The following is a 43214-nucleotide window of genomic DNA, read 5'->3' on the forward strand; positions in this document are numbered from 1 at the left end:
TTTGTATTTTCGTCGCCTACCAATTCCTCAAACCGGCGCACTCGCGGCGGCGGAGAGTGGTCTGCGCCTGTTGACTCAGGCCGCGATAGAGAAGCGGACGCTCAGGCCGCCCTGCTCGCTTCCCAGCTTCGGTCGTTCATTCAGTGTCAATTGTTGGCCCACATTTTTATAGGCCATCAGTAACGACCGCTTGCCGCATAGTCTTTCCTAGGAAACCGGCCGCAGTCGAAAAGCGATCGCGAACCTGGTATGTCCCGGGTGCGATGTCAGTGTCACCTGCGTAGCGTGCGCTTCGGCAACCTGCGCTACGATCGCGAGGCCGAGACCGCTGCTACCTGCCGAACGGTCCCGTTTCCAGAACCGATGGAAGATCGCCGCATGGTCCTGTTCGCGGATCCCGGGGCCGTCGTCGCAGACGGCCAGCGTCCCGTCCGTGCCGACCGAAACGTCGATCCTGCTGCTGGTACCGCTATGCTTGACCGCATTCTCCAACAGGCACCCCAGCGCCTTGGCGATCCAGGCCGCGTGCCCCGCGACCATCACGCTGTCCGCACCGGGTGACAATGCGATCGACTTGTCCGAGCGGAAGGCCAGCGGTGCGATCGATGCCACGCCGTCCGTCGCGATCTGGACGAGATCGACCGATGCCGCGGTATCCAGTGCCACGGTCTCCAACTCGGCGAGTTCCAAGACCTGCTCGACGATCCGGCCGAGCGCGTCCAGGTCGCTGCAAAGCCTTGCCCGCAACGCCGCGTCGTCGACCGCCTCGACACGCAGCCGGGCGACGGCGATCGGCGTACGTAGCTCGTGGGCGGCATCGGCGATGAAATCGCGTTGCATGCGGTAACTCGACGTCAGCCGTTCGAGCAGCGCGTTGACGGCTAGCGCGAGCGGGCGAACTTCGGCAGGAAGCCGCTCGTCATGCAATCGAAGATCAAGCGGCACGCCTTCCGCGGTCTCCAGCGAAGCCGACGCCCTACGCACTGGCAAAACCGCGCGGCGGATGATCAGCACGTCGATCGCGAGCAATAGCAACAGCAGCGGCGCCACGATCGCCATTCCGTAGAGCAGGAACTGCGCGAGCAGATCGTCGAGGATATAATCCGGATGCGTGAGGTTCTGGAGCACGGCGATCCACACCCGTTCGTTACCAACCTGAGCCGGGCTACTCGTCCCTGCATAGAAGGTGCGGCGCGACTGGCGACGAAAGAAGCTTTCCTCGTCCTCCAGCGGAATATCCGCGGTCGGCAGGACCATCTTTGACGCCGATTGGAACAGGACCGTGCCGCGTTGATCGAGAATGCGGAACGAGAAGCCTGCACTGGGCGCGAACACCGCCGCGCTGGTATTGTCCTGCGTCAACCGGAGCCGGCCGGTCCCGTCGTGCGATAGCGCCTGCCGCAAGGCTTGCGCGTGGACGTGGAGCGTCTGGTGCTGAATCCGCGCCGCGGTCGTGTCGAGGAACAGGTACACGCTGCCGGCGACCGCGATGGCTGTGATCAACACCGCGATCGCATGCCACCGCAGGATCTGCGCCATCAGCGACCGCGGCTGGCTTGTCATGCGGCACGCTCCATAATCATATACCCCACCCCGCGGACGGTGACGATCTCGACATCCGCCTCGGCCAACGTCAGCCGCCTTCGCAACCGGTGGATATACACCTCGACCGCATTCGAGCCGAGATCGTCAGCGAGCCCGAACAGCAGTTGCTCGATATGCGCCTTCGTCACGACCCGGCTCGACCGGCGGATCAGCGCGGCGAGCACCTCCAGTTCACGCGCGGACAGCACCGTCGGCACGCCGCCGATCGCAACCTCGCGCGTGGCGGGATCGAAGCTTACATTGCCGCAATCGATCGTCCGATCGACAATCGTCCCGCTACGCCGGAGCAGCGCCTGGATCCGGGCGAGCAGTTCCTCGGGCGCGAACGGCTTGGCGAGATAATCGTCGGCGCCCGCTTCGAGACCCGTCACCCGGTGTGCGACGCTCGCCCGTGCGGTCAGGGCGATCACCGGCGTGCGATCGTCCCGCTCGCGCATCGCACGCACGACCGATAGCCCATCGGCATCCGGGAGTCCCAGATCGAGGATAACGACGGCGTAGCGCGTGTAGGACAGCACGATCAGCGCATCCTCGGCCGTGGTCGTGCAATCTGACGCATAGCCCGCTGTATCGAGCAGACGGACCAGCATCGTGACCAGCTCGGCATGGTCCTCAACGATCAGGATTCTCATCGCTCGGCCCGGCTCTGGGCGCGCCGATTGCGCGGCGCTTCACGCGGCGATCGGTCTGTAAGGCTCACGTAAGCCAGGCCGCGTAGCCCGGTCGATCCACGATCCAGATCTTGATCCCAATCGATGTCGCACGATGCGCCCTCAGCAAAAATCAGAGTGTCTCCATGTTCGATACCCTTCGCCCGTTCCGGCGACCCGCTACGCTTTCCGCCCCGGCGATATTCGATGTGCCACGACGGGTCGCGCTGTTTTCCGGCAACTACAACTATCTTCGCGACGGCGCCAACCAGGCGCTGAACCGCTTGGTGGCGTATCTCGAACGCCGCGGCACCGACGTCCGGGTCTATTCGCCGACCTCGGATACGCCGGCGTTCGAGCCTGCGGGAACGCTCGTTTCTGTTCCGTCGGTGCGCATCCCGGGTCGCGGCGAGTATCGACTGGGCCTGGGATTGTCCGCTGAACTGCGTCGCGACGTGCAGGCATTCCGGCCCGATCTCGTCCATGTGTCCGCCCCCGACTGGACCGGCGTCGCAGCACAGCGGCTCGCGAGGACGATCGATGTTCCGGTCGTTGCCAGCCTCCATACGCGGTTCGAGACCTATGCGCAGTTTTATGGCGCAGGGCTGATCCGGCCGGCGATGGAGCGACACCTCGATCGCTTCTACCGGAGCAGCGACATGATCCTCGTTCCGACCGCGCCAATTGCGGACGAATTCGCCGAGCAGGGCTTTGCCGACCGCACGCGCCTATGGGGGCGCGGCGTCGACCGCGACCAGTTCTCGGGCCGCCATCGCAATCTCGCCTGGCGGCGATCGCACGGCTTCCAGGACGACGACGTGGTCGTCCTCTTCTTCGGCCGCCTCGTTCGCGAGAAGGGCACCGCATTGTTCGCCGATATCGTCGACCGGATCACCACCTCGGGCGTCGCGATCCGGCCGCTGATCGTCGGCGACGGTCCCGAACGCCGCTGGCTCGCGAAGCGACTGGCGAATGCGCGGCTGACCGGCAGCCTGTCGGGCGACGAGCTCGGCCGCGCGGTCGCCAGCGCGGACATCTTCGTCAACCCGAGCATCACCGAAGCGTTCGGAAACGTCACGCTGGAGGCGATGGCGTCGGGCCTGCCCAGCGTGTGCGTCGACATCCCGAGCGGCCGCAACCTCCTGCGCAAGGGAACGGGCATGTTCTACGCCCCCGACGATATCGACGGCGCGGTCGCGGCCGTCCGCCGCCTCGCGGTCTTCTCCGATCTGCGGTCGACCATGGCGCGCGCCGCGCGTGCCGCGAGCGAAGAGTATAGCTGGGACAAGGCGTCGAAGATGGTCATGGACGCGTATCGCGCGCTCCTGAACCAGGAGGATGGGGAGACCGTACCGACTGCCAGGCCGCTGACCCGGTCGATCTCGGGCTGACCACGGTGATCGCACGGTGGCGTGGTCCGGCATGGTCGGGGTTGCGTCGCGCTACCTCCTCGCGGTCGGTTCGTACCGGCGTTGCCGTGGTGGCGATGCTCGCGATCGTCGGCATCGCCGTGTCGGCGTTGTCGCACCTGCTGGACGGCGTCAATGGGAGCGACATCCGCACGGCCTTGTCGCGGATCAATTGGCCACGCCTGTTCGCCGCCGCTGTCGTGACCGCGATCAGCTACGGGGTACTGACCGGATATGACGTGGTCGCGCTGCGGATCGTCGGGAAGCGCGTCCGCTATACGCGCGCCGCACTCGCGTCGTTCACCAGCTATGTCTTCAGCCACAATTTTGGGTTCGCGCTGCTGACCGGCGGCACCGCGCGATTGCGGATCTACCAGCCGGCGGGCCTGACGATCGGCGAAGTAGCGCATATCATGGTTCTGACTGGCGTAACCTTCTGGTCCGGCGTCCTGCTATTGCTGGGGTTCGGACTGATCGTCCAGCCAGGGACGGTGGCTGTCGCCGGCGTAGCGCTGTCCTATCCAGTGCACGCTGCGATCGGCGGGTCGAGCTTTGCCATTCTCGCTGCGGTTCTGGTTGGACTGAAACGTCGCGCAGGACGGACGCTCGTCCTATTCGGCCGCTCCATACCGCTGCCCAGCGTGTCGCAGGCGCTCGCTCAGATCATGCTGGCGAGTGTCGACATCGTTTTGGCAGCCACCGCGTTGTTCGTGCTGCTGCCGGGTGCGGAGGCAACGCTTTTTCCCGCCCTGCTGCTCGGGTATCTCGTCGCGATCGTCACCGGTCTCATTACGCACGCGCCCGGCGGGGTCGGCGTGTTCGAGGCGGTGATGCTCGTCAGCCTGCCCGAGATCGACCGCGCAAGCCTGTTCGCCGCATTGCTCGCCTATCGCGTGGTCTATTACCTGATCCCGCTGGCGATCGGCATGCTGCTGTTCGGCATCCATGAGCTACGCGGCGCACGTGTAAGGTCCGCGTAAGTCGGAGACGCGATGAGGGCGTGTCCATCTGCTCGGTCTATCGGAACCCTCACATGTCCATTCGCGCCCTGTTCTGCGCATCGGTCGTCCTCGGTGTAGTCGTCGCCACCGGCGCGGACGCGCAATCGGCGATACCAACGTCAATTCCGGGCGCGACGTCCGCTGCGATCCCCGCCATTCCCGAACCGATGATCTTCGACATGGTGCGCCCGCTTGGCGCCCGTCGCGGCGAACTAGAAGTCAACGCGCTCGCGCAGGTCAATCTCAGCGGCCCCGGCCGGCATGTCGAATGGGCACCGGAAGTCGAATACGCCGTTGCCGACGGCTTCGCGGTCGAGATCGAACTGCCGTTCACCAAGAGTCGCCCGACCGATTACAAGATCGGCCTGCAAGGCACATTCGGCACGTTCCGCGGCGGCCGCAGCATCCACGGTGCCCAGTATCTGGGACTCCACAACCGCCGCGACGGCGGCTGGTCGAGCAGCCTGTTGTACCTGCTCGGCAACCGCTTCGGCGAGCGACTGAGTACGATGACGATGGTCGGCGCGGGCGACGTGACGCTCAAGAGCACGAAGGGTACCGGGCTGATCGTCAATCACACGACGTTCTGGGACGTCGGTCCAGACACCGTGCTTGGCTTCGAAGTGAACCGCCAGACGGGGGCGAGCCGGTATTGGCTGCTGATGCCGCAGTTGCACCGCGCGATCGGGCAGAAGGTGTCGGCGCAGATCGGCGCGGGTACCGAACGGAGCGCGACTGGTCCGTTCCGCCCAAGGGTCGGCTTACGCGTCATTCGCGAGTTCTGACATCTGGCTGGTTTTACGAGCGCTGGCCCGGCCGGTTTCAGACTGCCGTTGGGTCCGGCGAGCCTTGAGCAGATCCTGTCGCGAGAGGATGCCGACAACCTGTCGCGTATCGCGCGCGACGATCGGCACGCGTCCGACACCGGATTCGACCATCATGTCGGCCACGACTCCGATCGGCGTATCGGGATACGCGACGAGCAGCGAAGCGTCCGACAAGGTCTCGGTCAGCGATACGTCGGTGCCCGGTTGCATAGTCCGCCAGCGCAACGCGTCGGTCCGCGACACGAGGCCAAGTATGCGACCCGCATCGTCGACGACCGGATAGCTCCGATGTTCGGCGCGATCCGCGAAAAAAATCGCCGCGTCTGCGGTCGTCATCGAACCCAGCAGCGTCGCGGGCGCGCGTGACATCAACTGGTCCGCCTGCATCAGGTCGAGCGGATCGACGCTATATTCCTGCAGGATATGCCGGCCGCGGCGTGCGATCTTCTCGGTCAGGATCGACCGCCGCATCAGCAATACGCTGACCGCATAGGCCGCCGCTGCCGCTGCAATGGTCAGCGGCAAGGCATCGAAATGCCGCGTCAGTTCGGCCGCGAACAGCGCCCCGGTGATCGGCGCCCGCATCGCCCCGCTCATGATCCCGGCCATGCCAATCATCGCCCAGAACCCAGGACCGCCGGGCAGGACCTGCCCGGTCAGCGCGCCCGCGGCGCCACCAAGGATCAGCAACGGCGCGAGGATGCCGCCCGACGTTCCCGATCCCAGGGCAACCAGCCAGACGACCGCCTTTACGACCAGCAGCGCGAGGATGACACGCACCGCGAGGGACCCGTCGAGTAGCGCCTGGATATTGGGATAGCCGGCCCCCAGGACATGCGCGTCGACCAGTCCGCCAAGTCCGACGACGACCCCGCCGATTGCAGGCCACCACATCCAATGCACCGGCAGGCGATGAAACGCGTCCTCAACCGCATACAGCGCGACCGACAGCGCCGCTGCCAGCACGCCGGTGACGAGGCCTACTCCTGCGGCCATCGCGAGCGGCCAGGCGCCGGACGGGGTCGTGCTCGGGAACGGGAACATCGCACCGCCGTCGAGCAGCACCGGCCGCCACGCGAACGCGACCAGGACGGCGACCACGACCGGTACGAAACTGCGCGGCTTCCATTCGAACAGCAGCACCTCGATCGCCAGCAGGATTGCCGCGAGCGGAGTTCCGAAGATCGCGGTCATGCCCGCCGCCGCGCCCGCGACGAGCAGTGTCTTGCGCTCGGCGGCACTCATGTGGAAGCGTTGCGCGAACAGCGATCCGATCGCCCCGCCGGTCATGATGATCGGCCCTTCCGCCCCGAACGGCCCGCCACTGCCGATAGATACCGCGGCGGATAGCGGCTTGAGCAGAGCGACCTTGGCCGACATCCGGCTTTCGCCGAACAGGATCGTCTCGATCGCCTCGGGTATGCCATGCCCCCGGATCTTGTCGGAGCCGTAGCGCGCCATCAGGCCGATGATGAGACCGCCAATAACGGGAATGGCGACCATCCACGGCCCGACGAGCGTGTCGACGATTGCGGCTGACCGCGTGGAAAGTCGACCGAACCAGAAGAGGTTGGTCGCGAGCGCGATGAGTTTGATGAGCATCCATGCCGCAAGCGCCCCGCCGGTCCCGACGACGATCGCCATCGCCGCCAGCATCAGCATCCGCCGGTCGGCGCTATGGTCCGCGAGCTGGTGGTTTTCGATTGCTCGTACCGCTGCGATCATGATGAGAGTCTTTCGCCTCCGAGGAAGGCAGGCTATTATATCGTAGTGCGATATATATCAACACGGGCTGATTGCGATGAGTGATACGGACGCATTGAATGACGCCGATTACCAGGCACTGGCGGATTTTCGCCATGCGCTGCGGCTGTTCACGACCTTCAGTGAGACTGCGGCGGCGGCGGCGGGGCTTGCGCCGCAACAGCATCAGGCGCTGCTCGCGATCCGGGCCGCGCCGGTCGACGACATCACGATCGGCTATGTCGCGACGCGGCTCGTCCTCAAGCCGCACAGTGCCTCGGGACTGATCGACCGGTTGGAGGCGTCGAACCTCGTCGTCCGCTATAATTCCGATGGCGACAAGCGCCGCTCGCTCCTGCGCCTGACACCCGAGGGAGAAACCATGCTCGCGGGCCTGTCGTCGGTCCACCGCGACGAGATCGCCCGCCTCCGCCCCATGCTTACGGAGATGCTCGATCGATTTGGGTGAAACATCGATATCGGCCGGAAGGTTCTGTCGTAACGCGATCTAAAATGCCAGGTAACGCAAACGCGGATGGCTGGCTGTTGCGCAAAGAAGCGCTGGGTAACGAGGGGGGAATTCGAACGATGGTGACCGGTAGGCGGGGTCTTTGGGCCTTCGTGGTCGGCTGTATCGCGGTGACGATCGGGGTCGCGCTTCATCTGCCGATGTTCCTGATGGCCCGCAGCATGGGCTACCGGATGGCCGGCATGCCGATGGACGTCGGCATGCTGATCGGCATGGCGCTGATCATCGGCGGGACCGGCCTCGCCGCCTATGGGTTGCTGCCGGGCGATGCGATGCGGTTGCGGCGGCAATTGACGCATATGACCGTCACCGGGCTGCAGGATGCACCGTTGCGCGCATCGCACTGGGTCATGATGGGCGCACTGATCGTGGCGTTGGTGATCGACGTCATGAAGCCCGCCGCGCTTGGCTTCACCCTGTCGGGCATGACGAGCGAATATGGCGTGTCGCGTGCCACCGCCTCGCTGGTGCCGTTTGCAGCGCTGTCGGGGACGGTCGCGGGATCGATCCTGTGGGGCTTCGTTGCGGACATATACGGGCGCAAGGCGTCGATCCTGCTCTCGGCGGTGATGTTCGTCGGCACGTCGATCTGCGGCGCGATGCCGAGCCTCGCCTGGAACATTGCCATGTGTTTCATGATGGGCGCGGCCGCCGGCGGGATGCTGCCGGTCACCTATGCGCTGCTTGCGGAGATGATGCCGAACCGACACCGCGGCTGGAGCCTCGTGCTCATCGGCGGCCTGGGCGCGGCGGGAGGCTATTTCGCTGCCAGTGGCCTGTCGGCGCTCCTCCAACCGATCTTCGGCTGGAGGATCCTGTGGCTGGCCAATCTGCCGACCGGACTGCTGCTGATCCTTCTTGGTCGGCTGATACCGGAATCGCCACGGTTCCTGGTCGTTCAGGGGCGCACGCACGAGGCGGAGATGGTGCTCGCGCGCTTCGGTGGCGGGCGCGTGACGAGGCAGGACGCGCTGTCGAATGATGGGGCGGACGTTGCGGCACGGCCGACCCTGCGCAACGCTGGAGCACTCGTCGCCTTCAGCATCGCCGCGCTGGCCTGGGGCTGCGCGAATTTCGGCCTATTGCTGTGGCTGCCCGCCGACCTCGTCGCTCGCGGTTATAGCGTCGGCGTGGCTAGCGGACTGCTCGCCAAGGCCTCGCTGATCGCGGTCCTCACGATCTTCGTCGCGGCGCTGCTCTACAGCCGCTGGAGCAGCAAGGGTGCGCTCGTCGCGGCCATCGCGATGCTCGCCTTGGGACTCATCGGAGTATTGTGGGTCGAGCGGCAGTCCGGCATCGTCAGCCCCGTACTGCCGGTCGCCGCACTGATCGTCGGCGTGAACGCCATCATCGCCATCTTGTTGCCCTACGTCGCTGAGAGCTTCCCGGCGCGCATTCGGGGGCGCGCCACGGGATGGGTGGCGGCCTGTTCCAAAGCCGGTGGCCTGGGCGCACAAGGGCTCGCGATCGCGGGCGCGGTCCCGCCGCTGGCGACGGTAGCGGGCTTAGTTCTGGTACCGACGGCCGCCTCTCTCGTGCTCGTGGCGTGGCTGGGTCGCGAAACGAAAGGACGAGATGTCGACGTTATCTAGTCAGCGATCTAAATGTACAATTCGCTGCGTGAAGCAAATGACGGCGTCTGACGACCTCAGACTTAACCAGCGCATTCGTGGTTAGCGTCTTCGAACTGCCAAACCTAAAACCAGGTTATACCAACTACAGAGACCCACAACCGGCCGTTCGCAGCCCTATTTCAGCCTCCCAACTTCCACCATTCGTTCATTTCGTTGGACGACGGCCTTCGAACGTCAGGATTAGCTTCTTGGCCGCTTCAAAAGGGCGCGTAGGTTTGCTGCGCGCCCTTCAGGTTCACCAGATATGGACCCGGTCGCCGGGGGCAAGATACAGCGCATCGCCGGGCTTCACGCCGAACGCCGTGTACCAGGCGTCGACGTTCCGGACGATGCCGTTGACCCGGTAGAATGGCGGCGAGTGCGGATCGGTAAGCAGGCGCGCACGGGCCGCACCCTCGCGCAACTTCGCCTGCCAGGCCTGTGCATAGGCGAGGAAGAACCGCTGGTCGCCGGTCAACCCGCCGATCACCGGTGCCTTGCCGTGCACCGCCTGGTATTTCTGATAGGCGGAATAGGCCGTCTCGACGCCGCCAAGGTCGCCGATATTCTCGCCGAGCGTGAGCGCCCCCTTCACGTGCACACCAGGGATCGGCTCATACGCGTCATACTGCTTCGACAGCGCAGCCGTACGCTGCGTGAAGGCGGCACGCGCTTCGGGGGTCCACCAATTCTCGAACTTGCCCGACGCGCTGAACTGGCTGCCCTGGTCGTCAAAGCCGTGACCCATTTCGTGGCCGATGATCGCGCCGATCGCGCCGTAGTTGACCGCCGCGTCCGCCTTCGGATCGAAATAGGGCGGCTGCAGGATCGCGGCGGGGAAGGTGATCTGGTTGTTGAGCGGATCGTAATAGGCGTTCACGGTCTGCGGCGTCATCCCCCACAAGGTACGATCGACCGGTTTGCCAAGCCGCGAGAGGTCTAGCTGATGCTGGAACTCGCCCGACCGCATCCCGTTGCCGAGCGGATCGCCGCGCACGACCTGAAGCGAGGCATAGTCGATATACTTGACCGGATGACCGATCCGCGGATCGAACGCGGCGAGCTTGGCGAGCGCCTGCGTCTTGGTCGCCTGGTCCATCCAGCCGTTCGCGCCGATCCGCTCCTTGTAGGCGGCGCGCAGGTTGGCGATCAGCTCGCCCATCTTCGCTTCGCTCTCGGGTGGGTAATGGCGCTTCACATAGACCTCGCCGACGGCCTCGCCCATCGTGCCGTTGACCAGCGCGATGCCGCGTTTCCAGCGTGCACGCTGCTGCGGTTGATCCGCGAGCGTCTTGCCGTAGAAATCAAACGTCGCCTGGTCGAACGCCTTGGGCAGCATGCTCGCGCTGGCAGATGCGAGTCGGAATTTCATCCAGTCCTGCCACGTCGATACCGGCGTCGCCGCGAAGATCTTGCCGAGCTCGGTGAGCGCGGTCGAATTGGTCATGTAGACGATCGGGAAATTGCCGTATCCCGCGGTCGACAGCAGCAACGGCCAATCGAACTCGGGCGCCAGCGCCTTGCGGCCAGCAGCATCCATCGGCTTCAGCATCGCCTTGAGGTCACGCGACTGGACCGGCGACCACTGGACCTTGGCCATCGCGGTTTCCAGCGCGACGATCCGGTCGGCCTTAGCCGACGCGTCGGCGATACCCGACAGCGTCAGCATCTTCTCGACATAGGCGCGGTACGCGGTGCGGAAGGCGTCGTACTTGGGACCCTGTTCGAGGTAATAGTCACGCCCGCCCATGCCTAGCGAGCCCTGCCCCGCGGCAACCGCGTAACGCTTGGGATCAGCTGGATCTGGAAGCTGGCCGACCTCGACCGGTGCGGCGTAGCCGACCGTCGAGAACAGGCTCTGGAGCTTCTGCTTATCGTTCGCGGCGTCGATCTTGGCAAAATACGGTTTAAGCGGCGTGGCGCCCGCGCGCTCGATCGCGGCCTCGTCCATGAAGCTGGCGTAGAGATCGCCGAACTGCCGCGCGCCGGGACCAACCGCGGCCGGATCGCGCGCGGCATCGTCGAGAATTGTACGAACCTGCTGCTCGGCCTGGTCGGCGAGGATCACGCTACCGCCGGCGGACGTGCGATCCGCGGCGATCTCGGTACGCTTGTTCCAGTTGCCGTTCGCATAGGTCCAGAAATCGTCGCCCGGCTTCACGGCCTTGTCGGCGGCAGTCAGGTCGATCCCGAACGTGCCGTAGCGGGTGCCGGTCGGCGCCGTGGACCTGGTCGCCGTCGGTGGCGCGGTCTGGGCCAGTGCCGACGCGGACAGCGCTAGCGCGGCAACGCCTAGCGAAAGGCGGGAGAAATGGTTGAACGGCATCGCAACTCCTTCGGTATGGAAGATTTTATAGGATGTGGAAGTCATTTAGGCGGGGTCCCGCCGCATCAGCCGAGCAAGCGCGGCGAGATTTGGCTTCTGCCCCGCATTCAACAGGCTGGCGCGAAACACGCGCGCGAGCAGGACAAACTCTATCGCGATGAAACACGCGAGCGTCAGCGCACTGCCAACGATCTCCCACACCGACACGCCGCCGCCGAGCCGCGCCAGCATGGTGAACGGCGTGTAGAGCGGAATCCAGGTCAGCACCTTGAGTGCGGTGGCGCCAGTGTTCGACAGGATCCCCTGCGCGACGATCGTGAACGGCATTGCGATGATCATAAGCACCGGCGTCAGATAGCTCTGTGCATCCCGCATCGAATCGCTCATCGCGCCGATCGCGAGCAGGATCATCGAGACCATGAGATAGCCTGCCAGGAAGAAGTAGAGCATCACCAGGATGATCCACGGCGAGGCGAGAGGGGCGAGCGCCATGCGCAGGAAGGTGCCGACCGCGCCCTGCGTGACGAATGCAGCCCCTGCCGCGCACAGCGCCCAGACCAGGACCATCGTCAACCCTACCGCGACCGTCCCCGCAAGCTTGCCGTACAGGAGTTCGTCTGGGCTGATGCAAGCCAGCACCGTCTCGATCAACTTGTTCGACCGCTCCTCGACCAGCCCCTGGAGGATCCAGTTGCCAGACAGCAGCAGCGACATCAGCAGAATGTAGGCGCTGAGCAACGGCACGATCGAGCGCACCAGCATCCGTTCGCGACCGCCGCCCGGTGCCGGCGTCGAGATGGCGATCGCCGGTACCAGCGTGGTCGCAGTGCCGGCTTGGTCGGGGGAGAGCCCGGTCGATTGGAGATAGGCGGCGCGCAACCGCACCGTCAGCACCGACTGCAACGGCTGGACGAAGTTCGCGGCCGGCTGTTCGCTCGACCAGAGGCGCGCGGCGGTCGTGCTGGTCCCGAAACCGTGCGGGATGTACACGGCGTAGTCGAGTGGCTTGGCCTTCTTGTCGCCGAACTCGCCGGGCTGTATCAGCGGCTTGAGCAGCCGGTCGAGCGATGCGGGATCGGCCTTGGCGATCGCCGGCGGGGTCGAGACGATCGTGAAGTCGGGCTCCGGCGGATCGAAGGCAGGCGTTTCAGATGTCCTCGCACGCTTCATCGTCGCCAGCGCGACCGGCATGCCCCCCGCCTTCACGAACGCCGTGACCTCCGCATCGTCGTAAAGCCGGTCGTGCTGCGCCCAGAGCGCCGCGGGATCCGCCCGGTCGAGATCGTAGCGTTGCGCATAGCGTGAGAGCGCGGTGAGGATGCGCCGCTGCCGATCGCTGTCGAGCCGCGCGTGGATCGCGATCGCCTCGCGGCCTTCGGGATCGATCAGCATCACGCGTTGAACCTTGTCGGAACCCATCAGCTTGGTGGCTATCGGTCCGATCGCGAGCGCGATGGGCAAAATAAGCAGCGTCAGCCAGAAGCTGCGCATGCCGGTGATCTGTCGGAACTCTCGCATCGCGACGAGCAGGATGTTGTGAATCATGACGGCTGCCCCTGCGTATCGGCTGAATTGGTCCCGACGAGGTGGAGGAAAACCTCGTGCAGGCTAACGCGGTGCTGGTCGAACCGGCGCAGCGTGATGCCCTGTTCGGTCAGGCATTGCAGGACGTCGGCCGGATCGATGCCGTCGCCGAGCGTCACGTCGTACGTCCGCCAACCGTCCGGATCCGTTGCAACCTCCTCCGCGCGATCCACGCCGGGGCACCGCATCGGCGTATCGCGCGAGACGATCCCGAGACGTGCTGGCAACCGCCCGCGCGCTTCGGGCTGCGTCCCCTCGAACACCTTGCGCCCCTGCGACAGCAGCAGCAGACGATCGCAAAGCCGCTCGGCATGCTGCATGACGTGCGTCGAGAAGATCACCGTCGCGCCACCGCGCGCGGCTCCCAGTATCTCGTCCTCGAGCAGCCCCTGGTTGACCGGGTCCAGCCCCGAAAACGGCTCGTCGAGCAGCAGCAGTTTCGGGCTGTTTACCAGGGTGGCGGCAAGCTGGACCTTCTGCGCCATGCCCTTCGACAATTTGTCGATCTGCATCTTGGCCGAGCCCGCCAGTCCGAACCGCTCGAGCAGGTCATGACCCTTGGCGCGCGCCGCGGCGGTCGTCATGCCCTTCAACCGGCCGAAATAGGTGACGGTGTCGATCGCGGACATCCCGCGGTAGAGCCCGCGCTCCTCGGGCATGAAGCCGAGATCAGCCGCATTCTCTCGCCCCGGCGGACAGCCCAGCACCGCGATCCGCCCCGATGTCGGCCGCAGGATGTCGAGCACCATCCGCAGCGACGTGGTCTTGCCCGCACCGTTGCCGCCCAGGAATCCGAAGATCTCGCCCGGCTTCACTGTGAAGCTCAGTGCGTCGACCGCCGTCCGCTCCCCGAACCGCTTCGTTACGTCGTCGAGAACCAGTGCGTCCATTCGCTATTTCCCCGTTTCTGTCGTCGCGAACGTTTCGTCCGACGGTTCGTCGGTCACCCTCAGCAGGTCGCCGGGCTGACATTCGAGCACGCGGCAGATCGCTTCCAGCGTCGTGAAGCGGATTGCCTTGGCCTTGCCCGTCTTCAGGATCGACAAGTTGGCGAGCGTGATATCGACCGCCTCGGACAATTCGGTCAGCGTCATGCGGCGCTTGTAAAGCATGTCGTCCAGGCTGACCGCGACCGGCATCAGACCGTCGTCGCCAAGTCGTCGCGCATCCGTGCGCCAATCCGGAAAACACGCGCGAGCACGAAGATCATGACGACCGCGATCCACCCGCCGAGCGATGGGCTCCAGCCAGTCGCGTCGAGCTTGAGCGCGTAGATCCAGCGCATCAGCGCGCCCAGCACGAGATCAAGGCATTGGAGGACCAGCAGTGCCCAGCCAATCCGGCCGAGCAACGTGGCGTTCGCGTCGACGAAGGGATCGCCTGCCTGCACAGTCGCGACGATCCGGAGCAAGCTGGCGAAGATCGGATGGATCGCGAGCGCGGAAGCGATCCCGAGCACCACCATCAGTCGCATCGCCATCACCGCGTCCGCGACATCGAGCGATGGCCCGTATTTCGCACCGAGCCGCAGCGCAAGCGCGTGTCCAAGTGGCCAGGACAGCGCGAGTGCCACCGTGAACATCACCAGCAGCACGATGTTCATGACCAACATCAGCCTTAGCAGGATCGTTGCGCCTGTCAGGACGCGATCCTTCTGCATTATTGATCGACGCCCCTCGCCCACCGCCTCGCCCCCGCACTCTATCGGTAAACGATATTTTGCATATCGATAATCGGCAAGAGGCTTTTGATCCATTTCCGTTCTTGTTGGGTAGGAGCTGGCATAGCGGGCCGCGGTGTTTGCAATTAAGCTGGGTTAAATGTTCCCAAAACAATCGGCGAGCATCCGGGTGGTGAGCGTGCCGGCAGCAGGTCGAGCAGGTCCTGCGGCGCCATCACCCCAATTCGCAGTATTCCGTTTTCTCGCCGAGCTTCGTACTCTTAAAGAGTGATAGTCAGCGCTACGGCGAGATGACCCATAACTGGCCATTCGGGCTCCGTTCGCCGCTCCCCAACTTCAGACACTCATTAATCTCTGTGCGGGTGTGCCCTCGCCATGGGGATCGGTGCAGCATAAGACTGAGTGATGCGGATCGCGATCATAGACACGAGCACCACGCGTGCTGCGATCATTTCGGAAGGCCTGCGTGAGGCCGGCCTCGACGATATAGTCGTGATCGACGGCATGCTCGGGATGGTGGCTGCGTTGGAGAAAGCTGCGCCGGAAGTAGTGCTGATCAACCTCGAAAATCCCAGTCGCGACGTGCTCGAGGAATTCTTCGCGGTGTCGCGCGCACTGGCGCGGCCGATCGCGATGTTTGTCGACCAGAGCGATGCGGAGTCCACGAACGCCGCGGTCGATGCGGGCGTGTCCGCCTACATTGTCGACGGGCTCGCCAAACAGCGGATCAAGCCGGTCATCGACCTCGCGATCCGCCGGTTCCAGGCGTTCGCGCGGTTGCAGGCCGAACTGCACGAAGCTCGCAACGCGCTCGCCGATCGCACCACTGTCGACCGTGCCAAGGCGATCCTGATGAAACGCCGCGGGATCGACGAGCCGGCCGCCTACGGCCTGCTCCGCGCGCAGGCGATGCGATCCAACCGCCGGATCGCCGAGATCGCCGACGCGATCATCACCAGCGATGCGCTCATGGGAGATTTGTGATGGCGCTCGACCGGGTCCGCATCGGTTTCCTGCCGCTGGTCGATGCCGCGCTGCCGATCCTCGCGCGCGAACGCGGGTTCGCCGAGGCCGAGGGACTGGAGATCGAGCTCGTCCGCGACATGACCTGGGCGACGGTGCGCGATCGGCTGCTGTACGGTCATACCGACGCCGCGCACATGGTCGCGCCGCTCGCGATCGCGACGGCGCTGGGGCGTGGCCGGCCAGCGGTTGCGATGGCGGTGCCGTTCGTGCTGGGGCTCAACGGCAATGCGATCACGCTGTCGCTGCCGCTCGCGGCGCAGGTGATGGACGGCGACACGCTCGGCGATCCGGTGGTGCTGGGTGCGCGACTGAAGTCGGTCGCAACCGAGCGTGCCGCGGCGGGGCGGCGGCTGCGGTTCGGCGTAGTGCATCGCTACTCCAGCCATAACTACATGCTGCGCTACTGGCTCGCGGCGGTCGGCATCCGCCCGGATACCGACGTCGAGATCGTCACGACCAGTCCGACTTTCGCCGCCGATGCGCTGGCGGCGGGCGAGGTCGACGGCATCTGCGTCGGGGAGCCCTGGAACGGCGTCGCGGTCGATCGCGGCGTCGGGCGGATCGCGCTGGTAACGGCGCAGGTCTGGCAGCGTGGCGTCGAAAAGGTGCTGGCGATGCGTGCGGAGACGCTGGCCGAGCGTGGCGACGTCGTCCACCGGCTGATCCGCGCACTGCATGCCGCCGCCGCGCAGTTCGTCGATCCGGACACGGTTGAGGAGAATGCGAAGATCCTGTCTCGCCGAGAGTATCTCGATGCCCCGGTCGATGCGGTGTCCAGGGCGATCGGCGACCGGGTGCGACTGGTGAAGGATGCCGTGCCGATCCACGTTCCCGATTTCATGTTCCAGTACCGCGAGGCGGCGAACTTCCCGTGGCGCAGTCAGGCGGCGTGGCTGTATTCGCAGATGGTACGCTGGGACGGCACGCCGTTCTCGGCCGAGGAGGCGGACGTCGCGCAAGCCGTTTTCCGTCCTGACGTGTATCGCGCGGCGCTGGCGGGTTCGGGCGCGCCGCTGCCGAATGCGAGTTCGAAGCTGGAGGGGGCAATCGGGGCGGGCAGCATTGGGGCGGGCTCTACGCAGGGCCGGTTGATCCTTGGGCGCGATGCGTTCTTCGATCGGCGGGCGTTCGATCCGGATGATATCGAGGGGTATCTGGCCGGCTTGCCCTGAACTTTCTTCTCCCCTCCCCGGAAGGGAGGGGTTGGGGGTGGGTCGGCTGGCTTGAGCCCCGTCGGTTCGGACATGCGGGAACCGACCCACCCCCTGCCCCTCCCTTTCAGGGAGGGGAGTTTTAGCGGTCGGTCGCCTCTGAACCGCAAATCTGCTGCACCCGCGAAATGACCCTTGCGCGATACGGCCACCTCGGTCATCTTCGCATCGTCTGGCAAGGGAGTCGGACACGAAATCATCGCGAGACCGGTTCCAACGACGGGACCTGACCGCGTAGGGCGATCCACCGATCGTCCATAGGCAACGAAGCCGCTCCGATGCGTCCGCAAGGTCGCCGTCGGGGCGGCTTTTTCTTTGTCCATCGCAGATGGGGAACCGACCATGTTGTTCGTATCACCAGGTATCGACGTCACGGCTTCGAAAGCCACGAGGATCGACCTGTTCAGTGCCGCCACGCCGCAGATGCGTGCGTTCCACGTCACGTGGCTCGCGTTCTTCGTGTGCTTCTTCGCGTGGTTCGCGGCCGCGCCGTTGATGCCGCTGATCAAGGCCGAGTTCGGGCTCAGCAAGGACCAGATCGCCAACATCAACATCGCCGCGGTCGCGGTGACGATCCTGGTGCGGCTGGTGATCGGGCCGCTCTGCGACCGGTTCGGCCCGCGCCGCACCTACACATGGCTGCTGCTACTCGGTGCGATACCGGTGTTCGGGCTGGCGTTCGCGCAGACCTACGAGACGTTCCTGTTCTTCCGCCTCGCGATCGGCGCGATCGGCGCGTCGTTCGTCATCACGCAATATCACACGAGCGTGATGTTCGCGCCCAACGTCGTCGGCACCGCCAACGCGACCGTTGGTGGCTGGGGCAATGCCGGCGGCGGCGCAGCGCAAAGCCTGATGCCGCTGGTCGTTGCGGCGCTGATCGGGCTCGGAGTCGAGCATGCGTTCGGCTGGCGCGCCGCGATGTTCGTGCCGGGCGTTGCGATGGTCGCGATGGCGTTCGTCTACGCGCGCTACACGCAGGATACGCCGCAGGGCGACATCGTCGACCTCCGCGCCGCGGGCATCGAACTCGACGGCGGCAAGGCTACGGGCATGGCGATCTTCCGCCGCGCCGCCGCCAATTACCGCACCTGGATGCTCGCCGCGACGTACGGCGCGTGCTTCGGGGTCGAGATTTTCATCCACAACATCGCGGCCAGTTATTACGTCGATAGGTTCGGGCTTTCGTTGACCAACGCGGGCCTCGCCGCCGGGATCTTCGGCGGTCTAGCCCTGTTCGCCCGCGCGCTCGGCGGGATCGCGAGCGACCGGATCGCGCTAGTGAAGGGCCTCGACGGCCGCGCGCTGCTGTTGTTCGCGCTGATGCTCGGCGAAGGCGTCGGGCTGGTGCTGTTCGGTCATGCCGGCAGCGTCACGCTCGCGATCCTCGCCATGACGATGTTCGGGCTGTTCACGCACATGGCGTGCGGCGCGACCTATGCGCTGGTGCCGTTCATCGACCGCAGGGCGCTGGGCGGTGTCGCCGGGCTGATCGGCGCGGGCGGCAACATCGGCGCGGTCGCGGCGGGGTTCCTCAACAAGGCCTCGGCCACTCCGCAGCAATGCCTCATCGTACTCGGCTACGTCGTCGCCGGCACCGCGGTCTGCGCGCTCGCCGTCCGCTTCTCCGCCACGCACAAATCCGACGAGCGCGCGCTGCTCGACGCGGCGCTCGACGCACGCCGTACCAGCGACCGCTCGGTCAACGGCGCGCTCCCCGCATGACCCTCCCTTCCCCGGCTCCAACCCGACTGGACGATCTGATGGAACACCAGACTATTCCCCCAGCCCCCGACACCCGCGAGCATCTCGTCGTGATCGGCAACGGCATGGCCGGCTGCCGCGCGGTCGAGGAACTGATCGCGCGCGATCCGACCCGGTACCGCGTGACGATCTTCGGTGCCGAGCCGCACGTGAACTACAACCGCATCATGCTGTCGCCGGTGCTGGCGGGCGAGAAGACGTTCGAGCAGATCGTCATCAACGATCACGCCTGGTACGCGACCAACACGATCGAACTCGTGACCAGCGACCCGGTGCAGGCGATCGACCGCACCGCAAAGACCGTCACCGCACGGTCGGGGCTGACGGTGTCGTACGACCGGCTGCTGATCGCGACCGGCTCCGATCCGTTCATCATCCCCGTCCCCGGCAAGGAGTTGCCCGGCGTGATCTCGTTCCGTGACATGGCGGACGTGGACCACATGCTGGAGGCTGCGGGCAAGGGTGGCGCCGCGGTCGTCATCGGTGGCGGACTGCTCGGGCTGGAGGCGGCACACGGCCTCACGTTGCGCGGGATGAAGGTCACGGTGATCCACCTGATGCCGACGCTGATGGAGCGACAGCTCGACGAGGCGGCGGGGTGGTTGCTCAAGTCGGCGCTGGAATCGCGCGGCCAGGTTATTCTCACCGAAGCGAACACGGCGGAGATCGTCGGCGATACCCATGTCGAGGGCGTGCTGCTGAAAGACGGCACGCTGATCCCCGCGAGCCTCGTCGTCATGGCGGTCGGCATCCGACCCTCGGTGGCGCTCGCGCGTGACGCCGGTCTGGAGATCGGCCGCGGGATCAAGGTCGACGACCACATGATCACCAGCGACCCGTCGATCCTGGCGGTCGGCGAATGCGTCGAGCATGACGGCAACGTCTACGGCCTCGTCGCGCCGCTGTGGGACATGTGCCGTGCACTGGCCGACGGATTGACCGACAGTCACAGCGGCTATCGCGGATCGGTGACCTCGACCAAGCTGAAGGTCGCCGGGCTCGACGTGTTCTCGGCAGGCGATTTCTCGGGCGGTGCAGGCGCAGAGGACATCGTCCTGCGCGATGCGTCGCGCGGCATCTACAAGCGCGTCGTGGTCAAGGACGACCGGATCGTCGGCGCGGTGCTGTACGGCGATACGACCGATGGCGGCTGGTATTTCGACCTGCTCAAGCGGGCGGAAGACATCGCCCCTATCCGCGACATGCTGATCTTCGGCCAGTCGTTCGCCTCGGGAGGAGGCACGGCGGACCCTAAGGCGGCCGTTGCGGCGCTCTCCGACGATGCGGAGATCTGCGGTTGCAACGGCGTCACCAAGGGCAAGGTCGTGGCGTGCATCGGCGCCGGCAACGCGACGCTCGACGCGGTCCGCGCGACCTGCAAGGCGTCGGCATCGTGCGGATCGTGCACCGGACTGGTCGAGACGCTGCTCGCGGTCACGCTCGGCGACGAGTATTCGGGCGAACGTTCGGTGAAGACGATGTGCAAATGCACCAGCTTCGGCCACGACGATGTCCGCCGCGAGATCGTCGCGCAGGGCATGCGATCGATCCCAGAAGTCATGCAGAAGATGAGCTGGTCGACGCCCGACGGGTGTTCGTCGTGCCGGCCTGCGCTCAATTACTATCTGCTCTGCGCGCTGCCGGGGGACTACAAGGACGACCAGCAGAGCCGCTACGTCAACGAGCGCGTGCACGCCAACATCCAGAAGGACGGCACCTATTCGGTCGTGCCGCGGATGTGGGGCGGGCTCACCAACCCGCGCGAGTTGCGCGCGATCGCCGATGTCGTCGAGAAATACGACGCGCCGATGGTCAAGGTGACGGGCGGCCAGCGGCTCGATATCTTCGGGATCAAGAAGGAGGATCTGCCCGCGGTCTGGGCCGATCTCAACGCCGCCGGGATGGTCAGCGGGCATGCGTACGGCAAGTCGCTGCGCACCGTGAAGACCTGCGTCGGGTCGGACTGGTGCCGGTTCGGGACGCAGGATTCGACCGGGCTCGGCGTCAAGGTCGAGCGGATGACCTGGGGCAGTTGGATGCCGCACAAGTTCAAGATCGCGGTCAGCGGCTGCCCGCGCAATTGCGCCGAGGCGACGATCAAGGATTTCGGCGTGGTCTGCGTCGACAGCGGCTACGAGCTGTCGGTCGGCGGCAATGGCGGGATCAAGGTCCGCGCGACCGACTTCCTGTGCAAGGTCGCGACCGAGGAAGAGGCGATGCATTATTGCGCCGCGTTCATCCAATTGTACCGCGAGGAAGCGCGCTATCTGGAGCGGACCGCGCCGTGGATCGAGCGGATCGGCGTGGAATATATCCGTGAGCGGATCGCCGAGGATCCGGAGGGCCGCGATGCGCTGGCGGCACGGTTCCTGTTCTCGCAGCAGTTCACGCAGGACGATCCGTGGGCGGCGCGCGCCGCGGGCGAGCACCGCGAGCAGCATGCGCCGATGGCGCGCTTCACACCTCTGGACACGCCCGTCTTTCTCGGGAGGGAAATGGCATGATCGGCGAATGGCTCGATATCGGCTGGGTCGACGAGATCCCGGTCCGCGGCAGCCGCACGGTCCAGGTCACCGGTGGCGACGACATCGCAGTGTTCCGTACCGGCGACGGCAAGGTCTTCGCGCTGGCGGATCGCTGTCCGCACAAGGGCGGCCGGCTGTCGCAGGGCATCGTGCACGGCGGCGCGGTGGCGTGCCCGCTGCATAACTGGCGGATCGCGCTGGATACGGGCGAGGCGCTGGGCGAGGACAAGGGGTGTACGCCGGTGATTCCGGTGAAGGTGTCGGGTGGGCGGGTTCTGTTGTGCCGGACAAGCACGATGAAGGCGGCGGCGTGATTCTACGCTCTCCCCGAATGCCGCCTCCCCGGCGGAGGCCGGGGCCCAATTGGGAAAGCAGGTGTAACAGCGCGCTGCCCATCATCGCAGACGTCTCCCAATTGGGCCCCGGCCTCCGCCGGCGGGGTACCTCAGCATGAGCGCACCCGTCCGCACGACCTGCGCCTATTGCGGAGTCGGTTGCGGCATTCTCGCGACGCCGACTGGCGAGCGGTCCGTCATGATCAAGGGCGACCCCGATCACCCCGCCAACTCCGGAAAGCTCTGCTCGAAGGGCACGCATCTCGGTGAGACGATCGGACTCGAAGGCCGCCTGCTCACCCCGATGATCGGCCAGCGCCGCGCTTCGTGGGACAAGGCGCTCAACCTCGTCGCGAAACGCTTCCGCGACACGATCGCACAGCACGGGCCGAACAGCGTCGCGTTCTATGTCTCCGGCCAGTTGCTCACCGAGGACTATTACGTCGCCAACAAGCTGATGAAGGGCTTCATCGGCTCGGCGAACATCGACACCAATTCGCGGCTCTGCATGGCCAGCGCGGTCGCCGGGCATATGCGCGCGTTCGGCGAGGATATCGTGCCCGCGAGCTACGACGATCTCGACGCCGCCGACCTGATCGTGCTGGTCGGATCGAACACCGCCTGGTGCCACCCGATCGTCTATCAACGCATCCGCGCGCGCTGCGACGCTGGCGCGAAGCTTGTGGTGATCGACCCGCGCCGGACCGAGACCGCAGACGAGGCCGACCTTCATCTCGCGATCCGACCCGGTACCGACGTCGCGCTGATGAATGGCTTGCTGGCGTGGTGTCGCGACGCTGGCGTGGTCGATTACGACTATCTCGCCGCACACGTCGCGACGCCCGATGCGTTCTGGGACCAGGTCGGCGAGGGCAGCGACCTGTGGTCGGTGGCACGCATCTGCGACGTTCCGCCGCAGGACCTCCGGCGCTTCTTCGAATTGTTCGCCGCGACGCCGAAGACCGTGACGATGTTCAGCCAGGGCGTGAACCAGTCGCTGTCGGGCACCGATCAGGTCAACGCGATCACCAACCTCCACCTCGCCACCGGCCGCATCGGCAAGCCGGGTGCGGCCCCCTTCTCGATCACCGGCCAGCCCAATGCGATGGGCGGTCGCGAGGTCGGCGGGCTGGCGTCGAGCCTCGCCGCACACATGGACTTCGCGCCGGAGAACGTCGCCCGCGTCGGCCGGTTCTGGGCCGCGCCCAACATGGCGACCAAGCCGGGGCTGAAGGCGGTCGACCTGTTCCGCGAACTCGGCAACGGCCGGATCAAGGCGCTGTGGGTGATGGCGACCAACCCCGCGGTGTCGATGCCCGACGCCGGCCGCGTGCGCGAGGCGCTTGCCGGTTGCCCGTTCGTCGTCGTGTCCGACGTGATCGAGACGACCGACACTTCGGTCCACGCGCATGTCCGCCTGCCCGCCGCGGCGTGGGGCGAGAAGGACGGCACCGTCACCAATTCGGACCGCACGATCAGCCGCCAGCGCGTGTTCATGGCTGCGCTGGGCGAGGCGAAACCCGATTGGTGGATCATATCCGAAGTCGGCCGGCGGATGGGGTGGAAGACCGCGTTTTCCTTCGATCGCCCCGCCGAGATCTGGCGCGAGCATTGCCGGTTGTCGTCTTATGAGAATGACGGCACGCGGCTCTTCGCGCTCCCCGGCCATGCCGCCAAGGGCAACGCCGAGTATGATGCGATGAAGCCGTTCCGCTGGGGGGGAACGCCGTTCGCAGACGGAAGATTCTCGACGGCGGACGGGCGCGCGAGGCTCGTGCCCGTCGTGCAGAAGCCCGTGGCCGCACCGCTCGTGAAATGGCCGATGACGCTCAACACCGGGCGTTATCGGGATCAATGGCACACGATGACACGCACCGGCTTGTCGCCCAAGCTTGCGCGCCACCGCGAGGAGCCGCTGGTCGAAATTCACCCCGACGACGCGGCACGTCTCGGGATCGTCGATGGTGCCCTGGCGCGTGTTAGGACGCCGCAGGGTGACACGCTGTTCCGCGCGAGCGTTGCGGAGACACAGCGGGTCGGCGAACTGTTCGTGCCGATCCACTGGACCGACCGTACCGCGACCGGCGGCCGCGCCGGGCTTCTCCCTCGCCCGCTCGCCGATCCGATCTCTGGCCAGCCGGGCTTCAAATCAACCCCTGTCCGGATCGAACCGGTCGCGACCGAGTGGCGCGGGTTCGTCGTCGTCCGCGGTGAACTGGCGACGCGCCCCGATTGCCTGTGGGCGACGCGAGTCGCGGTACCGGGTGGAACTGCGTGGGACATGGCGGGCAACGACGACGCCGCCGCACTCGACGCGTTGCTGCCCAAGGGCCAGCGGATCGAGGCGGTCGATGCCGCTCGGGGCTCGCGTCGGATCGCTATATTGGAGGGCAGCAGGCTCGCCGCCGTGCTGTTCGTGACCCGGGACGGTGCGCTTCCGCCCCGCGACTGGCTCGTCGCGCAACTGAGCGAGGCCGTCGCCGCGCCCACCCTGCTCGCCGGCCGCGCGCCGGGCGCTCAGGTCGACCGTGGCCCGATCGTCTGCGCGTGCTTCGACGTCGGGCTGAAGACCATCCTCGCCGCGATCGCCGACCAGCAGCTCGCCGACGTTCCCGCAATCGGTGCGGCCTTGAAAGCCGGCACCAATTGCGGATCGTGCCGCCCTGCCCTCGCCAAAATCCTCGTCACGCAAGGATCAGCAAATGTCGCATGATTTCCCGCCCAGTTCGGTCTGGCTGGTCGGTGCCGGCCCCGGCGATCCCGACCTGCTCACGCGCAAGGCGGAGCGGCTGATCGCCGCCGCCGACATCGTCTTCTACGACGCGCTGGTCGGCCCGGGCGTCCTCGCCCTCATCCCCGTCCGCACCGAGGTGGTGAGTGTCGGCAAGCGATCGGCGCGGCATTCGAAGGATCAGGTCTCGATCAACGCCTTGCTCGCCAGGGCAGCGCTCGCCGGCAAGCGCGTCGTCCGGCTCAAGGGCGGAGATCCGTCGATCTTCGGCCGCTCGACCGAGGAACTTGACCACCTTGCCGCGCAGGGCATCGCAGTTCGCATCTGCCCCGGCATCACCGCCGCCAGCGCCGCCGCAGCCTCGGGTGGCGCGTCGCTGACATTACGCGGCCTCGCACGGAAGCTGACGTTCGTCACCGCGCATGCCCGCGCCGGCGAAGCACTCGATCTCGACTGGACCGCACTCGCCGCGCCCGATGCCACGCTCGCCGTCTACATGGGCCGCGCGGCCGCCGGCGAAGTCGCGCGCAACCTGATCGCAGCCGGTCGGACGCCTGACACGCCGGTCATGGTCGCAGTCAACGTCTCGCTTCCCACCGAGCGCATCCTGCGCGGCCGGCTGTCGGCGCTCGCGTTCCTGGTCGAGACGATCAGCGATCATGATCCGGCGCTGCTGCTGATCGGGGAGGCGATCGCGGTATCGTCGATAGCATGCGGTGCAAACGACGGCGCAGACGCGCAACTTGGAATCCAGGCTGCTAGCGCGAACCGGCCCGTCCGGTTTCCGACCGACGCTGCGTGCGGCGAGCTTTGAGCAAGTCCTGACGCGAGAGGATGCCGACGACCTGTCGCGTATCGCGCGCGACGATCGGCACGCGTCCAACGCCGGATTCGACCATCATGTCGGCGACGACTCCGATCGGCGTATCGGGATATGCGACGAGCAGCGACGCGTCCGACAAGGTCTCGGTCAGCGACACGTCGGTGCCCGGATGCATCGTCCGCCAGCGCAACGCGTCTGTCCGCGACGCCAGGCCAAGTACGCGGCCCGCATCGTCGACGACCGGATAGCTCCGATGCTTGGCGCGATCCGCGAAATAGGTCGTCGCATCTGCGGTCGTCATCGAACCCGGCAGCGTCGCGGGCGCACGTGACATCAACTGGTCCGCCTGCATCAGGTCGAGCGGATCGACGCTATATTCCTGCAGGATATGCCGGCCGCGGCGTGCGATCTTCTCGGTCAGGATCGACCGCCGCATCAGCAAGACGCTGACCGCATAGGCCGCCGCCGCCGCTGCGATGGTCAGTGGCAAGGCATCGAAATGCCGCGTCAGTTCGGCCGCGAACAGCGCCCCGGTGATCGGCGCGCGCATCGCCCCGCTCATGATCCCGGCCATGCCGATCATCGCCCAGAACCCAGGACCGCCGGGTAGGACCTGCCCGGTCAGCGCGCCCGCGGCGCCACCAAGGATCAGCAACGGCGCGAGGATGCCACCCGACGTTCCCGATCCCAAAGCGACCAGCCAGACGATCGCCTTGACGACCAGCAGCGCGAGGATGACGCGCACCGCGAGGGACCCGTCGAGTAGCGCCTGGATATTGGGATACCCCGCCCCCAGGACATGCGCGTCGACCAGACCGCCAAGTCCGACGACGACCCCGCCGATCGCGGGCCACCACATCCAGTGTACTGGCAGGCGATGGAACGCGTCCTCAACCGCATACAGCGCGACCGACAGCGCCGCTGCCAGCACGCCGGTGACGAGGCCTACTCCCGCGGCCATCGCGAGCGGCCAGGCGCCGGACGGGGTCGTGCCCGGGAACGGGAACATCGCGCCGCCGTCGAGCAGCACCGGCCGCCATGCGAACGCGACGAGGACGGCGACCACCACGGGAACGAAACTGCGCGGCTTCCATTCGAACAGCAGCACCTCGACGGCCAGCAGGATCGCGGCGAGCGGCGTCCCGAAGATCGCGGTCATGCCCGCCGCCGCGCCCGCGACGAGCAGTGTCTTGCGCTCGGCGGCACTCATGTGGAAGCGTTGCGCGAACAGCGATCCGATCGCCCCGCCGGTCATGATGATCGGCCCTTCCGCCCCGAACGGCCCGCCGCTGCCGATCGATACCGCGGCGGATAGCGGCTTGAGCAGAGCGACCTTGGCCGACATCCGGCTTTCGCCGAATAGGATCGTCTCGATCGCCTCGGGTATGCCATGCCCCCGGATCTTGTCGGAGCCGTAGCGCGCCATCAGGCCGATGATGAGACCGCCGATAACGGGAATGGCGACCATCCACGGCCCGACGAGCGTGTCGACGATCGCGGCTGACCGCGTGGAAAGTCGACCGAACCAGAAGAGGTTGGTCGCGAGCGCGATGAGTTTGATGAGCATCCATGCCGCAAGCGCCCCGCCGGTGCCGACGACGATCGCCATCGCCGCCAGCATCAGCATCCGCCGGTCGGCGCTATGGTCCGCGAGCCGGTGATTTTCGGTTGCTCGTGCCGCTGCGATCATGATGAGAGTCTTTCGCCTCCGAGGAAGGCAGGCTATTATATCGTAGTGCGATATATATCAACCACGGGCTGACTGGTCATGAGCGATACGGATGCACTGAAGGACGCCGATTATCGGGCACTGGCGGATTTCCGCCATGCGTTGCGGCTGTTCACGACGTTCAGCGAGACCGCGGCGACGGCGGCCGGGCTCGCGCCGCAACAGCATCAGGCTCTGCTCGCGATCCGGGCCGCGCCGGTCGACGACATCACGATCGGCTATGTCGCAACTCGGCTGGTTCTCAAGCCACATAGCGCCTCGGGACTGATCGACCGTCTAGAGGCGTCGAACCTCGTCGTTCGCTACAATTCCGACGGCGACAAGCGCCGCTCGCTGCTCCGGCTGACGCCCGAGGGCGAGACGATGCTCGCGGGTCTGTCATCGGTTCATCGCGATGAGATCGCCCGTCTCCGGCCAATGCTGACCGAAATGCTCGATCGGTTTGGATAAGGCATGCGCCCGTGCCCGGCGGGAAACATCTGTCGCGATACGATCTAAAATGCCAAGGTGAGCTTGCGCGTATCGGTAGCCGCTACGCAAACGACCACGGCGCGGAACGCGGTGGCGAAACGAGGGGGAAATGCAGACGATGGTGACCGGTAGGCCGGGCCTGTGGGCCTTCGTGCTCGGCTGTATCGCGGTGACGATCGGGGTCGCGCTGCATCTGCCGATGTTCCTGATGGCGCGCGGCATGGGCTACCGGATGGTCGGCATGCCGATGGACGTCGGCATGCTGGTCGGCATGGCGCTGATCGTCGGCGGGACCGGCCTCGCCGCCTATGGGTTGCTGCCGGGCGATGCGATGCGGTTGCGGCGGCAATTGGCGCATATGACCGTCACCGGGCTGCAGGATGCGCCGTTGCGCGCATCGCACTGGGTCATGATGGGCGCACTGATCGTGGCGCTGGTGATCGACGTCATGAAGCCTGCCGCGCTCGGCTTCACCCTGTCGGGGATGACGAGCGAATACGGCGTGTCGCGGGCTACCGCCTCGCTGGTGCCGTTCGCAGCGCTGTCGGGGACGGTCGCGGGATCGATCCTGTGGGGTTTCGTCGCGGACATATACGGGCGCAAGGCGTCGATCCTGCTCTCGGCGGTAATGTTCGTCGGCACGTCGATCTGCGGCGCGATGCCGAGCCTTGCCTGGAACATCGCGATGTGTTTCATGATGGGCGCGGCGGCGGGCGGGATGCTGCCGGTCACCTATGCGCTGCTCGCCGAGATGATGCCGAACCGACACCGCGGCTGGAGCCTCGTGCTCATCGGCGGACTGGGCGCAGCCGGCGGCTATTTCGCGGCCAGCGGCCTGTCGGCGCTGCTCCAGCCGATCTTCGGCTGGCGGATACTGTGGCTAGCCAATCTGCCGACCGGGTTGCTGCTAATCCTTCTCGGCCGGCTGATACCGGAATCGCCACGGTTCCTGGTCGTTCAGGGGCGGACGCACGAGGCGGAGATGGTGCTCGCGCGCTTCGGTGGCGGGCGCGTGACGCGGCAGGACGCAGTTTTAACGGATGCTGTCGGCGTTGCGCCACTGCCGACCTTGCGCAACGCCGGGGCCCTCGTCGCGTTCAGCATTGCCGCGCTAGCCTGGGGCTGCGCGAATTTCGGCCTGTTGCTCTGGCTGCCCGCCGACCTGGTCGCTCGCGGGTATAGCGTCGGCGTGGCCAGCGGACTGCTCGCCAAGGCGTCGCTGATCGCGGTGCCCACGATCTTTGTCGCGGCGCTGCTCTACAGCCGCTGGAGCAGCAAGGGTGCGCTTCTCGCAGCCCTCTCGATGCTCGTCTTGGGACTCGTCGGAGTATTATGGGTCGAGCGACAGTCCGGCGCCGTCAGTCCCGTCCTGCCGGTCGCCGCGCTGATCGTGGGCGTCAACGCGATCATCGCTATCTTGCTGCCCTACGTAGCCGAGAGCTTCCCGGCGCGCATCCGTGGGCGCGCCACGGGATGGGTGGCGGCGTGTTCCAAAGCTGGAGGCCTGGGTGCGCAAGGGTTGGCAATTGCGGGCGCGGTCCCGCCGCTGGCGACGGTAGCGGGTTTAGTTCTGGTACCGACGGCCGCCTCCTTCGTGCTCGTGGCGTGGCTGGGTCGCGAAACGAAAGGACGGGACGTCGACGTCCTTCAGCCGACGATTGGGGCGTACGAACCGTTGCGCCAAACAACGATCGTGGCGGATGATCCCCAAGTTTAGCCGACGCGTTATTCGCACATGGCGGGCTTTAGAAGCTGAACTTCTTATCCGGCTTTGATTTCGTCAACAGCATCTACGAACTGCCAGCCCTACCGCCAATCCGGCTTCTGAGACCAAGTTGTCGACGTTCACGGAGTAATTCCACTCCTCAACTTCGGCCCTTCGTTCAGGTCGAGGCGAGCTCATGCCGCTCGCATTCCCCCTGCCTGGCAGCACGCGAACGTCCTCGAGAGAATCGTATAACGGGAAAGCTCGCTCAGGCCCGGTTACAATGAAGCGGGATCACCAGTTCGCCACCAGCCTTGACGCGATCGAGTGCTATGAGGCTGCGAAAGCTCGCCACAGCATCGTTTTGCGCGAACAGGCGTCGGGTAGTTGCTTCATAGACAGCCATGTCAGACGTCACGATCACTAGCACAAAACTGATTCCGCCGGTGACGTAGTAGCACTGCTGGACCTCTGGGGCGTCTCGAAACAGCGTTTTGGCAGCGTCCACCGTGACTGATCGCTCGTCGGTTAGATGAACCTCGACGATGGATGTAATTGCCATCCCCATGGCCGCGGTGTCGACGATTGCGACGTTGCGCACGATAACGCCGGCGTCCTTCATCGCCGCGATCCGACGCTGGACCGCTGCGGCGGATAGGTTCACCGCCTCTGCGATCGTCCTTTGCGGCGTCTTGTTGTCGCGCTGGACTATCCGCAGGATCGCGCGGTCGAAGGCATCTAGAGAAGGACGGCGGGCGGTCGGCGGGCGTGGCATAGACGAGTAATTGTTGCATTTGGGCGGCCAAGCAAGCGCGCATCGCTCGAACTGGTGATGATACGGTCCGGTATCAGCAGCGAGGTTTAGCCGTGATTAAATTGCCCTCTGACCAAACCGGCACCGATCGAACCACTTTCGGGATCGCCTGCGGCATGGGAGCCGGCGCGTTATGGGGCCTTGTGTTCCTCGCCCCGGAGCTGGTGCGTGACTTCACCCCACTCCAGCTCGCGATTGGTCGGTATCTTGCCTACGGCATCATCTCGTCCTTGCTAATCGCGCCCCGCTGGCGCGCGTTCGTCGGCACGCTGACGAGACGTGACTGGCTGGCGCTCGCCTGGTTGTCCCTTGCCGGCAATACGCTCTACTATATCTTACTATCGACCGCGGTGCAGAACGCCGGGATCGCCACGACCTCGCTTGTCATCGGCTTCCTTCCGGTCGCCGTAACGATCATCGGCAGCCGCGACCGCGCCGCTGTGCCGCTCGCCCGCCTGGTGCCCTCGCTGCTACTCTGCGCAGCCGGTGCAGTATGCATCGGGTGGCAGGCGCTCGGCCGCCCAGCCCCCGGTGACGCCCCCCGCGAGTTAATTGGCTTCGCTTGCGCGATCGGAGCGCTTGTATCTTGGACAGCCTATGCGGTCGGGAACACCCGCGCACTAAATCGCCTCGATCGTATGTCCGTTCACGATTGGAACCTGCTGACCGGCGTTGTTACCGGCGCACAGGCGGTGGCGCTGCTCCCGGTCAGTGCGGCAGTTGACCCGATCCGGCACGCAGCCGGTGCCTGGATGCAATTCGGCGCCGTGTCGATCGCCGTCGCCGTCGTTGCTTCGATTCTTGGCAACGCGTTGTGGAACCGCATGAGCCGCCTGCTGCCACTGACCATGGTTGGCCAGATGATCTTGTTCGAGACGCTGTTCGCGCTGCTCTACGGCTTCTTGTGGGAACAACGACTGCCGGTGCGGCTTGAAGTTGCGGCCTTTGTCCTAGTCGTAGCGAGCGTTCTGACATGCATCGCCGCCCACCGGCGCCACACCCCACCGCCCCAGCCTGCCGTAGGCGAGCAGTTTGCATGACCATCCGCTACCGAGCATTACCGATTGGGAACCTATCTCGGATCAGTTGCTGAGCAATCGTGCGAAATGCTGTCCGAGGCGCCCGCTTTCCCAAGATATGTTCCCGATTGCTTGTTTCTGAAACAGCCCGTCGGAGACGGTGAAACGAGAAAAAGCTCGCTCAACGAATGGCCGTTATCGTCAGCTTGAACGTCTAGGTGTGGATGGGCGCGTCCTGCCCTATAGCTTCCAGCCAAACCCACATGTGGACGTTCAGCCGCCCTTTCCGGCACCCAACTTCGGCCGTTCGCTAATGTTGAAGCGGTTTGAGACGCGCGTCCCGAGGCCTCTCAAAATCGAAAACTTGCCCATAGAGCCGCGTAAGACGAGTCCCGGTAACCCGCAGTCTCCAGCCCACTTTTGGCGAAAGCGTGTTCCAGCCGGCCGGTCAACGACAGGCGAGGACTGACAGTCCAGATCGTTTGCAGCCGTGCGACGTCGACAGTGCGTCGACCACCAGTGCCGGCCGTGCCAGCAAAGGGCGTCCCGTTCGATCGGTAGACGGCATCGCTCGCCGTCTCGCGCCAGGTAAACTGGTATTCGCCCGTCACCCGGATCGTCTTGGCAGGCGTGACGGTCAGGCTGGGCGCGATGGCGACCAGGTTCGTCGGCGTCAGATAGCCCTGATAGCTATAGTAGATATTGTTGCCGTACGGCGCGAATGCGTTTCTCAGCTTGCCTTGGCCACTTGCGCCGCCACCCGTTGCATAGTCGAAGTGCAGACCGAGCCGGGGAGCGGTGTTGGCTTTGCCCAGCCGATACGTTCCAGCCAGCAGAACCTGCCACGCATCGAGATCGCGGCCGCCATAGCTGCCGCCCTGATGGTTGGCGGTCCAATCGATCGTGATCGATCCCGCCTCACCCCAGAGATGCGCGCCGACATAGATCCGCTCTTCGCGCGCGGTCTCGGTTCCCCATGTCGCTTCCCGGTTGCGCAGACGCCAGACGAATGGGTCGAGATACAGCTTCGAGCCACCGAACAGATGCTTCGGAAGGACGATGCCCGCCGTGACGCCTTTGAACCGTCGGCCCCAGTCGACGAGGTCGTCGCCGATCCCGCCATTCCCGTAGGTCGTGTAGTAGAGATCGAACACGTCTGCTCGCAGCGTCGATCCCCGCGCCCAAGCTCGCACGCCGGTCAGACTGGTCTGCACCGTGTTGTTGTCGCGGTTCGCCAGCAGCAGGTTCGAGCCGTCGATGAAGACCTGCCGACCGACCCGGGCGCCGACATCGACCTGGTCGACCTGCCATGTGCCATTGACGAAGGCCTGCTGAACCAGCAACTTGTTCGACAACGTGCCCGATGGCGAGCCAATGTTCTTGCCGTCCATCGGTCCGCGGGCAAGTTCGCCATAGGCGCGGAAATGCTCACCGATGTGAAGGTCGGCACCCATGAAAATGCGGTAACTGTCCTGCCGCTGATGCTCGGACTTGCGGCCTTGCGGGTTAGAGAAGTAGTTCGCGCGCGCGCGCAGTTCGCCCGACAGGGTCAGGTACACGTCGTTCGATCCTATGGGGATGTATTTCAGGCGGTCGAAAATGTCGTTGCGCTTGGCGGGATCGCGCATGCTGCGCCAATCCTCGGCCCAGCGCAGCGGATTGTAACCCTGCTGCGTGTTGCCGTCGCCGGCAGCTGCGTCGGGATATGGGGTCGCGACCGGTGCAGCTAACACCTGCGTGTTCTGCGCCTCGACCTGAGACGGAGGCCGCTCTTGAGCGGTAGCGTGGTGCGTAACGCTCAAGCCTACGATCGCAAGGCCGCAGCCATGCAGTAGCGATAGCCGGTTCATGCCGTACCTCTCCGCCGACCGGTCGAGGCCAAGCCGGTCCTATATCTGCTGGAGGGACCGGCAGGGCGGTGGCACCGCCCTGCCAAGCCCACGTCATTCCGCAAGTTCGCGCATCACCTTGATAAGGTCGGACTTGCCTTCGAAGCCGATGCCGGGAAGCTCCGGCATGGTGATGTGCCCGTCGATGACCTTCACGCCGTCCGGGAAGCCGCCATAGGGCTGGAACAGGTCCGGATAGCTCTCATTACCACCGAGCCCCAGCCCGGCCGCGATGTTGAGCGACATCTGGTGACCGCCGTGCGGAATGCACCGCGACGGCGACCAGCCGAACTGCTTCAACACGTCGAGCGTCCGCAGATACTCGACCAAGCCGTAGGATAGCGCACAGTCGAACTGCAGCCAGTCGCGATCCGGGCGCATGCCACCATGGCGCAACAGGTTGCGCGCATCCTGATGTGAAAACAGGTTTTCACCCGTCGCCATCGGGCCAGGATAATATTCCGAGATCGCCGCCTGCAGCGAATAATCGAGCGGGTCGCCGATCTCCTCATACCAGAACAGCGGATATTCGCGCAGCATCTTGGCATAGGCGATGCCGGTCTCGAGATCGAAGCGACCATTAGCGTCGACCGCCAGCTGTGCCTCCGACCCGATCTCCTTCAGGACGGCTTCGATACGGCCGCGATCCTCCTCGATCGACGCGCCACCAATCTTCATCTTCACGACGTTGTAGCCGCGATTCAAATAGCCGCGCATCTCGGCACACAGCTGACTGTTGTCCTTGCCGGGGTAGTAATAGCCGCCAGCCGCGTAGACGAACACGCGTGGATTTGCCTCGCGATTATGGCGTTCGGCGAGCAGACGGAACAGCGGCTTGCCCTCGATCTTCGCGACTGCATCCCAGATTGCCATGTCTAGGGTGCCGACCGCGACCGAGCGTTCGCCGTGCCCGCCGGGTTTTTCATTGGTCATCATCGCCGCCCAGATCTTGTGGGGGTCGAGGTTGTCACGATTGTCGTCGAGCAGGCTTTGCGGCGCGGCTTTAAGTATCCGGTCGCGAAACCGCTCACGGATCAGGCCGCCCTGTCCATAGCGGCCGTTCGAGTTGAAGCCGTAGCCGACGACACGCTTACCATCGCGGACGACGTCTGTGACGACAGCGACCAGGCTGGCAGTCATCTTGCTGAAGTCGATGTACGCGTTGCGGATGGGGGACGAGATCGGCTGGGTAATCTCGCAAACGTCGATGATACGCATGGAAGCTCCTTTGGATAGTGACTGTTGATGATGGTTGAAGGTCAGTGGGCGTCCGCCGGATCGGCCGGATGCAGGGTAATGCTGGCCGGCCGTTCGCCCTTTTGTTCGGCGATCACGTTCTTGACGGTGTCGGCATCCAGCGCGCCTTCCCACTTGGCGATCGCGATGGTGGCGACGCCATTACCGATCAGGTTGGTGACAGCGCGCGCTTCGTTCATGAAGCGGTCGACGCCGAGCAGCAGGACCAGGCCGGCAGCGGGAATGTCGGGGAAGGTGGACAGCGTGGCCGCCAGCGTGACGAAGCCACCGCCAGCAATGCCGGCCGATCCCTTGGACGTCAGCAGCAGGACGCCGAGGATGACGATCTGATGCCACAACGTCAGCGGCGTATTCGTCGCCTGAGCGATGAAGATCGCCGCCATCGTCAGGTAGATGCAGGTGCCGTCGGCGTTGAAGGTGTAGCCGGTCGGCAAGACTAGTCCTACCACCGGCTTGGCAACGCCTAGGCGTTCCAGCTTCGTCATCATCCGCGGCAACACCGCTTCCGTCGAGCAGGTAGCAAAAGTGACGAGTAGCTCGTCCTTGAAGTAGCGGAAGAATTGCAGGAGCGGAAAACCGGCCCAGCGCGCGACGCTGCCGATCACGAACACGACGAAGATGATCGAAGTGAGATACACCGCGAGCATCAGGTGGCCGAGTCCCCAGAGCGAGCCGAGGCCATGCTTGCCGATTGTGTACGCAACGCCGGCTCCCGCGCCGATCGGCGCCAGCTTCATGACCATCCCGACGATCCGGAACAGCGTCTGCAACAGGGATTCGATCACCGCCATCAACGGCTCGCCGCGCTTGCCGATCGAGACCAGCGCATAGCCCATCAGCACGGCGATCAGGATGATCTGCAGCATCGCGCCCTGCGCAAAGGCGTCCGCCATCGTCTTGGGGATGATGTTCAGGAAGAAATCGACGACGCCGTGCTGCTCGCCTGCCGCAGGCTGATATTTGGCGATGCCGCTGGCGTCGAGCGTCGAGACGTCGATGTTCATTCCCACGCCCGGCTTCATCACGTTGACGACCACCAGGCCGATCACTAGCGCGAGCGTCGAGATGATCTCGAAATAGATCAGCGCGCGCACGCCGATGCGCCCGACCTCCTTCACGTTGCCCATCTTCGCGATGCCGAGCACCACAGTGCCGAAGATGATAGGCGCGAGCAGCATCTTGATGAGCTTGATGAACGCGTCGGCAAGCGGCTGAAGCGAGACGGCTATGTCGGGGAACATAACCCCGATGAGCGCACCGATGGCGATGCCGATCAGTACCTGGATGTATAACTGACCTAGAAGGCGTCGCGCCATGACTTCTCTCCGGCTCTCTCGCTAAAACGACTTTTCTTGTTTTTCTGCGCGCGTTCTCGACGCTGTGGCTGTCGCGATCAAATGCCGATATAGTTGCGGGTTATGCTCGATCGGCATAAACGCATTCTGCGTTCTGATGTTTGGACCGCAAGTGAGGACGAGCCGTGCAACTGGATTGGCTGGAAGACTTCCTTGCGCTAGCCGAAGAGTGCAATTTCTCGCGCGCGGCACAGCGTCGCAACATCACGCAGCCCGCTTTCGGCCGGCGAATCCGATCGCTGGAGCAATGGGTCGGCGCTGCCCTGTTCACGCGCACGACGGCGGGCACCACGCTCAGCCCTGCCGGCGAAATGTTCCGGGGTTATATCCAGGTATCAGTACGCGACCTGTATCGCGCACGGGCAGCAGCGCTGGAAGTCGTGGATCAGGCGGCGTCGGTCCTCACCGTCGCCGCGACCCACGCTCTATCGTTCACGTTCTTTCCGCGCTGGATCGTCGAGCACGCGCCGCACGAGCCGATCAACTTGAAGTCCGACAGCATGCAGGCGTGCGAGCGGATCATGCAGCGCGGGGAAGCCTCCTTCCTGCTCTCGCATCATCACCCGCTCCTGCCGACGTCGCTCGACACGCCGGATTTCCTCCGCGTCGAGGTGGGCGAGGATCTGCTCGTGCCGCTGTGCCAGCCCGACGATACCGGCGCGCCACGATGGACACTGGACTCCCCCGAGGTGCCGTACCTGGCCTACAGTTCGGAATCCGGCCTGGGCGGAATCCTGAAGGCGGATTGGGTGGCCCGTAGCCTCGCCCCCCGCCTCGAAATGGTGCTGCAATCGCGGCTTGCAGCCGCGCTGCTATCGATGGCGATCGACGGGCGCGGTGTTGCCTGGGTGCCGCTCTCGCTGGCGCAGTCGGCGCTCGGATCGGGCAAGGTCGTGCTGGCTGCCGATGACATGTATTCGACCAAGATTGCGATCGCTCTCGTCCGGCCGGCTATATCGTTGTCGAAGGTGTCCGAGGCGTTGTGGGCATCCGCCTGCGGACCTGCCGGTTCGAAGGGGAGGCTGCACCGCCCCCTCTCCCACATCATCCCTGAGCCGCAGTGACCTCACGGTTTCGAGCTACGATCTGATCGTGGCTGAGCGGAGCCTTCGCCTCCATGAAGCCCTTGATCAAAACGTCGCGATCGACCGGCGCCCTTGCCTTGTCCGCAGCAGACAATGCGACCTGAAGCTCGGGTAACGTCAGCTCGGTGCAATAGGCTGGCGTTCCCGGCTGCTGGTGCCAGGATTGCGCAAGGTCGCCGGCATCCAGCGCATCGAAGCCGGTCTCGTCCACCAGACCGCGCGCGACAGCCATCGCATGAGCGTCATCGGCCGCAACGGGAATGGCGATCCGACGAGCCGTTCCGATCGGCATACCGCCATTCGCCAGCGTCTCGGCGAGAAGTGCGTTGAACGCCTTTACCACCGGCCGGCCGAGGTGCTCGCTGACCCAAACGCTCTCTGGCTTGCCGTTGTCGACGTCCGCGATGTTGCCGTCGCGCATCGGATAATAGTTGGACGTGTCGATCACGACCGTGTCGGCGGGCACATGGAAAAAACCACCGGCGACATCTGGTATCTTCGCAAACGGGATCGAAAGGATGATCACAGCGACATCCTTGACCGCGTCCTTCGCAGCGACCGGGACAGCGCCGACTTCCGCTGCCTTATCGCGAACGGCTTCAGGTCCTTTTGACCCGGCAAGCTTCACCGTGCGTCCCGCCGCGGCGAACTTCCGCGCAAGCGTGGCGCCAATGTTTCCCGCGCCGATAATGCCGATCTTCATGGTGATACCTTCCAAATATCATTTGAGCTTCGCCTGCGCGACAGCGACGTCTTGGCGTCGAGGTCGATTAATCGTGGAAATGGACGCTGTCGGCGACTGGTACGCGGTCCATCCGCATCCGGTTTCCCGGCGCCGCTTCGTCGGGATAGCCGAACGACATGCCGAACAGCATATTCATCTCCGCGGGGATGCCGAGAACCTCACGGATCGTACCTGCGTAGAAACCTAGTGACGTCTGTGGGATACCGCCCAACCCTCTGGCCGCCAGCGACAGCAGGAATGTCTGGCCATACATGCCGATGTCGCCGGCTGTTCGCACGTTGTCACCAAAGGACGGCATGAACAGCAGCGCGACCTGCGGTGCGCCAAAGAACGAAAGGTTGAGGGCTGCCGCACGGCGCCGCCCCTCCTTGTCCTCGCGCATGACGTTCATCGCCTTGTAATAGGCCTTGCCCTGCGCGTTCTTGCGCTCGCCGTAGCAGCCATAGAAGGCGCCCATGTCGAACGAGAAATCGGGCGAAAAGTCCGCCGCATCGTTCTTCTCATGCAGTATCCGCGAAAGCTCGGCCAGTTTCGCGCCACGGACGATATGCACGTCCCAAGGCTGCGTATTGCAGTTCGACGGGGCACACTGCGCGTCCTGCAGAACTGCGTCGAGAACGTCGTCGGGAACGACCTTGTCGAGAAACCCGCGATAGGAGCGACGCGTGCGTGCCGTCTCTTGGAAAGACAGCGTGCCGTCCGGCGATGTGCCGTTGTCGGAAGCGCTTAGGGTATTGGTCACGGGGTACCTCGTTGATTTTGCTGGAACGGAGCCGGTGTTTTTGAAGCCGAAAGTTACTGGAGGCGGAGATCGCGGCCATATTGCGCGGGCACGCCGAGATGATCGCGCAGTGTGGCGCCCTGATAGTCCCGGTGGAACAGGCCGCGCTCCTGCAGGATCGGCACCAGTTCCTCGACGAGCGAGTGCAGACCGTCCTCATAGACGTCGGGGCATAGCCAGAAACCGTCTGCCGCCCCCGCTTCGAACCAGGTCTGCATATGGTCGGCTGCTTCCACCGCTGGCCCGACGATCATTGGGTGATAGTCGATGACGCCGTGCGCCAGCACGTCCCGCAACGACCAGCCTTCGCTTGCTACCTTGAGCGCGTACGTCGAGCGCGGGTCTTGTCGCGACGGACGCGCGGCGGCGAGCTGCGCTTTCGTCAGCGGCTCGCCGAGCTGCGCCGGATCGAGCGCCAATCCGAGCATCTGCCCGAGATAGCCGACCCGTGGCTCGAAGCTGAAACCCGACATGGCGATCCGGCGGTCGAGCGCCGCACGCCGGTCCGGCGCGATCGTCGTCATCAGGCCGGCGAAGAACTTGATCTCGTCCGGATCGCGGCCGGCGCGTTCGGCCGCAGCGCGTAGCGCCAGGCGCTGCGCTCGGGCGTCTTCCATCGTGTAGACGGCCCCGATCACGCCATTCGCATACCGTCCTGCAACCTCCAGCCCCTGATCGCTTCCACCGGCCTGGAAGATCACCGGCTGCCCCTGTTCGGACGGGGGCAACGGCAGCGGTCCGCTGGTCGCAAGGTGGCGGCCACGCAGATTGATCGGCTTGATCTTGGCCAGATCGGCGAAACGCCCCGACGCCTGATCGTGCAACCAGGCGCCTTGCTCCCAACTCCCCCACAGGCCTTGCACGATCTGGACGAACTCGTGCAGCCGTTCGTATTTCTCAGCGCGCGGCGGCAAGGCGCGACCGAAATTGGCGGCGACCACAGGATCGCTCGTTGGCACCGCGTTCCAGCCTGCGCGGCCGTGACTCATCAGGTCCAGCGCCTTGAACTGTCGCGCCAAGTTGAACGGCTCGCTGAACGTGGACGAACCCGTGGCCACCAAGCCAATCCGTTCCGTCCCGCGCGCGACGGCTGCGAGTGTCATCATCGGCTCGATATTTAACTGCTGAGCATCGGTGACGATGTCGGCTTTCAGCGCCGGAAAGTCGGGCATGAACAGGAACTGGAATTTGCCGCGCTCGGCAAGCTGCGCGTAGCGCACCAGAGTATCGAAGTTGGTGAAGCCAGTGGGATCGACGCCCGGCATGCGCCACGCCCCCGCCTGAGAGCCGTAGCCGTTCCCGAAGACCATGCCGATCAGCATCTGTTTGGACGTAGTGATGTCGCGTTGCTCCCCACGACGAATGATGTCTGTTCCCAGACACCGAATTCTATTAATGGGGATACTCCCCGCTTACAGGTCAGATATGGGGAGCATCCCCGTTTATCAAGAAAGAATTTTGTGGCGCCATCATCGACCGCTCGCACGCCTCGCAAGGACGCTCAGGAAAATCGCGCGCATATTCTGGTCGTTGCGGGTCAGGCGTTCGATACCGAAGGCATCGATGTATCGATGGATGCGATCGCGAGACAGGCAGGTGTCGGCTCTGCGACGCTCTACCGCAACTTCCCCAACAAGGATGCCCTTCTCGTTGCCCTGCTGGCCCCGCATCATGACAAATTGATGCGGGAAAGGGCCGCGATAGACCAGGAGGACGGTCATAGCGGTCATAAGCTTCAGCGATGGATCGACGCCCTGGGCGACTGGACGCTTGCCTATGACGGTCTTTCTGAGCCGTTGCGGGACGCTTGGTCCACCACGACCTCCCCTCTTAGACCGACCTGCGCAAACCTAATCGAAATCACCGATCGATTTTTACGGGGTGCGCAGACCGATGGCTTTGCTCAACCGGACTTCTCAGGTCAGGATATTTTCCTTGGAGCTCTAGCGATAGCGTGGGCAAGCGGACGATCAACCACGCATCCAGAAACGCGAAATGTCCTGCGGAACCTGCTGCGAAATGGATGGACCGTTTCGGTACGAGGGCGACGTTAAACGGCGCCTGAAGGGCTACGTCCTAGCTCATGGCAGAGAAGTGCCCGCCTTTCCACGAGGCCCCATAGTCCGCCATTCGTGCGCCCTTCCCCGTTTCCCAACTCCAAACACTCATTCATCCGCCAACTGCGAGCACCGCTCAACCCGACATCCCGGCTGGCAACGTTGAGACTAAACCGCGAGTACCCCTGATAACACCGACTGTGTATCGGGGGGCATGCAGCTGACCTCATCACCTCCAGCACTCAGGTCCGAAGCGGGCGACAGCCTGTCACCTCGGAGCAGCTGAATGGCAGACGGTGCCCGACAGGGGCGCGGCGGCGTACCCCTCCGCCCTACCTCGTGGCGCGAGCGGCTGGGCGCGCTGCGCAATCTCCCACCCTTCCTCGCCATGGTGTGGGGTAGCAGCAGGGCACTTACCGCCACGACGGTCGCCGTACGGCTGGTCCGAGCGCTTTTGCCCGTGGCAACGCTGTTCGTTGGCAAGCTCATCATCGACGAGGTCGTGCACCTGACCCATTTAACGGCCCGTCCGGTCGGACTCATGGGATGGCTGGGCTCCGGCCTGCTCGATCGGCTGGAGGCACTGCTACTGGCCGAGTTCGCCTTGGCGGTCGCTTCCGACCTCCTTGGTCGGATCGTATCGCTCGTCGACGGGCTCCTTTCCGATCGTGTCAGCAACGACGCCAGCGTAAGGCTGATGGAGCACGCTGCCACCCTGGATCTTGCCGACTTCGAGGACGCCGCCTTCCAGGACCGGATGGATCGCGCGCGTATGCAGGCGAGCGGCCGCATGTCGCTGATGGGGCAGCTATTCGGCCAGGCCCAGGACATCGTCACGGTCGTGACCTTCGCCACGGGCCTGGTCGTTTACGCCCCCTGGCTGATCGTGCTGCTGGCCGTCGCCCTGGTGCCCTCGTTCCTCGGCGAAGCGCACTTCAACGCGCTGAGCTACGCGCTCAGCTACATGCGCACGCCGCAGCGGCGCGAACTCGATTACGTCCGCCAGGTCGCCGCCAGCGCGGATACGGCCAAGGAGGTCAAGATCTTCGGCCTCAGCCCGTTCCTGATCGACCGCTATCGCACCATCTCACGCGACACCTACAGCGCGAGCCGACGGTTGGCGCTGCGCCGGGCGGTTTGGGGCTCGGCGTTCGCGGCTCTTGGCACGATCGCCTATTACGCCGCCTACGCCTACATCGCCTGGCGCGCGGTCACCGGATCGATCTCCATCGGCGACCTCACCTTCCTCGCGGCCTCGTTTTTGCGGCTCCGCGGACTGCTGGAAGGACTGCTCACCGGCTTCTCGTCGACCGCCGGCCAGGCATTGTACATCGACGACCTGTTCTCCTTCTTTCGGACCGAGCCCGGCATCCGCTCGCCCGAGGGAGCGCTGCCATTCCCCGATCCCGTTCGCCAAGGCTTTGTCTTCGAGGATGTTGGCTTCCGCTATCCGGGCGCCGAGCGATGGGCGGTGCGACACCTGTCCTTCACGTTGGGATCAGGCGAGGTGGTCGCACTGGTCGGCGAGAACGGCGCAGGCAAGACCACGCTCGTGAAGCTGCTGGCCCGACTGTACGATCCGGTAGAGGGCCGTGTCCTGCTCGATGGACGCGACCTGCGCGAATACGATCTCGACGGCCTGCGCGCCGCGATCGGCGTGATCTTCCAGGATTTCGTGCGCTACAACCTGCCTGCCGCGGACAACATCGCGGTCGGTCGCATCGAGGCGCGTGACGATCGCGGGCGGATCGAGGCCGCAGCGTCGGCCGCGCTCGCCGACGACGTCGTCGCCAAACTTCCGGATGGCTACGACCAGATGATCGGCAAGCGGTTCCGGAACGGTGTCGACCTGTCCGGTGGCGAATGGCAGAAGATGGCGATCGCTCGCGCCTATATGCGCGATGCTCAGGTCTTGATCCTCGACGAACCTACCGCAGCGCTGGACGCGCGCGCCGAGTATGAGGTGTTCCAGCGCTTCCGTGAACTGAGCGCAGGACGCTCCGCGGTGCTGATCTCGCACCGCTTCTCCAGCGTTCGCATGGCGGACCGCATACTCGTACTCAGCGACGGTAGAGTGGAGGCATCAGGTACCCATGACGACCTGCTTGCTGCCGGGGGCCGCTATGCCGAACTGTTCGAGCTTCAGGCCGCAGGCTATCGATGATCCGCGGGCACCCAGCGTCGTCCTCCCTAGAGAGCGAGGCATGGGATTGTGCGGCCGGAAGTCTGCAGCCCTCCGAACCGAGCGGTAGGCGACTGCGTCCCGTGCGAGCGTCTGGTGCCGTTGCCGTCTGATTACCGGGCGGCAACGCCTACATGTCCATCTCACCCGCCAAGAGCTTGCGATCGCGCTCCGCAAGCTCGGTCTCGTCGGCGGGAAACATCATGGCTAGGCCGTTAGTAGCAGCGCGCTCCTGAACCTCTTCGACGAACGGCCGCAATTCGTTTTCGTAATGGCGAAAGGCCGCACCGTGATCGTCAGGATACCGCTCGAGCGCGTCCGCTAGCCGGCGCGCGCCGATGATCGCCATCGAGCCGCCGAACCCTGCAAGCGGCGAGACGCAGTAGCCCGCGTCGCCGACCAAGGTCACACGACCGCGCGACCAGCAAGGCATTCTGATCTGATTGATCCTGTCGAAATAGAAGCCGTCGTCCCCGTCCACGCTGTCGAGCATGGCCGACACTTTCCATCCCAAATCGTCAAACTGGTCGAGGATAAGGCGGCGTTGTTGAGCGCGATCGCGGTAATTATAGTCGATCTCGCCAGGGGTTCACCCCAAAGATGGTGTATCGCGGCGGCTGCATTTCGACAGCAGATGAGATTTGCAGCCCTTCACGTACGATGCCTGGATCGGGGTCGACCTGACCTCGTGCATCGAGGGAAGGAGTGAGAGCGATGACGCATTTCGTGGGTCTGGACGTCT

At 64.9% G+C, this 43214-nt stretch carries 35 protein-coding genes; 18 read left to right on the plus strand and 17 right to left on the minus strand.

What is annotated here, in order from left to right; translation table 11 throughout:
• Positions 1–207: 207 nt before the first annotated feature.
• Positions 208–1563, minus strand: a complete 1356-nt coding sequence (locus C8J39_RS00005) for a cell wall metabolism sensor histidine kinase WalK (protein ID WP_056059973.1) — start codon at positions 1561–1563, stop codon at positions 208–210.
• Positions 1560–2237 carry a response regulator transcription factor gene (locus C8J39_RS00010; RefSeq protein ID WP_056059971.1) on the minus strand — a complete coding sequence of 226 codons (678 nt, stop codon included), beginning with the start codon at positions 2235–2237 and terminating at the stop codon, positions 1560–1562. The genes C8J39_RS00005 and C8J39_RS00010 overlap by 4 nt, the downstream gene beginning before the upstream one ends.
• Positions 2238–2401: 164 nt before the next feature.
• On the opposite strand from C8J39_RS00010, the gene C8J39_RS00015 reads away from it, so the two are divergent.
• The 3 genes from C8J39_RS00015 to C8J39_RS00025 are packed head-to-tail and all read left to right on the plus strand — an operon-like array spanning position 2402 to position 5450.
• Positions 2402–3646, plus strand: coding sequence for a glycosyltransferase family 1 protein (locus tag C8J39_RS00015; protein WP_120298734.1), 1245 nt, complete (start codon positions 2402–2404; stop codon positions 3644–3646).
• Positions 3647–3651: 5 nt separating this feature from the next.
• Positions 3652–4644, plus strand: coding sequence for a lysylphosphatidylglycerol synthase domain-containing protein (locus C8J39_RS00020; RefSeq protein ID WP_132833832.1), 993 nt, complete (start codon positions 3652–3654; stop codon positions 4642–4644).
• A 53-nt stretch (positions 4645–4697) separates the two neighbouring features.
• Entirely contained in the window at positions 4698–5450 is a 753-nt protein-coding gene (locus C8J39_RS00025) for a hypothetical protein (protein ID WP_243650261.1), read from the plus strand.
• Here C8J39_RS00025 and C8J39_RS00030 read toward each other — a convergent pair.
• Positions 5427–7217 carry a chloride channel protein gene (locus C8J39_RS00030; protein ID WP_243650262.1) on the minus strand — a complete coding sequence of 597 codons (1791 nt, stop codon included), beginning with the start codon at positions 7215–7217 and terminating at the stop codon, positions 5427–5429. The two genes, C8J39_RS00025 and C8J39_RS00030, sit on opposite strands and share 24 nt — an antisense overlap.
• A gap of 76 nt (positions 7218–7293) precedes the next feature.
• Between C8J39_RS00030 and C8J39_RS00035 the strand changes: the two genes are divergently transcribed.
• On the plus strand, positions 7294–7704 hold the full coding sequence (locus tag C8J39_RS00035) for a MarR family winged helix-turn-helix transcriptional regulator (RefSeq protein ID WP_056059962.1): 411 nt from the start codon (positions 7294–7296) through the stop codon (positions 7702–7704).
• Between the two features lie 119 nt (positions 7705–7823).
• A complete protein-coding gene (locus C8J39_RS00040) occupies positions 7824–9356 on the plus strand; it encodes an MFS transporter (RefSeq protein ID WP_120298782.1) in 1533 nt (510 codons plus the stop codon).
• Positions 9357–9633: 277 nt separating this feature from the next.
• Here the strand turns inward: C8J39_RS00040 and C8J39_RS00045 are convergent, their stop codons facing one another.
• From C8J39_RS00045 to C8J39_RS00065, 5 genes are read right to left on the minus strand one after another with little or no spacing between them, the layout of a single operon-like run.
• The gene (locus tag C8J39_RS00045; protein ID WP_120298738.1) at positions 9634–11703 is read right to left on the minus strand and encodes a M13 family metallopeptidase; all 2070 of its coding nucleotides are present in this window, start codon (positions 11701–11703) and stop codon (positions 9634–9636) included.
• 45 nt (positions 11704–11748) lie between these two features.
• Positions 11749–13248 carry an ABC transporter permease gene (locus tag C8J39_RS00050; protein ID WP_120298740.1) on the minus strand — a complete coding sequence of 500 codons (1500 nt, stop codon included), beginning with the start codon at positions 13246–13248 and terminating at the stop codon, positions 11749–11751.
• Positions 13245–14177: an ABC transporter ATP-binding protein gene (locus tag C8J39_RS00055; RefSeq protein ID WP_120298741.1), complete on the minus strand. Its 933-nt coding sequence runs from the start codon at positions 14175–14177 to the stop codon at positions 13245–13247. The genes C8J39_RS00050 and C8J39_RS00055 overlap by 4 nt, the downstream gene beginning before the upstream one ends.
• 3 nt (positions 14178–14180) lie before the next feature.
• Complete coding sequence (locus tag C8J39_RS00060) at positions 14181–14426, minus strand: helix-turn-helix transcriptional regulator (protein ID WP_056059434.1); 246 nt, start codon at positions 14424–14426, stop codon at positions 14181–14183.
• Positions 14426–14899 carry a DUF2975 domain-containing protein gene (locus C8J39_RS00065; RefSeq protein ID WP_243650263.1) on the minus strand — a complete coding sequence of 158 codons (474 nt, stop codon included), beginning with the start codon at positions 14897–14899 and terminating at the stop codon, positions 14426–14428. The genes C8J39_RS00060 and C8J39_RS00065 overlap by 1 nt, the downstream gene beginning before the upstream one ends.
• A gap of 474 nt (positions 14900–15373) precedes the next feature.
• Between C8J39_RS00065 and C8J39_RS00070 the strand changes: the two genes are divergently transcribed.
• The 7 genes from C8J39_RS00070 (at position 15374) to cobA (ending at position 25374) form a co-directional block, all read left to right on the plus strand.
• Positions 15374–15952: an ANTAR domain-containing response regulator gene (locus C8J39_RS00070; RefSeq protein WP_120298743.1), complete on the plus strand. Its 579-nt coding sequence runs from the start codon at positions 15374–15376 to the stop codon at positions 15950–15952.
• Positions 15952–17166 carry a CmpA/NrtA family ABC transporter substrate-binding protein gene (locus C8J39_RS00075; RefSeq protein WP_120298745.1) on the plus strand — a complete coding sequence of 405 codons (1215 nt, stop codon included), beginning with the start codon at positions 15952–15954 and terminating at the stop codon, positions 17164–17166. The genes C8J39_RS00070 and C8J39_RS00075 overlap by 1 nt, the downstream gene beginning before the upstream one ends.
• A 381-nt stretch (positions 17167–17547) precedes the next feature.
• On the plus strand, positions 17548–18930 hold the full coding sequence (locus tag C8J39_RS00080; RefSeq protein ID WP_120298747.1) for an MFS transporter: 1383 nt from the start codon (positions 17548–17550) through the stop codon (positions 18928–18930).
• Between the two features lie 38 nt (positions 18931–18968).
• Entirely contained in the window at positions 18969–21473 is a 2505-nt protein-coding gene (gene nirB, locus C8J39_RS00085; RefSeq protein WP_120298748.1) for a nitrite reductase large subunit NirB, read from the plus strand.
• A complete protein-coding gene (nirD, locus tag C8J39_RS00090) occupies positions 21470–21808 on the plus strand; it encodes a nitrite reductase small subunit NirD (protein ID WP_175518279.1) in 339 nt (112 codons plus the stop codon). Before nirB ends, nirD begins: the two co-directional genes overlap by 4 nt.
• 136 nt (positions 21809–21944) lie before the next feature.
• Positions 21945–24542, plus strand: a complete 2598-nt coding sequence (locus tag C8J39_RS00095) for a nitrate reductase (RefSeq protein WP_120298750.1) — start codon at positions 21945–21947, stop codon at positions 24540–24542.
• Positions 24532–25374, plus strand: coding sequence for a uroporphyrinogen-III C-methyltransferase (cobA, locus tag C8J39_RS00100; protein ID WP_120298752.1), 843 nt, complete (start codon positions 24532–24534; stop codon positions 25372–25374). The genes C8J39_RS00095 and cobA overlap by 11 nt, the downstream gene beginning before the upstream one ends.
• Here cobA and C8J39_RS00105 read toward each other — a convergent pair.
• Positions 25319–27076, minus strand: coding sequence for a chloride channel protein (locus C8J39_RS00105; protein ID WP_404969298.1), 1758 nt, complete (start codon positions 27074–27076; stop codon positions 25319–25321). The two genes, cobA and C8J39_RS00105, sit on opposite strands and share 56 nt — an antisense overlap.
• A 75-nt stretch (positions 27077–27151) precedes the next feature.
• On the opposite strand from C8J39_RS00105, the gene C8J39_RS00110 reads away from it, so the two are divergent.
• A complete protein-coding gene (locus C8J39_RS00110) occupies positions 27152–27562 on the plus strand; it encodes a MarR family winged helix-turn-helix transcriptional regulator (protein ID WP_120298753.1) in 411 nt (136 codons plus the stop codon).
• 130 nt (positions 27563–27692) lie between these two features.
• Entirely contained in the window at positions 27693–29300 is a 1608-nt protein-coding gene (locus C8J39_RS00115; protein WP_120298755.1) for an MFS transporter, read from the plus strand.
• 256 nt (positions 29301–29556) lie between these two features.
• Here C8J39_RS00115 and C8J39_RS00120 read toward each other — a convergent pair whose 3' ends face one another.
• On the minus strand, positions 29557–30063 hold the full coding sequence (locus C8J39_RS00120; RefSeq protein WP_120298757.1) for an Lrp/AsnC family transcriptional regulator: 507 nt from the start codon (positions 30061–30063) through the stop codon (positions 29557–29559).
• 92 nt (positions 30064–30155) lie between these two features.
• Between C8J39_RS00120 and C8J39_RS00125 the strand changes: the two genes are divergently transcribed.
• A complete protein-coding gene (locus C8J39_RS00125) occupies positions 30156–31142 on the plus strand; it encodes a DMT family transporter (protein ID WP_120298759.1) in 987 nt (328 codons plus the stop codon).
• Between the two features lie 329 nt (positions 31143–31471).
• Here the strand turns inward: C8J39_RS00125 and C8J39_RS00130 are convergent, their stop codons facing one another.
• From C8J39_RS00130 to dctA, 3 genes are all read right to left on the minus strand, one after another.
• A complete protein-coding gene (locus C8J39_RS00130) occupies positions 31472–32923 on the minus strand; it encodes an alginate export family protein (protein WP_259457479.1) in 1452 nt (483 codons plus the stop codon).
• 141 nt (positions 32924–33064) lie between these two features.
• Positions 33065–34228, minus strand: coding sequence for a mandelate racemase/muconate lactonizing enzyme family protein (locus tag C8J39_RS00135; protein WP_120298763.1), 1164 nt, complete (start codon positions 34226–34228; stop codon positions 33065–33067).
• A gap of 41 nt (positions 34229–34269) precedes the next feature.
• Entirely contained in the window at positions 34270–35583 is a 1314-nt protein-coding gene (dctA, locus tag C8J39_RS00140; RefSeq protein WP_120298764.1) for a C4-dicarboxylate transporter DctA, read from the minus strand.
• A 164-nt stretch (positions 35584–35747) separates the two neighbouring features.
• Between dctA and C8J39_RS00145 the strand changes: the two genes are divergently transcribed.
• Positions 35748–36686, plus strand: a complete 939-nt coding sequence (locus C8J39_RS00145; RefSeq protein WP_120298766.1) for a LysR family transcriptional regulator — start codon at positions 35748–35750, stop codon at positions 36684–36686.
• Here the strand turns inward: C8J39_RS00145 and C8J39_RS00150 are convergent.
• The 3 genes from C8J39_RS00150 to C8J39_RS00160 form a co-directional block, all read right to left on the minus strand.
• Positions 36667–37410: an NADPH-dependent F420 reductase gene (locus C8J39_RS00150; protein WP_120298768.1), complete on the minus strand. Its 744-nt coding sequence runs from the start codon at positions 37408–37410 to the stop codon at positions 36667–36669. The genes C8J39_RS00145 and C8J39_RS00150 overlap by 20 nt on opposite strands.
• Positions 37411–37477: 67 nt before the next feature.
• Positions 37478–38194 (minus strand): nitroreductase, encoded by a 717-nt coding sequence (locus C8J39_RS00155; protein WP_120298770.1) that lies wholly within the window; start codon positions 38192–38194, stop codon positions 37478–37480.
• A gap of 53 nt (positions 38195–38247) precedes the next feature.
• Positions 38248–39555: an NtaA/DmoA family FMN-dependent monooxygenase gene (locus tag C8J39_RS00160; protein WP_120298772.1), complete on the minus strand. Its 1308-nt coding sequence runs from the start codon at positions 39553–39555 to the stop codon at positions 38248–38250.
• 138 nt (positions 39556–39693) lie between these two features.
• On the opposite strand from C8J39_RS00160, the gene C8J39_RS00165 reads away from it, so the two are divergent.
• Positions 39694–40287, plus strand: coding sequence for a TetR/AcrR family transcriptional regulator (locus tag C8J39_RS00165; RefSeq protein ID WP_120298773.1), 594 nt, complete (start codon positions 39694–39696; stop codon positions 40285–40287).
• A gap of 289 nt (positions 40288–40576) precedes the next feature.
• Entirely contained in the window at positions 40577–42454 is a 1878-nt protein-coding gene (locus C8J39_RS00170; protein WP_120298775.1) for an ABC transporter ATP-binding protein, read from the plus strand.
• A gap of 148 nt (positions 42455–42602) precedes the next feature.
• Here the strand turns inward: C8J39_RS00170 and C8J39_RS00175 are convergent, their stop codons facing one another.
• Positions 42603–42965, minus strand: a complete 363-nt coding sequence (locus C8J39_RS00175) for an FAD-dependent monooxygenase (RefSeq protein WP_120298777.1) — start codon at positions 42963–42965, stop codon at positions 42603–42605.
• Between the last annotated feature and the right edge of the window lie 249 nt (positions 42966–43214).

The sequence above is a fragment of the Sphingomonas sp. PP-CC-1A-547 genome, from assembly GCF_003610375.1.
GTDB lineage: Bacteria > Pseudomonadota > Alphaproteobacteria > Sphingomonadales > Sphingomonadaceae > Sphingomonas.

What these genes read in the sequence shown, in the direction of transcription:
- C8J39_RS00005 (WP_056059973.1), bottom strand. Translation starts at nt 1,563, where the DNA reads ATGACAAGCCAGCCGCGGTCGCTGATGGCGCAGATCCTGCGGTGGCAT.
- C8J39_RS00010 (WP_056059971.1), bottom strand. Translation starts at nt 2,237, where the DNA reads ATGAGAATCCTGATCGTTGAGGACCATGCCGAGCTGGTCACGATGCTG.
- C8J39_RS00015 (WP_120298734.1), top strand. Translation starts at nt 2,402, where the DNA reads ATGTTCGATACCCTTCGCCCGTTCCGGCGACCCGCTACGCTTTCCGCC.
- C8J39_RS00025 (WP_243650261.1), top strand. Translation starts at nt 4,698, where the DNA reads ATGTCCATTCGCGCCCTGTTCTGCGCATCGGTCGTCCTCGGTGTAGTC.
- C8J39_RS00030 (WP_243650262.1), bottom strand. Translation starts at nt 7,217, where the DNA reads ATGATCGCAGCGGTACGAGCAATCGAAAACCACCAGCTCGCGGACCAT.
- C8J39_RS00035 (WP_056059962.1), top strand. Translation starts at nt 7,294, where the DNA reads ATGAGTGATACGGACGCATTGAATGACGCCGATTACCAGGCACTGGCG.
- C8J39_RS00040 (WP_120298782.1), top strand. Translation starts at nt 7,824, where the DNA reads ATGGTGACCGGTAGGCGGGGTCTTTGGGCCTTCGTGGTCGGCTGTATC.
- C8J39_RS00045 (WP_120298738.1), bottom strand. Translation starts at nt 11,703, where the DNA reads ATGCCGTTCAACCATTTCTCCCGCCTTTCGCTAGGCGTTGCCGCGCTA.
- C8J39_RS00050 (WP_120298740.1), bottom strand. Translation starts at nt 13,248, where the DNA reads ATGATTCACAACATCCTGCTCGTCGCGATGCGAGAGTTCCGACAGATC.
- C8J39_RS00055 (WP_120298741.1), bottom strand. Translation starts at nt 14,177, where the DNA reads ATGGACGCACTGGTTCTCGACGACGTAACGAAGCGGTTCGGGGAGCGG.
- C8J39_RS00060 (WP_056059434.1), bottom strand. Translation starts at nt 14,426, where the DNA reads ATGCCGGTCGCGGTCAGCCTGGACGACATGCTTTACAAGCGCCGCATG.
- C8J39_RS00065 (WP_243650263.1), bottom strand. Translation starts at nt 14,899, where the DNA reads ATGTTGGTCATGAACATCGTGCTGCTGGTGATGTTCACGGTGGCACTC.
- C8J39_RS00070 (WP_120298743.1), top strand. Translation starts at nt 15,374, where the DNA reads ATGCGGATCGCGATCATAGACACGAGCACCACGCGTGCTGCGATCATT.
- C8J39_RS00075 (WP_120298745.1), top strand. Translation starts at nt 15,952, where the DNA reads ATGGCGCTCGACCGGGTCCGCATCGGTTTCCTGCCGCTGGTCGATGCC.
- C8J39_RS00080 (WP_120298747.1), top strand. Translation starts at nt 17,548, where the DNA reads ATGTTGTTCGTATCACCAGGTATCGACGTCACGGCTTCGAAAGCCACG.
- nirB (WP_120298748.1), top strand. Translation starts at nt 18,969, where the DNA reads ATGGAACACCAGACTATTCCCCCAGCCCCCGACACCCGCGAGCATCTC.
- nirD (WP_175518279.1), top strand. Translation starts at nt 21,470, where the DNA reads ATGATCGGCGAATGGCTCGATATCGGCTGGGTCGACGAGATCCCGGTC.
- C8J39_RS00095 (WP_120298750.1), top strand. Translation starts at nt 21,945, where the DNA reads ATGAGCGCACCCGTCCGCACGACCTGCGCCTATTGCGGAGTCGGTTGC.
- cobA (WP_120298752.1), top strand. Translation starts at nt 24,532, where the DNA reads ATGTCGCATGATTTCCCGCCCAGTTCGGTCTGGCTGGTCGGTGCCGGC.
- C8J39_RS00110 (WP_120298753.1), top strand. Translation starts at nt 27,152, where the DNA reads ATGAGCGATACGGATGCACTGAAGGACGCCGATTATCGGGCACTGGCG.
- C8J39_RS00115 (WP_120298755.1), top strand. Translation starts at nt 27,693, where the DNA reads ATGCAGACGATGGTGACCGGTAGGCCGGGCCTGTGGGCCTTCGTGCTC.
- C8J39_RS00120 (WP_120298757.1), bottom strand. Translation starts at nt 30,063, where the DNA reads ATGCCACGCCCGCCGACCGCCCGCCGTCCTTCTCTAGATGCCTTCGAC.
- C8J39_RS00135 (WP_120298763.1), bottom strand. Translation starts at nt 34,228, where the DNA reads ATGCGTATCATCGACGTTTGCGAGATTACCCAGCCGATCTCGTCCCCC.
- dctA (WP_120298764.1), bottom strand. Translation starts at nt 35,583, where the DNA reads ATGGCGCGACGCCTTCTAGGTCAGTTATACATCCAGGTACTGATCGGC.
- C8J39_RS00150 (WP_120298768.1), bottom strand. Translation starts at nt 37,410, where the DNA reads ATGAAGATCGGCATTATCGGCGCGGGAAACATTGGCGCCACGCTTGCG.
- C8J39_RS00160 (WP_120298772.1), bottom strand. Translation starts at nt 39,555, where the DNA reads ATGCTGATCGGCATGGTCTTCGGGAACGGCTACGGCTCTCAGGCGGGG.
- C8J39_RS00170 (WP_120298775.1), top strand. Translation starts at nt 40,577, where the DNA reads ATGGCAGACGGTGCCCGACAGGGGCGCGGCGGCGTACCCCTCCGCCCT.
- C8J39_RS00175 (WP_120298777.1), bottom strand. Translation starts at nt 42,965, where the DNA reads ATGCTCGACAGCGTGGACGGGGACGACGGCTTCTATTTCGACAGGATC.